The 56,546-nt window shown below is 57.2% G+C and carries 57 protein-coding genes and 2 tRNA genes (2 of these 59 cut by a window edge); 35 read left to right on the forward strand and 24 right to left on the reverse strand.

Going from position 1 to position 56,546, the window contains the following annotated elements:
• From GRX64_RS07290 to dusA, 4 genes are all read right to left on the reverse strand, one after another.
• Positions 1-188, reverse strand: partial view of a 3-deoxy-7-phosphoheptulonate synthase gene (locus GRX64_RS07290; RefSeq protein ID WP_166265348.1) — the start only. It extends 937 nt beyond the left edge of the window; only the first 188 of its 1,125 coding nucleotides appear in the window; it begins with the start codon at positions 186-188; its stop codon lies off the left edge, out of view.
• 13 nt (positions 189-201) lie between these two features.
• Positions 202-663, reverse strand: coding sequence for a tellurite resistance TerB family protein (locus GRX64_RS07295; RefSeq protein WP_166265351.1), 462 nt, complete (start codon positions 661-663; stop codon positions 202-204).
• Positions 664-704: 41 nt separating this feature from the next.
• Entirely contained in the window at positions 705-1,640 is a 936-nt protein-coding gene (gene tal / locus GRX64_RS07300; RefSeq protein ID WP_166266016.1) for a transaldolase, read from the reverse strand.
• Between the two features lie 154 nt (positions 1,641-1,794).
• A complete protein-coding gene (gene dusA / locus GRX64_RS07305) occupies positions 1,795-2,829 on the reverse strand; it encodes a tRNA dihydrouridine(20/20a) synthase DusA (protein ID WP_427901651.1) in 1,035 nt (344 codons plus the stop codon).
• Between the two features lie 500 nt (positions 2,830-3,329).
• On the opposite strand from dusA, the gene GRX64_RS07310 reads away from it, so the two are divergent.
• The 11 genes from GRX64_RS07310 to GRX64_RS07360 all read left to right on the forward strand — a co-directional run bounded on the left by GRX64_RS07310 (position 3,330) and on the right by GRX64_RS07360 (position 11,339).
• On the forward strand, positions 3,330-3,473 hold the full coding sequence (locus GRX64_RS07310; protein ID WP_166265357.1) for a hypothetical protein: 144 nt from the start codon (positions 3,330-3,332) through the stop codon (positions 3,471-3,473).
• A gap of 76 nt (positions 3,474-3,549) precedes the next feature.
• Positions 3,550-4,941 carry a F0F1 ATP synthase subunit beta gene (gene atpD, locus GRX64_RS07315; protein ID WP_166265360.1) on the forward strand — a complete coding sequence of 464 codons (1,392 nt, stop codon included), beginning with the start codon at positions 3,550-3,552 and terminating at the stop codon, positions 4,939-4,941.
• Entirely contained in the window at positions 4,938-5,348 is a 411-nt protein-coding gene (locus tag GRX64_RS07320) for an ATPase (RefSeq protein WP_166265363.1), read from the forward strand. Before atpD ends, GRX64_RS07320 begins: the two co-directional genes overlap by 4 nt.
• A complete protein-coding gene (locus GRX64_RS07325; protein ID WP_166265366.1) occupies positions 5,345-5,665 on the forward strand; it encodes an AtpZ/AtpI family protein in 321 nt (106 codons plus the stop codon). Before GRX64_RS07320 ends, GRX64_RS07325 begins: the two co-directional genes overlap by 4 nt.
• Positions 5,649-5,957 carry an ATP synthase subunit I gene (locus tag GRX64_RS07330; RefSeq protein ID WP_166265369.1) on the forward strand — a complete coding sequence of 103 codons (309 nt, stop codon included), beginning with the start codon at positions 5,649-5,651 and terminating at the stop codon, positions 5,955-5,957. The genes GRX64_RS07325 and GRX64_RS07330 overlap by 17 nt, the downstream gene beginning before the upstream one ends.
• On the forward strand, positions 5,948-6,640 hold the full coding sequence (locus GRX64_RS07335) for a F0F1 ATP synthase subunit A (protein ID WP_166265372.1): 693 nt from the start codon (positions 5,948-5,950) through the stop codon (positions 6,638-6,640). Before GRX64_RS07330 ends, GRX64_RS07335 begins: the two co-directional genes overlap by 10 nt.
• The gene (locus GRX64_RS07340) at positions 6,640-6,927 is read left to right on the forward strand and encodes a F0F1 ATP synthase subunit C (RefSeq protein WP_166265375.1); all 288 of its coding nucleotides are present in this window, start codon (positions 6,640-6,642) and stop codon (positions 6,925-6,927) included. The genes GRX64_RS07335 and GRX64_RS07340 overlap by 1 nt, the downstream gene beginning before the upstream one ends.
• A 3-nt stretch (positions 6,928-6,930) precedes the next feature.
• Positions 6,931-7,701, forward strand: coding sequence for a F0F1 ATP synthase subunit B family protein (locus GRX64_RS07345; RefSeq protein WP_166265378.1), 771 nt, complete (start codon positions 6,931-6,933; stop codon positions 7,699-7,701).
• Positions 7,691-9,223, forward strand: a complete 1,533-nt coding sequence (locus GRX64_RS07350; RefSeq protein WP_166265382.1) for a F0F1 ATP synthase subunit alpha — start codon at positions 7,691-7,693, stop codon at positions 9,221-9,223. The genes GRX64_RS07345 and GRX64_RS07350 overlap by 11 nt, the downstream gene beginning before the upstream one ends.
• Positions 9,207-10,106: a F0F1 ATP synthase subunit gamma gene (locus GRX64_RS07355; RefSeq protein WP_166265385.1), complete on the forward strand. Its 900-nt coding sequence runs from the start codon at positions 9,207-9,209 to the stop codon at positions 10,104-10,106. The genes GRX64_RS07350 and GRX64_RS07355 overlap by 17 nt, the downstream gene beginning before the upstream one ends.
• Before the next feature lie 318 nt (positions 10,107-10,424).
• The gene (locus GRX64_RS07360; protein WP_166265388.1) at positions 10,425-11,339 is read left to right on the forward strand and encodes an AEC family transporter; all 915 of its coding nucleotides are present in this window, start codon (positions 10,425-10,427) and stop codon (positions 11,337-11,339) included.
• Here GRX64_RS07360 and GRX64_RS07365 read toward each other — a convergent pair.
• Positions 11,292-12,311 (reverse strand): zinc ABC transporter substrate-binding protein, encoded by a 1,020-nt coding sequence (locus tag GRX64_RS07365; RefSeq protein ID WP_166265391.1) that lies wholly within the window; start codon positions 12,309-12,311, stop codon positions 11,292-11,294. The two genes, GRX64_RS07360 and GRX64_RS07365, sit on opposite strands and share 48 nt — an antisense overlap.
• A 166-nt stretch (positions 12,312-12,477) precedes the next feature.
• Between GRX64_RS07365 and gltX the strand changes: the two genes are divergently transcribed.
• The 3 genes from gltX (at position 12,478) to GRX64_RS07380 (ending at position 14,219) form a co-directional block, all read left to right on the forward strand.
• A complete protein-coding gene (gene gltX / locus GRX64_RS07370) occupies positions 12,478-13,962 on the forward strand; it encodes a glutamate--tRNA ligase (protein ID WP_166265394.1) in 1,485 nt (494 codons plus the stop codon).
• Between the two features lie 93 nt (positions 13,963-14,055).
• Positions 14,056-14,131, forward strand: a tRNA-Ala gene (locus GRX64_RS07375).
• 12 nt (positions 14,132-14,143) lie between these two features.
• Positions 14,144-14,219: transfer RNA gene (locus GRX64_RS07380), tRNA-Glu, on the forward strand.
• A 149-nt stretch (positions 14,220-14,368) separates the two neighbouring features.
• Here the strand turns inward: GRX64_RS07380 and GRX64_RS07385 are convergent.
• Positions 14,369-15,220: a 6-pyruvoyl trahydropterin synthase family protein gene (locus GRX64_RS07385; protein ID WP_166265397.1), complete on the reverse strand. Its 852-nt coding sequence runs from the start codon at positions 15,218-15,220 to the stop codon at positions 14,369-14,371.
• A gap of 79 nt (positions 15,221-15,299) precedes the next feature.
• On the opposite strand from GRX64_RS07385, the gene GRX64_RS07390 reads away from it, so the two are divergent.
• Positions 15,300-15,920, forward strand: a complete 621-nt coding sequence (locus GRX64_RS07390) for a nucleotidyltransferase family protein (RefSeq protein ID WP_282433941.1) — start codon at positions 15,300-15,302, stop codon at positions 15,918-15,920.
• On the opposite strand, the gene GRX64_RS07395 is transcribed toward GRX64_RS07390, so the two are convergent.
• The 3 genes from GRX64_RS07395 to GRX64_RS07405 form a co-directional block, all read right to left on the reverse strand.
• Positions 15,900-17,006 (reverse strand): response regulator, encoded by a 1,107-nt coding sequence (locus GRX64_RS07395; RefSeq protein WP_166266019.1) that lies wholly within the window; start codon positions 17,004-17,006, stop codon positions 15,900-15,902. The two genes, GRX64_RS07390 and GRX64_RS07395, sit on opposite strands and share 21 nt — an antisense overlap.
• A 107-nt stretch (positions 17,007-17,113) precedes the next feature.
• On the reverse strand, positions 17,114-18,457 hold the full coding sequence (locus GRX64_RS07400; RefSeq protein WP_166265403.1) for an MORN repeat-containing protein: 1,344 nt from the start codon (positions 18,455-18,457) through the stop codon (positions 17,114-17,116).
• Between the two features lie 177 nt (positions 18,458-18,634).
• Complete coding sequence (locus GRX64_RS07405; RefSeq protein WP_235937558.1) at positions 18,635-19,177, reverse strand: hypothetical protein; 543 nt, start codon at positions 19,175-19,177, stop codon at positions 18,635-18,637.
• A gap of 135 nt (positions 19,178-19,312) precedes the next feature.
• Between GRX64_RS07405 and GRX64_RS07410 the strand changes: the two genes are divergently transcribed.
• Positions 19,313-22,237, forward strand: coding sequence for an insulinase family protein (locus GRX64_RS07410; RefSeq protein WP_166265406.1), 2,925 nt, complete (start codon positions 19,313-19,315; stop codon positions 22,235-22,237).
• Positions 22,238-22,292: 55 nt separating this feature from the next.
• On the opposite strand, the gene ppsR is transcribed toward GRX64_RS07410, so the two are convergent.
• Positions 22,293-23,108: a posphoenolpyruvate synthetase regulatory kinase/phosphorylase PpsR gene (gene ppsR, locus GRX64_RS07415; RefSeq protein WP_166265409.1), complete on the reverse strand. Its 816-nt coding sequence runs from the start codon at positions 23,106-23,108 to the stop codon at positions 22,293-22,295.
• Positions 23,109-23,294: 186 nt separating this feature from the next.
• On the opposite strand from ppsR, the gene ppsA reads away from it, so the two are divergent.
• Both ppsA and rraA read left to right on the forward strand, forming a co-directional pair.
• On the forward strand, positions 23,295-25,670 hold the full coding sequence (ppsA, locus tag GRX64_RS07420) for a phosphoenolpyruvate synthase (RefSeq protein WP_166265412.1): 2,376 nt from the start codon (positions 23,295-23,297) through the stop codon (positions 25,668-25,670).
• A 102-nt stretch (positions 25,671-25,772) separates the two neighbouring features.
• Entirely contained in the window at positions 25,773-26,255 is a 483-nt protein-coding gene (rraA, locus tag GRX64_RS07425; RefSeq protein ID WP_166265415.1) for a ribonuclease E activity regulator RraA, read from the forward strand.
• A gap of 125 nt (positions 26,256-26,380) precedes the next feature.
• On the opposite strand, the gene GRX64_RS07430 is transcribed toward rraA, so the two are convergent.
• The 3 genes from GRX64_RS07430 to GRX64_RS07440 all read right to left on the reverse strand — a co-directional run bounded on the left by GRX64_RS07430 (position 26,381) and on the right by GRX64_RS07440 (position 27,918).
• A complete protein-coding gene (locus tag GRX64_RS07430) occupies positions 26,381-26,683 on the reverse strand; it encodes a PilZ domain-containing protein (protein ID WP_235937559.1) in 303 nt (100 codons plus the stop codon).
• 160 nt (positions 26,684-26,843) lie between these two features.
• The gene (locus GRX64_RS07435) at positions 26,844-27,515 is read right to left on the reverse strand and encodes a TIGR04211 family SH3 domain-containing protein (RefSeq protein ID WP_166265418.1); all 672 of its coding nucleotides are present in this window, start codon (positions 27,513-27,515) and stop codon (positions 26,844-26,846) included.
• 103 nt (positions 27,516-27,618) lie between these two features.
• The gene (locus GRX64_RS07440; protein WP_166265421.1) at positions 27,619-27,918 is read right to left on the reverse strand and encodes a YciI family protein; all 300 of its coding nucleotides are present in this window, start codon (positions 27,916-27,918) and stop codon (positions 27,619-27,621) included.
• Positions 27,919-28,038: 120 nt separating this feature from the next.
• Here GRX64_RS07440 and GRX64_RS07445 point away from each other — a divergent pair, with 120 nt between their 5' ends.
• A complete protein-coding gene (locus tag GRX64_RS07445; protein ID WP_166265424.1) occupies positions 28,039-28,914 on the forward strand; it encodes a PHP domain-containing protein in 876 nt (291 codons plus the stop codon).
• Here GRX64_RS07445 and GRX64_RS07450 read toward each other — a convergent pair.
• Together GRX64_RS07450 and rne are read right to left on the reverse strand one after the other, a co-directional pair.
• A complete protein-coding gene (locus GRX64_RS07450; RefSeq protein ID WP_166265427.1) occupies positions 28,899-29,438 on the reverse strand; it encodes a YecA/YgfB family protein in 540 nt (179 codons plus the stop codon). The genes GRX64_RS07445 and GRX64_RS07450 overlap by 16 nt on opposite strands.
• A 74-nt stretch (positions 29,439-29,512) precedes the next feature.
• Positions 29,513-32,749, reverse strand: a complete 3,237-nt coding sequence (gene rne, locus GRX64_RS07455; RefSeq protein WP_166265430.1) for a ribonuclease E — start codon at positions 32,747-32,749, stop codon at positions 29,513-29,515.
• 607 nt (positions 32,750-33,356) lie between these two features.
• Here rne and rluC point away from each other — a divergent pair.
• From rluC to GRX64_RS07470, 3 genes are all read left to right on the forward strand, one after another.
• Entirely contained in the window at positions 33,357-34,427 is a 1,071-nt protein-coding gene (rluC, locus tag GRX64_RS07460) for a 23S rRNA pseudouridine(955/2504/2580) synthase RluC (protein WP_166265433.1), read from the forward strand.
• Between the two features lie 173 nt (positions 34,428-34,600).
• A complete protein-coding gene (locus tag GRX64_RS07465) occupies positions 34,601-35,248 on the forward strand; it encodes an HAD family hydrolase (RefSeq protein ID WP_166265436.1) in 648 nt (215 codons plus the stop codon).
• A gap of 62 nt (positions 35,249-35,310) precedes the next feature.
• Positions 35,311-36,324 (forward strand): S49 family peptidase, encoded by a 1,014-nt coding sequence (locus GRX64_RS07470; RefSeq protein ID WP_166265439.1) that lies wholly within the window; start codon positions 35,311-35,313, stop codon positions 36,322-36,324.
• On the opposite strand, the gene GRX64_RS07475 is transcribed toward GRX64_RS07470, so the two are convergent.
• On the reverse strand, positions 36,291-36,917 hold the full coding sequence (locus GRX64_RS07475; protein WP_166265442.1) for a Maf family protein: 627 nt from the start codon (positions 36,915-36,917) through the stop codon (positions 36,291-36,293). The two genes, GRX64_RS07470 and GRX64_RS07475, sit on opposite strands and share 34 nt — an antisense overlap.
• A gap of 172 nt (positions 36,918-37,089) precedes the next feature.
• Between GRX64_RS07475 and GRX64_RS07480 the strand changes: the two genes are divergently transcribed.
• From GRX64_RS07480 to putP, 13 genes are all read left to right on the forward strand, one after another.
• A complete protein-coding gene (locus GRX64_RS07480; protein ID WP_166265445.1) occupies positions 37,090-37,638 on the forward strand; it encodes a YceD family protein in 549 nt (182 codons plus the stop codon).
• An 85-nt stretch (positions 37,639-37,723) separates the two neighbouring features.
• A complete protein-coding gene (gene rpmF / locus GRX64_RS07485) occupies positions 37,724-37,903 on the forward strand; it encodes a 50S ribosomal protein L32 (protein ID WP_166265448.1) in 180 nt (59 codons plus the stop codon).
• A gap of 41 nt (positions 37,904-37,944) precedes the next feature.
• On the forward strand, positions 37,945-38,946 hold the full coding sequence (gene plsX / locus GRX64_RS07490; protein ID WP_166265450.1) for a phosphate acyltransferase PlsX: 1,002 nt from the start codon (positions 37,945-37,947) through the stop codon (positions 38,944-38,946).
• A 118-nt stretch (positions 38,947-39,064) separates the two neighbouring features.
• Positions 39,065-40,003 (forward strand): ACP S-malonyltransferase, encoded by a 939-nt coding sequence (gene fabD / locus GRX64_RS07495; protein ID WP_166265452.1) that lies wholly within the window; start codon positions 39,065-39,067, stop codon positions 40,001-40,003.
• Positions 40,004-40,048: 45 nt separating this feature from the next.
• Positions 40,049-40,792, forward strand: coding sequence for a 3-oxoacyl-ACP reductase FabG (gene fabG / locus GRX64_RS07500; RefSeq protein ID WP_166265455.1), 744 nt, complete (start codon positions 40,049-40,051; stop codon positions 40,790-40,792).
• Positions 40,793-40,912: 120 nt separating this feature from the next.
• A complete protein-coding gene (acpP, locus tag GRX64_RS07505) occupies positions 40,913-41,146 on the forward strand; it encodes an acyl carrier protein (RefSeq protein WP_166265458.1) in 234 nt (77 codons plus the stop codon).
• A gap of 166 nt (positions 41,147-41,312) precedes the next feature.
• Entirely contained in the window at positions 41,313-42,560 is a 1,248-nt protein-coding gene (gene fabF, locus GRX64_RS07510; protein WP_166265461.1) for a beta-ketoacyl-ACP synthase II, read from the forward strand.
• A gap of 11 nt (positions 42,561-42,571) precedes the next feature.
• A complete protein-coding gene (locus tag GRX64_RS07515; RefSeq protein WP_166265464.1) occupies positions 42,572-43,378 on the forward strand; it encodes an aminotransferase class IV in 807 nt (268 codons plus the stop codon).
• Positions 43,379-43,383: 5 nt separating this feature from the next.
• Complete coding sequence (gene mltG, locus GRX64_RS07520) at positions 43,384-44,442, forward strand: endolytic transglycosylase MltG (RefSeq protein WP_166265468.1); 1,059 nt, start codon at positions 43,384-43,386, stop codon at positions 44,440-44,442.
• Positions 44,439-45,086, forward strand: a complete 648-nt coding sequence (gene tmk / locus GRX64_RS07525; RefSeq protein ID WP_166265471.1) for a dTMP kinase — start codon at positions 44,439-44,441, stop codon at positions 45,084-45,086. Before mltG ends, tmk begins: the two co-directional genes overlap by 4 nt.
• Positions 45,087-45,168: 82 nt before the next feature.
• Positions 45,169-45,960, forward strand: coding sequence for an AraC family transcriptional regulator (locus tag GRX64_RS07530; protein WP_166265473.1), 792 nt, complete (start codon positions 45,169-45,171; stop codon positions 45,958-45,960).
• A 168-nt stretch (positions 45,961-46,128) separates the two neighbouring features.
• Positions 46,129-49,308, forward strand: a complete 3,180-nt coding sequence (gene putA / locus GRX64_RS07535; protein WP_166265476.1) for a bifunctional proline dehydrogenase/L-glutamate gamma-semialdehyde dehydrogenase PutA — start codon at positions 46,129-46,131, stop codon at positions 49,306-49,308.
• 104 nt (positions 49,309-49,412) lie between these two features.
• Positions 49,413-50,888: a sodium/proline symporter PutP gene (gene putP / locus GRX64_RS07540; protein ID WP_166265479.1), complete on the forward strand. Its 1,476-nt coding sequence runs from the start codon at positions 49,413-49,415 to the stop codon at positions 50,886-50,888.
• Positions 50,889-51,073: 185 nt separating this feature from the next.
• On the opposite strand, the gene GRX64_RS07545 is transcribed toward putP, so the two are convergent.
• The 8 genes in view from GRX64_RS07545 to hypF are tightly spaced (at most 30 nt apart) and all read right to left on the reverse strand, a layout consistent with a single transcriptional unit that may run on beyond the window.
• Entirely contained in the window at positions 51,074-51,802 is a 729-nt protein-coding gene (locus GRX64_RS07545) for a HoxN/HupN/NixA family nickel/cobalt transporter (RefSeq protein WP_166265482.1), read from the reverse strand.
• Positions 51,799-52,677: a hydrogenase nickel incorporation protein HypB gene (gene hypB / locus GRX64_RS07550; protein ID WP_166265485.1), complete on the reverse strand. Its 879-nt coding sequence runs from the start codon at positions 52,675-52,677 to the stop codon at positions 51,799-51,801. The genes GRX64_RS07545 and hypB overlap by 4 nt, the downstream gene beginning before the upstream one ends.
• Positions 52,677-53,018 (reverse strand): hydrogenase maturation nickel metallochaperone HypA/HybF, encoded by a 342-nt coding sequence (locus tag GRX64_RS07555; protein WP_166265488.1) that lies wholly within the window; start codon positions 53,016-53,018, stop codon positions 52,677-52,679. Before GRX64_RS07555 ends, hypB begins: the two co-directional genes overlap by 1 nt.
• Before the next feature lie 30 nt (positions 53,019-53,048).
• Complete coding sequence (gene hypE, locus GRX64_RS07560) at positions 53,049-54,125, reverse strand: hydrogenase expression/formation protein HypE (RefSeq protein ID WP_166265491.1); 1,077 nt, start codon at positions 54,123-54,125, stop codon at positions 53,049-53,051.
• A complete protein-coding gene (gene hypD / locus GRX64_RS07565; protein WP_166265494.1) occupies positions 54,122-55,297 on the reverse strand; it encodes a hydrogenase formation protein HypD in 1,176 nt (391 codons plus the stop codon). The genes hypE and hypD overlap by 4 nt, the downstream gene beginning before the upstream one ends.
• Complete coding sequence (locus GRX64_RS07570) at positions 55,294-55,980, reverse strand: D-sedoheptulose-7-phosphate isomerase (RefSeq protein ID WP_166265497.1); 687 nt, start codon at positions 55,978-55,980, stop codon at positions 55,294-55,296. The genes hypD and GRX64_RS07570 overlap by 4 nt, the downstream gene beginning before the upstream one ends.
• A complete protein-coding gene (locus tag GRX64_RS07575) occupies positions 55,977-56,255 on the reverse strand; it encodes a HypC/HybG/HupF family hydrogenase formation chaperone (protein ID WP_166265500.1) in 279 nt (92 codons plus the stop codon). Before GRX64_RS07575 ends, GRX64_RS07570 begins: the two co-directional genes overlap by 4 nt.
• Positions 56,246-56,546 carry the final stretch of a carbamoyltransferase HypF gene (gene hypF / locus GRX64_RS07580; protein WP_235937561.1) on the reverse strand. The gene runs 2,123 nt beyond the window's last position, so only the last 301 of its 2,424 coding nucleotides appear in the window; its start codon lies off the right edge, out of view — the gene reads right to left on this strand; its stop codon occupies positions 56,246-56,248. The genes GRX64_RS07575 and hypF overlap by 10 nt, the downstream gene beginning before the upstream one ends.

Raw genomic sequence — 56,546 nt, forward strand, 5'->3', positions numbered from 1 at the left:
AGGGCAGAAATTTCGTCTTTGTCGAGGGACTTGGTCTCACCGAGAAGATACACCTCGGTGAGTTTCTGTTGCGCACCCTGAACCTCGTGCACGCGGAGCGAAACGCCTGGCAAATTTTCCAGAAAGTGCATGGTTTCGCGATAAGCGTCGCTTTCGAGGGGCGTATCCGGGTAAAGAATGGCTAACATTGGATCTGCTCCTTCAGGATGAGGTTGCCTGTTCCGCTTTGTGGCGACACTGCATGTACTCGCGGTGATTAAGATGCAACAAATCCGCCATCCGGCGAATAAGGTGTTCCTCGTACTTGTCGATGCGTCCGTCGGCAAAGGCAACACGCCAGATGCTTTCCAATATTACTTGCTTGCCATCCTGATCCAGCAGTTTGTTCAGCTGCTCGGTGAACTCGTAAAGAGACGTGGCGTCGTTCGCCTGCGAACGGGCGTCCTCAAGGATAGCCTGGGCCTCGTCATAAGTGACCTCATGTGCCCGCACCGCGCAGTCAACAATGGTCTGGAGTTCGCGGTCATCCTCATCGGTGTCAACTTGCGATAATTGCACCATGAGCGCGGTTGCAGCGATGGCCAGCTGTTTGCGGTCGGGCTTCTGGTCCTTGTCACTGCCTTGGGCGTCCGGGGCAAGCAACTGTTTCAACAAGTCAATCATAGCGTGGTCGGATCCATTGTCTGTATTACATTGGTCTGTATTCAGGCGACATTGGCCATTCGTTTGACCCGGCTTTCCAACTCAATCTGGTCGGCGGTAAACCGTCGAATGCCATCGGCCAGTTTTTCAGTCGCCATGGCGTCTTCGTTGGACTGCCAGCGGAACAGCGATTCGGTCATAGTTTCCGGTTTGTCAGCGCTGTGAGCATTGGTCGGTGACAACCTGCGCGGCAGGTTCTGAGTATCGTCTTGCAGCGATTGCAGCAATGCCGGGCTGATGGTCAGCCGATCGCAGCCAGACAGCATCTCGATTTCCCCGGTGTTACGGAAGCTGGCGCCCATGACAACGGTGTTGTAACCGTGGGCCTTGTAGTAATTGTAGATTCGGGTAACCGACAGAACCCCAGGGTCGTCTGCCGGGGCAAACGCACTCTGGCCGCTGTTGGCGACGTGCCAGTCAAGGATGCGCCCGACAAAGGGCGAAATCAGGAAGGCGCCCGCCTCTGCACAGGCCGCCGCTTGGGCAAACGAGAACAATAAGGTCAGATTACAGTGGATACCTTCTTTTTCGAGTTGTTCGGCCGCTTTTATGCCTTCCCAGGTCGATGCGATCTTGATCAGTACCCGGCTGGGGTCCACGCCTCGGCTGTCATAAAGTTCAATCAGCCGTCGTGCTTTTGCGAGGGTGGCCGGGGTATCGAAGGACAATCGCGCATCCACTTCCGTGGACACCACGCCCGGAATCAGTTTGAGAATCTTTTCACCCGCCATAACCGCCAGCAAGTCGGTTGCATAACTGAGCTGGTCCCGGTCTGAACCGCCGCGCTGCAGGGCGCCGTCAATCGCGGCATCCAGCATTGGGCGGTAGGCTTCGGAGGCGGCGGCCTTCAGGAGTAGGGATGGGTTGGTGGTGGCATCTTCCGGTCGCCATTGTGCGATGGCGTCAAGGTCACCGGTGTCTGCCACGACGGTGGTCATGGCTTTTAATTGCTCAAGCTTACTGGTTGTCACGTTTCGTCGCCCTGATCGGTGTTGTTATTGGCCAGGCCCACGGTCTGTCAGGTCCTGGCAATGAATACACCTACAATAACCGGCTGATTTGACAGGAACAAGATACGTTAGTGATAAGTAATCACGCGGACAGGGGTTCCTGGTCCCATTCGGGCACTTTCGCCAGCGCGGTCTCCAGCACCTCAAGCCCGGCCCCCGGTTTATGGGCATTCTCACTGATGTGTCGACGGTACTGACGCCCGCCCTTGCAACTGTGGAAAAGTCCCAGCAGATGACGGGACATATGGCCAAGGTACACGCCACGGGCGAGTTCCGATTCAATAAACGGAAACATCGCACGCAATGCCTGATGCCGGCTTGCAATGGGGGCGGGCTGGCCGAAAAACATCGGATCGACGCTCGCCAACAACCAGGGGTTTTGATACACCTCTCGGCCGAGCATGACGCCATCGGTCCTGGTCAGGTGCTCCTGACAGCCGTCGACCGTTTTTATGCCCCCGTTGATGATGATTTCCAGGTGCGGGTAACGCGCTTTCAGTTCATAGACCCAGTCGTACTTGAGCGGCGGCACGTCTCGGTTTTCTTTGGGGCTCAGGCCCTCGAGTATGGCGATACGGGCATGAACAATAAACGTTTCACAGCCAGCCGCCGCCACTGTTTCGACAAACTGGCACAAATCATCCCAGGATTCCCGGCCATCGATACCAATGCGGTGTTTGACGGTCACCGGCAGTTGGGTAGCGGCTTTCATGGCGGCAACACCCTCCGCAACTTTGTCCGGATGCGCCATCAGACACGCGCCGATCATATTATTCTGAACCCGGTCACTGGGGCAGCCGACATTAAGGTTTACTTCGCTGAACCCCGCCTGTTCGGCCAAGGCCGCGCAATGGGCCAACTCCTCCGGATTGCTCCCTCCCAGCTGCAAGGCGAGCGGGTATTCAGCCGCATTGTGGTGCAGGAAGCGCCACGTATCGCCATGAATCAAGGCACCGGTTGTCACCATCTCGGTATACAGCAGTGTATGGCGGCTGAGCAAGCGTGCCAGATAGCGATAATGGGGGGTGGTCCAGTCCATCATCGGCGCGACGCAGAAGCGACGGGAAAGCGTATTGGAGGTAGCGGGCAAACCAGTGAACTCCGGTTGATCGGTTATGGCGCCAATTATACTGACTTGGCGCTGAATGAAAAACGATCGTTCTGTGCGAGTGTCGGTGCCCGCGCCGGGGAATGGCCGTACAAGTCTTGCCCCCATCGACGCAACCGGTGTGCTCGACCGTGTTCGGGCATTTATATTGCCGTGGTGGGCGAGTCATGGGCCCCCTGGGCCATCCCGCCGTTGGCCGGTGCTATCAGGATATTGATGTGAATCAAAGGACCGCCAGCCCACGTGATTACACTGGTAATTGATCCACAAAGGATTGTGCGACATGGATGACAATGCGCCCCATCAAAAAATCGGGATCAGGAATTGGCATCCCACTTTTCAATCGCATCCATCCTATTGTTTTTATTAGCTACCATGGTTGCCGCGCGAATCTGGACTATTCCGACCGGACAGTACGACCTCATCGTGAACGAGGGGGCGGGCGCGAGGTTGCCGTGGCGGGCACGTGCCAGACGGTTGTCCCGAGGCCGCAGGATTTCGCCGACGCCATGCTGGCGCGGACAGGGGGCGTTGACAGTCCCGATAGCCGGGTAGCCAACGCCATTGATGTGGCACTGTTCGTTTTGTTCCTGGGTGTGATGAATGCAATCGGCGCCATTCTTATTCCAGTCGTCAACGTCGCCGGTTATTAGCCTGTCATGGGGTTTGCCATCGGCGGAGCCCGGGTGATGGCTGACAGCTAACGGCTAACCGTCAGGAGGGTCAGGAATGGCAGAGGAAAATCATGCTCAGCCCCCGAGGGGCGACGGTATCGTCACAGCCATCCGGGGCGGTGTTGTGGATGTCCGGTTTACGCCGCCGGAGCCTCATATTCGTGAGCTTTTGTACGTCGGCAAAATTGCCTTGGAAGTGTCGTCCTTCCGGGACGGCGGTATTGTCCGATGCATGGCGTTGGCTCCGGTGAGAGGGCTGGGGTTGGGGATGCCGGTGCGGGCCACCGGTGCACCGATTCGGGTGCCGGTTGGTGACGCTGTGCTGGGCCGCATGCTCAATGTCTTCGGTGCGCCCATCGATCGGAAACCTGCCCCGGTCTGTCACGACTTACGCTCGATTCACCATGCCCCACCGCTGCTGGAGGACCGCGTGGTCCGCAGCACCATACTGGAAACCGGCATCAAGGCGATTGACCTGCTATCGCCGCTGGAGCGGGGTGGCAAGACCGGTCTGTTTGGTGGTGCTGGAGTGGGGAAAACCGTGTTGATTACCGAACTGATCAACAACACCGTGCAACACCACAAGGGCGTCAGTTTGTTCTGCGGAATCGGCGAGCGCTCCCGGGAGGCGGAGGAACTCTACCGGGAAATGGGCGAGGCCGGCGTTCGCGACAAGACAGTGATGCTGTTTGGTCAAATGAACGAGGTGCCCGGCGTGCGATTTCTGATCGGTAAGACCGCCCTGACCATGGCGGAGTTTTTCCGTGACGATCAGCACCAGGACGTGCTGCTGCTGATCGACAACATTTTCCGCTTTGTGCAGGCAGGATCAGAAGTGTCGGGCCTGATGGGACGAATGCCATCACGGGTAGGCTATCAGCCGACACTGGCCACCGAGCTGGCGGAACTGGAAGAGCGCATTGCTTCCACTCATCGGGCGGCGATTACCTCGGTGCAGGCGGTTTACGTGCCTGCCGATGACTTTACAGACCCCGCGGCGGCCCACATATTTTCCCATCTTTCCGGTGCGGTGGTGCTGTCCCGCAAGCGCGCGAGTGAGGGTCTGTACCCTGCGATTGATCCGCTGACCTCGTCGTCGGTCATGTTGACCCCAGCGGTGGTCGGGCAGCGTCATTACGATATTGCCCGGTCGGTTCGCCGGACGCTGGCAGATTATGAAGAGCTGAGGGACATCATCGCGATGCTGGGGATTGAGGAATTGTCGGCGGGCGATCGCATGACGGTTGCCCGCGCTCGCCGGCTCGAGCGGTTTCTGACCCAGCCCTTCTTTACCACTGGCTCATTCACTGGCACCACCGGTAAGCGGGTGGCCATTGCAGACACCCTCGATGGGTGTGAAACCATCCTCAATCAGAGCCATTTTGACCGCAACGAAGGTGACTATTACATGATTGGCAGTCTGACGGATCTGGAGGCGGTGGCATGAGCACGGCAGCTGAAATGACGGCCTCGCTGCGGTTGCCGACACGAAACCTTTATCAGGGTCGAGTCTGCAAACTGTACGCGGTGGCGGAAAACGGGGCGTTCGGGATGCTGCCAAACCATACTGATTTCATCACCGCACTGGTGCCCTCGGTGCTCATTCTCACCAAAGTGGACGGCGGGGAACTGATCTTTGGTATTGACGAGGGCATCCTGGTGAAAAAGGGGCATCGCGTTGATGTGGCGGTTCGGCGAGGGGTTCGTGGCGACGACCTTGCGTCGATCAGAGGTACGGTCTACCGAGACTTTATTGCGATGGATGAAGACGAGCGTGTGGCCCGATCGGCGCTCTCCCGACTGGAGGCAGGCATGGTGCGACGGTTTGCCGAACTACGGAGACCCATGCCATGACAGGCCGGCGGAGCACGCCCGAAGAGGATATTGGCCGCCATGCCCAACGTCTCCAGCGTGCCAGGGACAACCCTGGAACGAGTCCGCTCCGGGGCTTGGGTGCCTTCGGCATAATCGGTTGGTCGGTGGCCGTGCCGACGGTGGCCGGGGCATTTTTGGGTATGTGGCTGGACCACACCTTGCGGCAGGCTTTCCCCTGGACCATCGCGCTGATTCTTGGTGGTGTGACGTTGGGTGGTTTTATTGCCTGGGCCTGGGTCAGCAAGGAAAGACAGAACGACAGCGACGACGGAGGCAGTGATGACGATCACAGCTGATTGGGGAGCGCTGTATCACGGTTTCTGGATCGGTGCGGTGGCCAGTTCCCTGTTTTTTGCCGGTCTTGCATGGAGTGTGCGGCTGGCATTGCGCACGACTCGGCCCATGTTGGTTCTGTTGTCCAGCGCCGCTGTCCGGATTTCCCTGCTGCTCGGGCTGGGTTGGCTGGCCGTCGGCGATGGCCATGATGGGTGGGCGTTCGTCGGCTATTTAGCAGCCTTTTTCTCAGTGCGGCTGGTTGCCACGCTGATCGCCCGATTGCCGCAGGCGAAGGAGGACGGATGCAACTGATGCCGGATGAAATAATCGTCTTTACCATCGGGGGGTTCGGTTTCAACGAAACCATCGTGTACACCTGGGTCGTCATGGCGATCTTGACGGGATCGTCGATCATCATTACACGGAACCTGCGACCCGATGTGCCACCAAACCGCTGGCGGACGGCGCTGGAAGTGATCGTAACGGTGATTCAGGGTCAGATAGAGGACATCGCCAGACATGCGTCCCGCCATGTTCTATATTTTTCGGGCACGCTGTTTCTGTTCATCGCCACCTCAAATCTATTGCTGGTGGTGCCGGGTTTCTCGCCGCCAACGGCGTCGTTATCCACCACCGCAGCGCTGGCCCTGTCTGTATTGATTGCCGTGCCCCTCTTTGGCATCTCGACGAAAGGGCTGGGTGGTTACCTGAAATCCTATACTCAGCCATCGGTCATCATGCTGCCGTTCAATATCATTAGTGAGTTTTCATGGGGCCTATCATTGTCGATACGACTCTATGGGAACGTGATGAGTGGTGCCGTCATCGCGGGTATTTTACTGGGCCTGGCGCCGTTTTTCTTTCCGGTTGTCATGGACGCGCTGGGGTTGTTGACGGGCCTGATCCAGGCCTACATTTTTGCGGTGTTAGCGACCGTGTATATCTCATTGGCGACAACCAAACCCGGTGAGCCGATAAAAAAGGAGCAAAGCTGATGACGGACCTGGCACTGATTGCGGTTACTTCCATTTTTACTGCGGGTTTGACGGTGTCTTTTGGCGCTATTGGCCCCGCCCTGGGAGAAGGCCGGGCAGCCGCTGCCGCGATGAACGGCATCGCCCAGCAGCCTGATTCGGCCTCGACACTGTCGCGCACCCTGTTTGTGAGCCTGGCAATGATCGAATCAACAGCCATCTATTGCTTCGTTGTGGCCATGATCGTGCTGTTCGCCAATCCATTTTGGGAACGCTTCCTGCACGCGACAACGGAAGCCGCGGGCTAAATCATGTCGACGGACTGGGTTACGGTCATTGCCCAGGTTGCCAATTTCCTGGTATTGGTTTGGCTGCTCAAACGGTTTCTCTATAAGCCGATTTTGAATGGTATTGACGCTCGCGAAGCTGAGATCGCTGATCGCATGAGCGAGGCTGAACGTGCCAAAACCAAAGCCGCGGCCGCTGAGGCGGAGTTTGTCGCTCGCAAACAAAGGCTGCAGGTGGAAGACGCCGCCATCGTTGATGCCGTCCACAAAGAGGCGCAGCGCCAGCGCGATACGTTGTTGGCGGAGGCACGTCAGAAGCTCGAGCTGGAGCAGAGAGACTGGCGGGCCCACTTGGAACGTGAGCAGCAAAAATTCACGGCCGAGTTGTACCGGGCCGGTGCCGATACCCTTTACCAACTGGTTCGAAAGGCCTTGCACGATCTGGCGGATGAAAGTCTTGAAGAACGAATCGTCCTGCATGTCACCGTCCAGCTCAAATCCATGGCGTCCGAATTGCTCGCCGCCGCCGGCAATTCGGAAACAGCGGTCGCCATCACCCATACCGCGCTGCCAGACGGGGCGCGAGCGACCCTGACCCGGGAGCTCCAGGCCCTGCTTCCCGATGTTCCGCTGCGCTTTGTGAAGGATGAACATCAGGCTCCTGGCCTGATTCTCCGTATTGGCAGTGCCCAACTGGCCTGGACTGTGGACAGCTACACTGAGGAAATGGCAGACCTTTTAAGCGAACGGTTGGCGACGGGCGGATTGGGGAGGGTTGCCGGCAATGACCGATGAACCGCTTGAGCCTGGTTTGAAGGCGCTGATCGACTCCTTGCTCGGCAGTCCAGCGCCGTCACCGGTGCTGACGGAGGTGGGCAAGGTGACTGAAGTGGGTGCCGGCATTGCAGTGGTGTCGGGTCTGGCCCGTGCCCTCGCCGATGAGTTGCTGGTGTTTGCCTCGGGCGTCCTGGGCATGGTGCTGGACCTAGAGCCGGATCAGCTTGGCGTGGTGTTGCTGGGGCCGGCCGACAAGCTCACCGCCGGTGAAGACGTCTGGCGCACGCACAAAGTGGTCAGTGTGCCGGTAGGCCCCGGTCTGATCGGCCGGGTAGTAGATGCCACCGGGCTACCCAGGGACGGCCGGGATCGAGTTGATGCGGTGACGGAGCGGCCGATAGAGGCGGCGGCGCCGGGCATTCTCAGCCGTTCGGCCATCACCCGGCCGCTGGCTACCGGTATCAAGGCCATTGATGCGGCGGTACCGGTGGGGCTGGGTCAACGAGAACTGATCATCGGAGACCGGCAGACGGGCAAGACGTCGATAGCACTGGACACCATTCTGAATCAGGCCCGATCGGAGGTGATCAGCATCTATTGCGCCGTTGGCCAGCGGGGCGATGCCGTGGCGCGGGTAATTGAGACGCTCCGGCGCAGCGGGCAGCTGTCCCGAACCATTGTCGTCGCCGCTGGCGATGAAGAAACGCCCGGCCTGTCTTTCATTGCGCCTTACGCCGCGATGACCATGGCCGAGTATTTCGCCGACCAGGGTCACGATGTGCTCGTGGTTTTTGACGATCTTACTCACCATGCCCAATCCTACCGGGAACTGTCACTTCTGTTGCGCCGACCCCCGGGCCGGGAAGCGTTTCCCGGTGACATCTTCTATGTTCATGCCCGACTGCTGGAACGCGCCGGCCAATTTTCACCGGAGGCCGGCGGCGGATCAATCACCGCATTACCGGTGGTCGAAACCCAGGCTGAGAACCTGTCGGCCTATATCCCGACCAACCTGATCTCGATCACCGACGGTCAGATCTACCTGTCACCCCGGCTGGTGCGAAAGAATCAGTTTCCGGCAGTTGATCTCGGGGTGTCGGTATCGCGCGTTGGGGGTAAAGCGCAATACCGTGCGTTCCGCGACGTGGCGGGTAATTTGCGCGTGACCCTGTCCCAGTTTGAGGAACTGGAAGATTTTGCGCGCTTCGGCACCCGGTTGGACGACACCACCAAGGCCCGACTGGTCCGCGGTGCGGCCGTCAGGGCCGCGCTTCGGCAACCGGAACATGACCCGGTACCGGCAGCGGTGCAATTGTTGATTTTGTTGGCCGCCATGGGGGGACTGTTCGATGCAATGCCGGAAGCCCGGGTGCTGGCAGCCATGGGTCAGCTTCGGAACGCAGGCGCTGACGCACTCTCGGATATCGCCGAACGTATTGCACAGAACCAGCCGCTGCGCGAAGAGGATCGTCGCGCCATTCTGGATCTGGCGAGCAAGGCACTGGGGCGGAAGGACACGGGCTATGACGCAAACATTTGAAGCGTTGTCTCGTCAGGATGAGACCCTGACCAGCATCCGGGGGATTGTGCACACCATGAAGACCCTGTCGGCCATCAATGCGGTGCCCTATGAACACGCCGCGCGGGCGATTGAGGCCTACCATGAAACTATTCTGCAAGGCCTTCAGGCGATGTTAAGTCTTACGGGACCCTTTTCGGGGCCAGTGGTGCAGCCATCCGGGGTGGTGTGTGTGGTGTTCGGGTCTGATCACGGGCTCTGTGGCAACTACAATGAGACGCTGGCGTCGGCCGTTATGACCATGCCGGGTGCCACGACGCAGGCGGCGCCTGACTTTCGTGTCCTGTGTGTGGGGGCACAGCTACGCAGCGCGCTGATTGGGCGAGGGCTGAGACCAGAGTATGTGTTTCTGCCGCCGGCCTCTGCGGATGGCATTGGTCGGCTGGCAACGGACATCGTCACGCGCCTGGATGCGATCGGGCAGAGTGATGCCACTCATCGGATGGCCGTCACAATGGTTTTTACGGAGCGTTCCGAACACGGCTCGCAGACTCCGGTTGTTCGTCCACTGTTGCCATTGGCGCCAGAATTGATGGCGGAACTTGCCGAACGTCCCTGGGACTCCCGATCGTTGCCCGCTTACTCAATGACGTTAGACACGTTGTTTGCAGCGCTTCTTCAAAACCATATTTTTGCCAGTGTTTTTCGCGCTTCAGCCGAAGCCATGGTGACAGAGAACGCGGCACGACTGGTATTGATGCAGCAGGCTGAACAGTCTGTTGATGACCGCCTGGAAGAGGTCGAGGGACAAATGAAGGCGGTTCGCCAGGACGAGATCACGGCGGAACTGCTGGATATCATTGTTGGCTTTGAGGCGCTTGGCAAAACACAGCGACACGGGTAGCGGCAACGCGAGGTGAATGTTGACTACCCTTAATGGGGGCGCGCGATTAAAGGCGGAGCCAGTGACGGGGCCATTACGTTGGCCGTGTTATCAGCGCCCGGCGACGGCGTTGACAAGCTCAGGCATGCCCGTTTCGGTGCTGACGGTGGAGTTGGGGACCATCGCATCAACGACAGCGGTACTCCCAGGTCAGAGCCGACGGTCGTATTGGCGTTGAGCGCAGAGGGCGGGCCGGCCTGGCACCGGGACCACAGAATGTGCGACGCCTTCGTTGCCTGCTATCATTCCCGATTTGCTCGTTAAGCGGGAGTCCTGCGTATGTCGGTGTTGGTAGAGGCCTTGATTCCAGTCTTTGGATTGATTGTGTTGGGCTATCTGATGCGGCGCTGGAATTTCCCGGGCGAGGGATTCTGGTTGCAGGCCGAGCGACTGACCTACTACGTGCTTTTCCCGGCGATGCTGTTGTTCAAGCTGGGCAGTGCCGAATTGGCGCCCTCCGCCTATGCCGACATCCTGCTGCTGGTGGTTTGCATGGTGGTGGCCATGACCTCGCTCATGGTCGCCGCCCAGCTTCTATGGCGATGGCCGGGGCCCATGTATTCATCGGTGTTTCAGGGCGCCATCCGCTTCAACTCCTACGTCGCGTTGGCCGCATCCGGCCTGTTGCTGGGAGACCAGGGTATTTCGCTGATGGCGATTGCGGTGGCGGTGATGGTGCCCATACTCAATGTGGTCTGCATCGTCATGTTTTCGCTGGTGGCCGGGCAGGGCAAGGTGCAGTTCCGACCTATGTTCAGGGCAGTGGCCACCAATCCGTTGATCATCGGCTCTTTGGCCGGCGTGACCTGGAGTTTTTTTCGCATCGGGTTTCATCCGGTTCTGGCCGGGATGCTGTCGCCCTTGAGTGATCTGGCGTTACCGCTGGGCTTGATGACGGTGGGCGCCGGGCTTCAGTTAAAAGCCTTGCGGGGCGCCTCGGTGCCATTTTTGGTGTCCACTTCTGCCAAACTGGTGGGCTTTCCACTGATGACTTACGGACTGGCTTTGTTGCTCGGCATGGAGGGGTTGATGGTTCAGGTGGCGATTTTGCTGGCGGCCCTGCCGACGGCGTCGTCGTCTTACATCCTGGCCCGACAACTGGGTGGCGATGCCGCCTTGATGGCGGGCATCATCAGTGGCCAGACTTTACTGGCCACCATCAGTATTCCCCTTATCCTGGGCGTGCTCTGGTAGACAGCGGATAACGGCGTCCGCCATTTGTTGCTGCAGCACCAGGTAGCCGGAGGGCTCCGCTGCAATCGAAGCTGCGAGAGGGTCCCACACGCTCAGTTTGACGTCCACGCCCTCGGCTATGGCCTGCCACCACCGTTGGTTGAACTGAGGCTCGGTTAGCAGGCAGGGGCGCTCAGCGGCTCTGAGCAGGGTTTGCACTGCGGCTATGTGCCTTGCGCCGGGCGTTCGTTCCGGGCTTGGTGTTAATACGCCCGCGATGGATAAACCATAGTGTTCGGCAAAACGACCAAACGCATCGTGATAGGTAAACAATGATAGGCCCCTGGCAGCCAATAACTGGCGCCTTATGGCCTGTTCGGTGGCGGCTAACTGGGCGCGGAAGTTGGCGAGGTTCGTGTCCAATTGATCCTGATCCATGCCCGGCAGGTCGGCCAGCCGGTCGTGAATGGTGGTGGCCATGATCAGGGCCAGCTCCGGGTCCAGCCAGACGTGAGGGTCCTCGCCCTGAACGTGTTGGTGGCCGGCGGGCGCAGGCGCCTCTTGCGGGTCGTTACGATCGTCGACATGCCCGCGCTCCTCGTGAGCGTGAGCTGGAGGAGAGTGGTCTGATGGCGCGTGGTCTGACGGTGAGTGGTCTGATAGTGCGTCGGGTGCAAGCGCGTAGGTACGTTGTGCCAGGTCACTGCCGCCAAGGATACGAGTCAGAAACGTTTCCATGTCCGGTCCAACCCAGAACACCAGGTCCGCCTTGGCCAACGCTTGCCGTTCGGAGGGGCGCATTTGATAGGTATGGGGGCTGCCACCCGCGGGCACCAGCGTTGTAACGGTCACCGATGTTGGGGCCACCGCCCTTACCAGCAGTTCAAGCGGTTTGATGGACGTCACAATGCTGACCGGCTCGGCAGGACTGGCCGTTGCAAAACAGGTCAGGGCGGAGACAAGGCTGACGAACAGGCCGCGTCGGTGAATCATGAGAGGTGTTGTCCGTGGTTTAATCATGGAATGTTATAATATTACATTAACGGCACGAGGTGAAGGGATTCGACGCCACTCATGCGTAATCGTTTGTGTGTCGGTATAATGCGGAACTTTCATTCAGAGGCAGCTGTTTACCGGCGCCAGTCAAACAGGATTCACCATGACCGTACGCACCCGCATTGCCCCATCTCCCACCGGCGACCCCCACGTCGGCACGGCCTATGTGGCACTGTTCAACCTGTGCTTTGCACGCCAGCACGGTGGCCAGTTTATTCTGCGCATTGAAGACACCGATCAGACGCGCAGCACGGACGAGTCGGAACAGGACATCCTGAGGGCGTTGCGCTGGTTGGGGCTGGAGTGGGATGAGGGGCCGGACGTTGGTGGCCCCCACGGGCCGTATCGGCAGTCCGAACGCAAGGATTCCTATCGTCAGTACGCGCTCGACCTGGTTGAGAAAGGACACGCCTTCTACTGCTTCCGCACGCCTGAGGAGCTTGACGTCATTCGTGAAACGCGCAAGGCCGAGGGTTTGAATCCAGGCATCAAAGGCGATCTGGAGTTGCCGGACGACGAGATCCAGCGCCGACTGGCGGCGGGCGAGCCCCATGTGATCAGGATGAAAGTGCCGGAAGAGGGGGTTTGCCGCATTGACGACATGCTGCGCGGGGTGATTGAAATCGACTGGGCGCAGGTGGATTGCCAGATCCTGCTGAAATCCGATGGCATGCCAACTTACCACCTGGCCAACGTGGTGGACGACCACCTCATGGACATCACTCATGTGCTGCGAGGTGAGGAGTGGATCAATTCGGCGCCCAAGCACCAGTTGCTGTACGAGTATTTCGGTTGGCCGATGCCGGTGCTGTGCCATTTGCCGTTGCTGCGCAACCCCGATAAGAGCAAATTGTCGAAGCGCAAAAATCCGACCAGCATCAATTTCTATGAGCGTATGGGGTTTTTGCCGGAGGGGGTCATCAACTACCTCGGGCGTATGGGCTGGTCGATGCCGGATGAGCGAGAAAAATTTACCCTCGATGAGATGATCCAGCATTTCGATATTCAGCGAGTCTCGCTGGGTGGGCCAATTTTCGATGTCGAGAAGCTGCGCTGGCTGAATGGGCTCTGGCTCCGGGAGGACCTGTCCGACGAGCAGTTTATGGCTCGTATGCGGGACTGGTGGTTCCGGCCCGAGGCGCTGAGCCAATTAGTGCCACACGTAAAAGGCCGGGCCGATGTTTTCAGCGACGTGGTGCCGATGGCGGCGTTTATGTTTTCGGGGATGCTGGACCTGACCCCGCAGGACTTTGCCCACAATAAGCTCGAAGAGTCCGAGGTCAAACGTGTCCTTCAGTTTGCGCTCTGGCGTCTCGAGGCCCAGCGGCATTGGACCAAGGACGCGATTTTTGCCGATGTGAAGGCGCTGGCGAAAGCGCTGGAGCTGAAGATGGGGGACTTCATGTTTCCGATCTTTGTGGCAATTGCCGGCACGCCCAACTCCTGGTCGGTGATGGACTCCATGGCCATGCTGGGCCCGGATATGACCCGCGCCCGGTTGCGGCATGCGCTACAGTTGATGGGTGGCTTCTCGAAGAAGGAATCCAAACGGGTCGAGAAAGAGTTTGCCGCACTGAGCGTCGATTGAGTAAGTTTTAACCAATTCCCCAGGCGATTAAAAAAATGGATCGCCAGGGGTTGACGAGGGGGGGATGGATCACTAACATACGCCTCCGTTGATGGGGCCATAGCTCAGCTGGGAGAGCGCAACGCTGGCAGCGTTGAGGTCGACGGTTCGATCCCGTCTGGCTCCACCAATTTAACTTAGTGTCCCCTTCGTCTAGTGGCCTAGGACACCGCCCTTTCACGGCGGTAACAGGGGTTCGAACCCCCTAGGGGACGCCACTATTCTGGAGCGCCGATTGCCATCGGCAATCCATAAAAAAACCGCCTTATGGCGGTTTTTTTATGTCTGGAGTATAGGCGCGCCCATGCGGCGTGTCAGCGCCGGCCTGGCGCCCCCGCATGTTGACCGTCCCGGCAAATTGGCAGTCCTAGCATAGTGAGAGCGCGCCCTTCCCAACACCTTCGTAGGCTTTCACCTGAATCTCATCGTCAGGGCATTCATGTTTGCATTGCTCAGCAATGTGGGCAGCGATCAGCTCGACGGTGGTGTCGGTGTCCATAAAATAGACGCGGCTTTCTGGCATTGTGAGGCTGAACTCCCCCTGGTTGGCTTCGTAATCGAAGGTGACGTAACGGATGCCCGCATTGTCGACGAAGCGATCAGTGACATCCTCCTCAGAGCCCACATAGATGTCTTCCCAGCGCTTGGCCCAGCGATGTTCCAGGCTCACATCCCGATGACCGTTGCGGCGTATCTGGATAGGTGAACGGTGGCCGTGGGCAATGCGCTGACAGTTACCAAGATGCTTTTTCAGGCCATGCACGTAGTGGTAGTAAGCGCCATCGATCTCCTCTTCCCGTAGGCCAATGTGGATATTCTGCACATTGTCCGGTAGTACCGATTTCAACTCCTGCTCCAGCATGCGTGCAACAACCGATGGCACCACGGTTTCACCCTGAACAAACACAACCGCTTCCTGGGGTGAGTGGTGCCTGATCCGGGTATTATCCTTTAACGTCCAGGTCACATGACTCGGATTGTCTTCATCACGATGCAGCCCGGTATAATGCTCAGGGATAACCAGACGATGGTCGACACGCTCGTCGATAATACGTTTGATCGTGCGCTTGACCGAACTGAAGTCGAACACCATGCCTTGTTCGTCGAGTTCTCCGGTCAGGACAACGTCGGCAATCCAACTTTCGCCTACCAATCCCCGGGATGGGTCCAGATAGGCAAAATCAATAACGGTAAGGTTGTCGACAAAAAGGTGATTCATCTAGGGAGCCTGGTTACCACTGCGCTTGAATGACCTGTAAATTCTAACAAAAATCCACTTGGCTGAGTGAGAAATTCCAGTGCCTTTGACGATTGACTCAAAACCGGCGCAATCCGGCCCTCCCGTTCTGGTATTGGCTGCTGGATCATCCTCCCGGATGGGACGCTCGAAGGCGATGCTGGGGTGGGGGAGTGGCAGCCTTCTGGATCACGCCATCGACCAGGCTCGGGTGTTAAGCACGTCGGTGTGGGTGGTGTCCGGATGTTACTACCCGGTCAGTCGTTACCGGGTCACCCGACGGCCCTCACGCTGGGTTTACAATCCCGATTGGCACCTGGGCATGGCGTCATCTTTGCGCGCCGGTTTGGGCGCGTTACCGGCCAGCTGTCCGGGTGTCTTTGTTGTATTGGTGGATCAGCCCCTGGTGAGTACCGAATCGCTGGTGCAGCTCAGAAAGTCCGCCGAGCATCAGCGCCACCAGGCCATTGCCGCCGATCATCAGGGCCGGCCGGGAGCCCCCGCTTATTTGCCTCGTCGTCTTTGGCCGGCAATCGGAACCCTTGAGGGCGATCGGGGGGCCGGGCAGATTTTGCGGCAGGTCGGTGCCCAAACCCTTATCATGCCGGGCGCAGAAACCGATGCCGACACCCCCGCGGACTGGCGGCATCTGCAGCAGGTGTTATCCGAACAAACCCGATAACCAGGCGATACCGAGGGTAAACACCCCAAGGCTGACCGCAAGCCCGACGGTGTAGATCCGCGACGTTGCCGCCCGTTGCTGGGTGACGAAGAGGTCAATCGTGCGTTGGGCGATGTCTTCTGCGGTTTCGCGCGAAATCTCATGGGCCTGCTGAATCGCTTCCGACTGCAGCGTTTGCCAGAATTCGGTATCGATAGTCTGAACACTGGTGATGTGGTCTTTCAGTTCGGCCATGTGGTCGCTGGTAAAACCGCCGCTGCGGGACAAATCCTTTTTCAGTTCGGCCAACTCGCGGGCGAGGTTCAGGCTGACTTCTGCGGCCACATCGTCTTTCAGACCCCGTGTCTGGTTATCGATGGAGCCCTGCACGGTTTCCAATCGTTCCTCGAGCACGCGCAGCTGTTTTTTCTCCGCCTCGTCGAGGACACGCTTCAAATGGTCAAATTGCTCGTCAAACAAACTGCTTAACAATTCGTGCAAACGGTTATTGATATGGGTCTTGACCGCCGAGCGCGCGATTTGCTCAATCAGCTCGCTGGTCAATGGCACCGTTTGAGCCTTCTGCAGGACGCCACCGTGAAGTTGGCTGATGTCAGCGGTGAGTGGCAGCTCCAGGGAGGCGTTGTCAGGCAACTGAACGCTGTCTTCCTCGTCCTCCGCTGAGTCAACAAAGTCAGCCGGTGCTGGAGGCTCCGGTAAGGCATTGTCATCCACGTCACTGGCAAGCTGGTCGAGCATTGAATTCAGCCCATCATTGTGAGGCGGCTTGGTCAGAATGTTATAAACCCCGAAGTTTCTGGCTTCCTCCATGAAGGATGACGACTTCTTGGACGTACACATGATGATCGGGATGCCAGCGGTGTTCGGGTTGCCCTTGATGGCCTTGGTGGCCTCGACACCATTCATGCCTGGCATCAAATGATCCATAAAGATCACGTCGGGGCGGTCATGGTTGTCGAGGAAATCCAGGGCTTCTTCGGCAGACCCGGCCATGTTGACCTTCATCTCGCGGTTTTCGAGCAGTTTGCTCAACGCGAAACGCGCCACTTTGGAGTCGTCCACCAGAAGTGCGTTTTTAATTGCCATCATACAACCTCAACCTGTTACACCATTATTCACGTTTAAGCGCAGGTTCATCCGGTCATCCATGCCAGAGGTCGGTGTACCTGCGATCCAGGGCGGGTGACAGTGAATCACCAGCCTTCCAGGGGTGGGCACTGGGTGGCCCGATAACTGTTGTCTCGATAACACACGCCGGGCTCGCTGGTCCGGGCATTGAAGATTTCCCCTTGCGGCGTGGTGAGCACCACCTGGCCGTAGGGCTCGCCGTGGCGAAACGTTGCCTGGATGGAGCTGCCATTGGGGTTGAGCAGCAACCCTTTGCCATGGAACTTCCCTTCGAGGTATTCGCCCTGATATTTTTTGCCGCTGACAAGCACTTCACTGCCACTGCCGTGGAACTCGCCATTGGAAAACTCGCCCTCATAGGAGCGACCATCCGGGTAGGTGAGCGAGCCCTCTCCGTGGAAGCGGTCATTCCGAAATCCACCGACAAAAAGCATGCCGTCCGATGAGGTCAGTGAACCGTGACCGTTGAGACGGTTGTCCGCCCACAGACCGGTCCGAATATCGCCGTTGGCCCGCGTGAGTGTTCCCTGGCCATTGAATTGATCGTTCTTGAACTGCCCGGTGTAGGTTGAGCCGTCGGCACCTCTGAATGTACCTTCGCCTTCACGGGCGCCATGCTGCCAGTCGCCGTCATAACGCCCGCCCTCGGGATACCAGACCGTGCCCTTGCCATTAAATTCGCCATTCACAAAGCCGCCTTCGTAGCGCAGCCCGTCCGAGCCCTCGTACGTGCCATCGCCTGTTCGTACGCCGCCAATCCAGTCTCCTGCGCGGTATTCCACGCGGGTGTAGGCCTCCAGTCGGCCAATCAGGGTCAGATCGTCACCGGCGTCGATATTGATGGTTTGACGCCACGGCTTAAAGCCCTGTTTGGAGATCTCAACGTCGTAGCTGCCGGGTTGGAGCTTGAGGTCCAGGCGAGTTGGGCCACGGGTTTCGCCATTAATCAGTACACGATCATCCACGACGTTGGAGCGCAGGGTTAAGTTGCCGGTAGTCGGCGATGCTGGGGTGGGCGCAGGTTCGGGCTCCGGTCTGGAGAATGCCGGCTCTGCCATGGCAATCTGGAAATGGCCCGGCTCCCTGGCGTCTGGCGACACAGTTTCGGCGGGCGGGGCGGCGTCGCCTCTGGACCCAAGCGTTGGGGGGCTGGTCTTGCCATTAGCGCTTGTCTTCGGCAACTCATCCGCCAGGTCGCTGGTCTTGAAAGGCCCCGGTTCCGGGGCCGGTGGCTCGGATTCCGGACGATTGGCGGGCAGGGTTACAACGACATCGCTGGGGGCCAATAATTCGGAGGCAGCGGCAAGGTGCTGGGCGTCAACAGGCTCGCGCACGGACGCAAAACCGGCGGTTACAAGCAGCATGATAGCCAATGCGTTGATAAACAGTAGCGGTCTGAAATCGACCATGAGAACCCTCTCAACCGTGCGTTCCTACAAAGTAACCCCGAGCTTTCGGAGCGGGCGACCGCGCCTGAGCGAATCTCCATCGCGTCCCGGTTCAGGGTTTACGCCCGGTAATCTTAGCGGTTTGCAGGCGGGTTATGTAACAGAAAGTGACCCAAGTTAACCAGATTGCAGGTCATATCACACTTTGTCCGGAAGTTGGTCATGGTTGCTTTGCTCCCAGGCCCGCATGTGAACGTCCGCTTCGTATTGGTAGGGTGACTTGAATGGCGTCAGGACAAAATCGAACACAAGAAAGAAAAAGCCGACCGACAGCCAGGCGGTCAGGAGCGTACTGATGGTGTTGGCCTGTACCTCCGGGTTGGCACCGACAAATCCCTGCAACGCCGGAAGCACTTCATTGATCAGAACGACCGGATTAAAACTGGACATCACCAGCGGCACCCAGAAGGCAATGAATACCGGGAAAAAACCGAACGACCACAAGGCGCGGCGAAGGGTATAAATAGCCAATGCTTGCACGAACTTCTTGCGCAACTCAGGGACCTTGCGCACGCCCGCCAAGTAGTTCTGGCGTTCACTCCAATAGGCTGAAATGGCCCGTTGGCGTTCGGCTTCCGGTATGGGCTGGCTGTATGGCGCAGGCGATTGCGCAGACGTTATCATGGTCGACGGATCGTAGTCCGGGGTCGCAGGGTCGCCTTCAGAAAGGTCACGGGTCATTGTAGTCGGCTTCTCCTGTTATGGAGTATGTTCTTCGGTGCATTCTCGCCTCAATCGCGAAGGCGGGTTACCTGCATGATAATCGATACAACGTGTTAACCTACAGGTCTTAACTTGAGAAAGCAGGGTAATTTAATGACAGCAGGCAGCGAAAACGGGGTTCATCCAGCGTTTGAAAAATTACGCAGCCACCGTATTGCAACGCTCAACCTCACGGTTGAAGAGTATCGTCATCGCAAAACGGGTGCTCAGCATCTGCATATGGCGGCAGATAACGATGAGAATGTGTTTTTTGTGGCACTCCGTACGTTTCCAATGGACTCCACCGGCATTGCTCACGTGTTGGAGCACACCGCTCTGTGCGGGAGCGAAAAATTCCCGGTCCGTGACCCATTTTTCATGATGATCCGGCGCTCGCTGAACACGTTTATGAACGCCTTTACCAGCAGTGACTGGACCGCGTACCCCTTTGCCAGCAAGAATCGGAAGGATTTTGACAATCTGCTGTCGGTGTACCTGGATTCCGTGTTCTTTTCATCGCTTGACCCGCTGGATTTTGCCCAAGAGGGTCATCGGCTGGAGTTTGAAACCCCGGACGACCCGGAGACACCGCTGGTTTACCGGGGCGTTGTTTACAACGAAATGAAAGGAGCCATGAGCTCCGCCACTTCGCAGCTGTGGCAGAATCTTTCAAGTCACTTGTTTCCCACCACGACCTATCACTACAACAGCGGTGGTGAGCCCGATCACATTGTCGATTTGGCCTACGATGATCTCGTGCGGTTCTACCGGCACCATTATCATCCGAGCAATGCGACCTTTGCCACTTACGGCAATATCCCCGCCTTTGAGCACCATGAGAAGTTTGAGGCGCTGGCGTTGGCCCGGTTTGACCGTCAGGACATTGAACTGCCGGTGCGGGATGAGAAACGCATGTATGCGCCGGTGCGCGTCGAGCAGGGCTATGCGGTCAACGAAGGCGAAGCCACCGAGGATAAAACTCATATCGTCATGGGCTGGTTGCTGGGCCACAGCTTTGACCTGCAGAAAAATCTTGAAGGTCAGCTATTGGCCAGTGTGCTGTTGGAAAACAGTGCGTCACCGCTGATGCGCGCCCTGGAGACAACCGATATCGGCCACTCGCCGTCACCGTTGTGCGGTCTTGAAGATTCCAATCGGGAGATGACGTTCGTCTGCGGTATTGAAGGCAGTGAGCCCGACAAACAGGGCGATCTGGAATCGTTGATCGAGACCACGTTGCAATCGGTGGTGGATGAAGGCGTCAGTCACGAGCGTCTGGAAGCCATTTTACACCAGCTTGAACTGCATCAGCGTGAAATTGCCGGCGATCATACCCCCTACGGCTTACAGCTGATTATGAGCGCGATCTCGCCGATGATTCACGGTGGTGATCCGGTGGCGCTGCTCGACCTGGAGCCAGTGCTGGTGGAGATGCGTGAAAAAATCCAGAACCCAGATTATATCCCCAGCCTTATTCGCCAGAATCTGATCGACAACCCCCACCGGGTCACACTGACGCTGAGACCGGACGACAAGCTTGATCAACGGCGTCAGGACGCGATCCGGGAAGCCCTGGCGGGACAAAAAGCCGCGCTTTCGGACGACGAAGTTGTTCAGATTGTGCAGCGGGCGCAGGCACTGGAGGATCGTCAGCACCGTAAGGACGACGATTCCATCCTTCCAAAGGTCGATTTAAGCGACGTGCCGCTAAGCCTGCCGGAACCCGAGGCACGTTACGCGGGCGATATTTCCACAACTTTGTACGCCCAAGGCACTAATGGCCTGGTGTACGAGCAGGTTGTGCTGCCGTTACCGGCGATGAGCGACGATGAGTTGCTGCTATTGCCGCTGTACACCACCTGTTTGACCGAGGTCGGCTGTGGCGAGTTGGATTACCTGCAAATGCAGGATCGGATGACCGCCGAGTCAGGCGGCATCGGCGCGTTCACGTCGGCGCGAGGTCGCGTTGACGATGTTCAGAATCTGTCAGGCTATCTGGTGGTGACGGGGAAGGCGCTGGCGCGTAATCGCGATGCGCTGACGCAATTGCTGAAAGATGTCTGCACGGATGCCCGGTTTGATGAGCATGACCGGATCCGCGAGCTGGTGGCGCAGATCCGGTCACGTCGTGAGCAGTCGGTGACCGGCAGTGGCCATGGCCTGGCCATGGGCGCGGCATCCCAGGGCTTGAGCCCTGGTGCGCGGCTGGCTTATCGGTTGGGCGGTCTTGAGGCCATTCGTGAAATTAAGGCGCTTGACGATTCGCTGGACGATCCCGCCGCGCTGGCGGCCTTGTGCTCGCGCCTGGCGGCATTGCACCAGCGCATGGGGCAGCAAGCCCGGCAGTTTCTGGCCATTGCGGAAGATGAGCACCTCGAACCTATGGCTGAGGGCATTCGTGCCTGTTGGCCGGACGCGGCATCGGTTCAGGGTGAAGACTGGAATGTGGACCCGGTTAATTACCAGACCCGCCAGGCCTGGCTGGCCTCGACCCAAGTCAATTTCTGCGCCAAAGCCTACGCCACCGTGGCCATTGATCACCCGGATGCGGCCGCACTGACGGTACTGGGCGGTTTTCTGCGTAATGGTTACCTGCACCGGGCAATTCGGGAAAAAGGTGGCGCCTATGGTGGTGGCGCTGGCCAGGACAGTGTAAACGGCACCTTCCGATTTTTCTCCTATCGCGATCCGAGGCTGGAAGAGACGCTGGCGGATTTCGATGCCGCCCTGGAGTGGCTGCAAACAACCGAGCATGATCCACAGGAACTGGAAGAGTCGATTTTGGGCGTTATTGGCCAGCTTGATAAGCCGCGATCCCCGGCCGGAGAAGCACGGCATGCGTTTCAAAACCGATTGTTTGGTCGCACGCCGGAGCAGCAGGCGCGCTTCCGGGAGAGGATCCTGGCAGTAACGGAGGCTGATCTGAAGCGGGTGGCTAACCTCTGGCTGGCGCCGGAGAAAGCCAGCACCGCGGTGGTGACCAATCCAGGCCAACGAGCGGTAGTGGAAGCCCTCGGGTTGAGTGTCGAAGAGCTTTAACGTTGTCGGCCGGGGCCATGGGCTCCGGCCGTTCAACGGTTGAACCTGACTACGCTCAGCGGTTACGTTTGAGTCCCGTGCTGACCATGATGCGGGTAGAGATCTCCTCAACCGAGTACGCCGTCGTATTCATATACGGGATTCGCTCGCGGCGGTACATCAGTTCAATTTCCTCAACTTCATGCATGCATTGTTTCAGCGAGGAATAGCGCGAGTTCGGTCGCCTTTCGTTGCGAATGGTGGCGAGTCGCTCAGGCTCAATGGTGAGTCCGAATATTTTTTCCTTGTAAGGGCGCAAGGCATCCGGCAGTTGTTGATCCTGAAGATCTTCTTCCGTGATCGGGTAGTTGGCGGCCTTCACACCGTATTGCAACGCCAGGTACAGGCAGGTCGGGGTTTTGCCGCTGCGGGAGGCACCGACCAATATAAGATCGGCCTCACTGTAGTGGCGAATGCGAGCTCCGTCGTCGTTATCCAGAGCAAAATTAACCGCATTGATACGTCGCTCATAGTTGCTTTCATTGCTGATCGCATGGGAGCGCCCAACGGTGTAGGACGACGACGCATTGAGTTCCGTTTCCAGCGGGTGCAGGAACGTGCCGAAGATATCCACCATGAAGCCATTGGCACGACTGATCACTTCACGGATATCATTGTTGACAATGGTATCGAACACCAACGGCTTGGCACCGTCGTTGTTGGCCGCTGTGTCAATACGGGCAACCAGGTCCTCCGCTTTATCCAGATCGTCAATGTATGGCACCGTGATGCGCTCAAAGTCGATTTTTTCAAACTGGGCCAACAAACTGTTGCCGAGGCCCTCAGCCGTCAGGCCAGTGCCGTCGGAAATAAAAAACGCGGTTCGTTTCATGGTCGGCTTGATGACTCCGTTTGAGCGTAATTTATCCGGCATTCAAAGGCCTGGGGGCAGGCCCGTGTTGGTCCGGTTGGCTAGGTAATCTTCGCAGGTTACAGTATGATACGGGGCAAGTTCGAGAGCCTTAGGATCATTTTTAATCAATTGCTCTTTGCTTCACTGACTCAAGGGAGACGCGCTTTGGAAGATTACATTATCTGGTTTGAGAACCTGGGCATGTCGGATGTTGACCGGGTTGGGGGCAAGAACGCCTCACTCGGTGAAATGATCAGTAATCTTGCCAATGCAGGAGTAACGGTGCCTGGTGGTTTTGCGACCACGGCGTATGCTTACCGTGAATTTCTCGCCAAAGATGGGCTCAAAGAGCGTATCGATACCGCATTGGATGCGCTGGACATCAATGATGTGAACGAGTTGGCCCGCGTGGGTGCTCAAATCCGTCAGTGGGTGGTGGATACCCCATTCCCTGCGGCCTTGGAAAAAACGTTGGAAGAAGCCTACGACGCGTTGCGGCAGGGCAATGACAAGATGGCGGTTGCGGTGCGCTCATCGGCGACGGCCGAAGATCTGCCGGATGCCTCTTTTGCCGGCCAGCAGGAAACGTTTCTGAACATTGTTGGGCTCGATCAGGTTAAAACCGCAGTTAAGGAAGTGTTTGCCTCATTGTTCAATGATCGAGCGATTTCATACCGCGTGCATCATGAGTTTGATCATAAACTGGTGGCGCTGTCCGCGGGCATTCAAAAAATGGTTCGCAGCGAAACGGCCTCCAGTGGGGTTATGTTCACACTCGATACCGAATCCGGCTTTCGCGATGTGGTATTCATTACCTCGTCTTACGGGTTGGGTGAGACCGTTGTTCAGGGTGCGGTGAATCCGGATGAATTCTACGTCCACAAGCCGACACTGGAAGCCGGACGCCCCGCGGTATTGCGCCGCAACCTGGGCAGTAAAGCGATTAAAATGGTCTATTCCGGCAGTCAGGAAACCGGCCGTTCGGTGGATACGGTTAAAGTCGATCAGGACGAACGTGGCCGGTTCTCAATCACCGACGCGGAGGTATCTGAGCTTTCCAAGCAGGCAATGATCATCGAGAACCATTATCAGCGGCCTATGGATATCGAGTGGGCCAAAGACGGCGATGATGATCGCATTTACATCGTTCAGGCCCGGCCGGAGACCGTCAAGAGTCGCACCTCCGCCAATGTGATGGAGCGTTACCTGCTCAAGGAGCAGGGCAAAGTCATCATCGAGGGCCGCAGCATCGGACACAAGATCGGCAGTGGTCCGGTGAAGGTGATTACCAGTATCAACGAGATGGATCGCGTGCAGGCTGGCGATGTGCTGGTGACGGACATGACCGATCCTGACTGGGAGCCTGTCATGAAGCGGGCCTCCGCCATTGTGACCGACCGCGGCGGGCGCACCTGTCATGCCGCCATCATCGCGCGCGAGCTGGGCATTCCAGCCGTTGTTGGTTGCGGTGACGCTACCGATGTACTGACCGATGGTCAGCAGGTCACCGTGTCATGTGCCGAAGGCGATACCGGTTTGATTTACGAGGGCAGCCTGGATTTTGAACTGCGCGAAAACACCGTTGAATCAATGCCGGCCATTCCGTTCAAGATCATGATGAACGTCGGTAACCCCGACCGCGCGTTTGATTTTCAATCGTTGCCGAATGAGGGCGTGGGTCTGGCCCGGCTTGAATTCATCATCAATCGTATGATCGGCGTGCATCCGAAAGCATTGCTGAACTTTGACGGTTTGCCACGGGATATCCGGCAAACGGTGGAGAAACGTATCTCAGGTTACAGCTCACCAGTGGATTTCTACGTCGATAAACTGGTGGAAGGCATTTCCACACTGGCCGCTGCATTCACGCCCAAAAAAGTCATTGTGCGGTTGTCCGACTTTAAATCGAATGAGTACGCCAACCTGATCGGTGGCACCCTGTATGAGCCGGACGAAGAGAACCCCATGCTCGGTTTTCGGGGCGCCTCCCGCTACATTTCAGAAACCTTCCGTGACTGTTTTGAGCTTGAGTGCCGCGCATTGAAAAAAGTCCGTGACGAGATGGGCTTTGAAAACGTCGAGATTATGGTGCCCTTCGTCCGTACGGTGGGTGAGGCTCGCCAAGTGGTTAATCTGCTGGCTGAGAATGGTCTCAAGCGAGGTGAAAATGGCCTACGCCTGATTATGATGTGTGAGCTGCCCGCCAACGCCATCCTGGCCGACGAATTCCTGGAGTCGTTCGATGGTTTTTCCATCGGGTCCAACGATCTTACCCAGCTGACCCTTGGCCTGGACCGAGACTCCGGCATCGTTGCCCATCTGTTTGATGAGCGCAACGAAGCCGTGAAAGCGCTACTCTCGAATGCCATTCAAGCCTGCAAAAAAGCCAACAAGTACATTGGCATATGTGGGCAGGGGCCATCGGACCACCCCGATCTTGCCAAGTGGCTGATGGACCAGGGCATTGACAGCATGTCCCTCAACCCCGACTCCGTGCTGGATACCTGGTTCTTTTTAGCGGACGAGCCGGTTGACATCTGAATAGGTCCAATCAGGCTGGTGGTCTCCTGCACCGAAGGGCGACGTAAATCAGGCCAGCTTGAGACGCGTGTAATCAAAGACTCAGAGAACAGGAGAACGAAGGTGGCTATCGTAACCCCCGATTTGTGTGATGATTATCCGGATGTGTTGGTGGTGGAGCCAGGGTTCCGCAATTATGGCGGTATTGAGGCCTTTGGCGGCAAGATTGTGACGGTGAAGTGCTTTGAGGACAACTCCGTAGTCAAGAGGCAGGTCGGCTTGCCAGGAGAGGGGCGCGTCATGGTGGTTGACGGCGGAGGCTCCAAACGGGCGGCTTTGCTGGGGGACATGTTGGCCGAGCAGGCCGCCGACAATGGCTGGGCCGGTCTTATTATCTATGGCTGCATCCGCGATGTCGATGTGATCGGCAAGACGGCTTTGGGCGTTCAGGCTCTGGGTACGCACCCCCGTAAAACGGATAAGCGGGACATTGGGGACCTGGACGTACCAGTCACTTTTGGTGGTGTCACATTCCACCCGGGGCACTATGTATACGCTGATAACAACGGCATTGTGGTATCTGACAAGCCTTTGGCAGTCCAGTAGTACAATCAGCCGTTCCGCCTCATCGCTGGCTCGATCAATCACCAACGTGCATCGGATGCAAAACAGTAATGGGCCCCAGCGCCATTCGTCGTTGGGCCCAATTGAATAGGCCGTTTGTCAGCGGCCTATTTTTTTACTTCGGTGATGGTGGTGCCAAGAAGGTAACCATCATCCACAGGCTCGCAGCGTAACACCTTAACGGTAGTCTCGAAGGGCGGAAAGTTATCGCTGGATGAAGGCAGCAAGGTGCCTAACTCGGTGTCTTCGCCCACTGGCTGGCTGACCCATATTTGCATGCCGGTTCCGCTAAGATCCCGGCAAACACCCTTGAAATGCTGTCCACTGCTATCAGTGATCTGGATTTCAGAATTCACTTGCATCCGGTGAAAATCACGCTTTTCAGAGTAATCCCTCATGGTCATCGGCATCGCGTCCACCTCTGTGGTTTTGGTTTGTATTGTTATAGGGCGTCCATGTGATTCCGTCAAAGATTGATCTGTCATAAAAAAAAGGAAAAACCAAATATTTAGTGGTTTTTCCTTTAATCAGGCACCATATGTGGTGTTTTGTCAGGCGGTGCTCTACGCGTTAAGCCCAGTTATCGTTCTTCCTGGTAGGCTTCATCCAGGGCACTACGACGGCCAGAAATACCCCCAGCAACACCAGCCCGGCACTCAGTAGCATAAAGTCCCGTTCGCTGTTCGACTCTAGTCGCTCCCGCTCAGCGGTTAGCACCTCGACATCATTGCGGAGTTTTTGGTTGGCTTCTTGCAGTTCGCGGTTGCGACGATCGAGGGTAAGGGCGTTTGCCGAAATCGTTTTTACTTTTTCCAGCTCCCTGGCCAAGGTTTCAGAGCGGCTTTCCAGTGTTTGCTCGGAAGAGGCAAGCTGGTCTCGCTCGGACTGCAAGCCCTGGAGTTGCTCGCGGACCTCGGATAGCTGGCTTTTTGTGCGCTCCAGTTCTTTACTGGTGGCGACCAAACGATCGCGGGCGATTGGCTGGTCACTCAGAAAGCGCGAGACGATCCAGCCTTCGATGCCATCTCTGGTGCGGACCCGGCTATAACCGGACTCGCTTCGCTCCAGAAGCTCCACGGGCGTGCCGCTGCGCAAGCCATTGTGCAGTATTCGGTATTGTGTACCCTCGCCGCTGCGAATCGGGGCAAATAGAGTGTCATCGATATAGGCGGTCTCCGCATAAACCGGAAGCGCGGCGGAGGCAGTCAGTATTAGCAAAGCAATCAGACGAAATGATGTCACAAAATACGATCCTTGCGTGTTTCATTCAAAGGCGCAATTTTGGCACAGTTGCTGTCCCAATCAAGCGGGACTGTATTACAAAAAACTCATAAAAAGAGTGTTGTTATGGCAACACCGGTTTAAAAGGTTTGACGGCAACCCTTTCGTACACGCCTGCAGCGACGTACGGGTCAGCGTCTGCCCAGCTCCGGGCGGCTTCTAATGAATCAAATTCTGCGATGACCAGGCTGCCAGTGAAGCCCGCATCACCTGGGTCTGGGGTGTCAATTGCCGGCTGAGGGCCGGCGACCAGCAATCGGCCTTCCGATTTGAGGGCCTGAAGGCGTTCAAGGTGAGCCGGACGAGCGGATTGTCGTAACGACAAACTATTTGCAACGTCTTCGCTGACGATGGAATAGTACATTCGAATCTCCAGTAGTAAGTGGTCGGTACAGGGGTTGGCCAAGCTGATACACTTGGGACCGAAACTTTTGCACGGTCAGCGTTATCGAACCAAAAGCGCTGTCCCTAACGTGGACTCTAAGTGACTATACCTCAACCCAAACAAGCCTGCATTGACCTCCACTGCCACAGTCGAGCCTCAGACGGTGCGCTGTCGCCCCGAGACTTGGTGCTGCGTGCTCAAGAACGTGGTGTGACGCACCTGGCGTTGACCGATCATGACACCATCGGGGGGCTGGCCGAAGCTTGTGCGGCCGCAGCGGAAGTGGGCATTCATCTGATTACCGGAATTGAATTGTCTTGTGTGTGGAAGTCGCAGACCATCCATATCGTCGGGCTCGATTTTGATGCCGGCAGTCCTGATCTGGTCGCGGCGCTGGCACATCAACATGACAACCGCTGGCGTCGGGCGCGAACCATCGCCGAGCGGCTGGACCGCCTTAAGGTTCCGGGGCTGCTCGACAGCGCCACCAGGTTCGCCGATGGCGACGTGCCTGGACGCCCTCATTTTGCCCGCGCCTTGCAAGAAGCGGGGGTTGTCAAAGATTTCAATCAGGCTTTTAAGCGTTATTTAGGGGCTGGTAAGCCAGGGGATGTAAAGGCATTTTGGCCAGAGCTGGAAACGGTGCTTGGCTGGATTCATCAGGCCGGTGGTGTCGCCGTTATTGCCCACCCGAGGAAGTACAAAATGACGGCGACGCGGCTACGTGCGCTGATTGCAGATTTCGGACGTTGTGGTGGTCGTGGCATTGAGGTGTCAACGTCGGGTCAGTCGAGTGGCGATTTGGGGTTCGTTGCGGAGCTGTGTCGGAAGGAAGGTCTGCTGGCATCTCAGGGCAGTGACTTTCACTTTCCGGGTGCCCACTGGAGCGAATTGGGTTCAGTGCCAGCGTTACCAGCCGGGCTAGACCCGGTCTGGCATCATTTTAAATCACCTATTGATCACGCCGGTGCGTGAAACAGCAGGTAGAGATCGGTGAGTGATTCCGGAATGGCGTCAGCCATTTGCTGAGTGAGCTTCTCGCTGTCGCGAACCCGTTTAAAGTCTTCATCTTCAAACAGTCCTGACAGGGTAAGCATCGGTACCAGCAGATCCGCTGTTTCTGCCTCATCCGCCTCCAGCCACGCTTCTTCATTTTCCAGGAAGGTGTCAACAAACCCGGCGCACCAGTTTTCAAGTGCGTTCATAGGGTCGCCGTCTTCCGGTTCTGGCAACTCCAGTGACTGCCCCATATCCAGCATATTGGCCATAGCGTCGGCTAAGCGCTGAACGAGATCTGAAAACACGGCTGGCACGCCATCGGCGGGCAGGGTTTCCAGACCGGTTGCCAGCAGAAATACGTTCTCAGTCGATAGCGCAGCGGGTCCAACCACATTTGCGCAGACCACGCCGTGCAAACCGAAAAAGTCCAGCGCGTCTTCGCCCCAGGGTTCGGCAAACAGGATGTCTTCGAGCGACTCGATTTCCGCATTGGATAACATTATTGGGCTCCTGGCGATCAGCCTTGGCACTTTAAAAACGGAGGGGCAGGTGGTGCCCCTCCGTAAGGGATAACTCAGCTATCTGAACGTTCGCCGTCCTGACGTAGTTTGCTATCCGCATTTTCAGCTGCTGCACCATCGGATTTCGGTGCTTGCTCGGACGCCTTGGCTTCGGCGGCAGCTTTCTCTGCTGCCAGTTGGCGTTTGCGCACTTCCCGTGGGTCATTATAGGCACGCCCCGGCGTCGTTTGCATGGCCAACTTTGAGTTGGCGCTCTCCGACACCTCAGGTTTGGCAGTTGATTGAGCCTCGGAGGGCTCTGCAGGTGCTGGCTTCTGCTGAACCGGCTTAGGCGCGGGCTTGGCTTCCGGTGAAGTCTCTCCGGTGGCGGCCTGCGCTGGCTTGGACTCGGCCTGGGCTTCAGGTTGGGTCGCGGGGGCTTGAACGCTCTCGTTAGACGGTGCGTCGGCCGCAGATTCCGGCTCCGCTAAAGGCTTGGCTTTTGCCTTCGCGGCAGGCTTATCGGATTTCTCGCCTTCGACTTTGCTAGATCCGGCCTTTGGCCGACCTGGACCGCGCGGTCTGCGTGGCGCCGGCTTTGCCGCTTCGCTCTGTCCATCGTTGACGGCCTTTGGGGCTTCCGCCGTTGGCGTTTGTGGCTCGGTACCACCTCCGGTATTGGCCTGGTCTCCCGACGTCGCAATGGCGTCTGTCGCCGGAGCTGCCGCCGCCTCGGTCGGGCTCGCCTTGGTGCTGGGGCGTGCTGCTTGAGGCTTGGGGCTCTCTGGTTGTGACTCAGTGCCGGCTGCCGGAGACTCAGGCCTGGCCTGGTCGTTGGATGCCTTTTCACTGACCGCTTCGGCTTTTTGCGGTTCCGCTGCGGGCTTCGCTACAGGCGCTGAAGGGGTTGCTGAAGGCTCTGAGGGCTGCTCGGAAGACGCAGTGGATTTAGCGCTTTCTACCGGCGCGTGATCCGCTGTTGCCTTCGGTGCTTCAGGCGACTGCTGCCGAGTTGGCGTTTGCTCCGTTTTGCTCTTGTCCGCGCTCGCGGCGCTGGCAGATTCAGGAGTTTTTTCCTGGTTGACAGTTTCTGTACTGACTGGCTTGCGATCGGCCGGTTTGCTTGCGGGCGTTTCTACCGGCGAGCCGTCACGGTTACGCTGGCGCCGGGGACGACGACGCTTCTCGTCACCGCTGCTCGCTTCATTTCGATTTTGATCGCGATTGGCTTGTGGTTTGTTGCGGCCCTGGTCACTGCCTGCGTTCTGAGTCCGCTCTTCTTTACGGGGGCTGTCTTTGCGATCGCTATCGCTGGCTGAGCTCTGGCCACGCGTTTGATCGCGGGTCTCATCCCGATTGCTGCGTCCTCGATTGGCGCCATCGCGCCCACCGCGAGGCTTGTTACGGTTGTCATCCGCCTTGCCTTGCTGACGACGTTCGCCGCCGCGGTTATCTGTGCGCCCACCGCCTGACCGGTTATCGTCTCGTGCGACCCGTGATTTACGCCGCTCCTGCCGGTCCTGCGTGCGGCGTTCATTCTGCGCTGGACGAGCGGAGCGTGCAGGACGTGCGGGCTTATTCGGCTCTTCTTCCTCACTGCCAAAAAAGGCGGAGATTTTCCGAGACAGCTTGGAGAACAAACCTTCTTCCTGACTGTCGGAACTGGCCGCCGGTGCAGTGGCTTGAGGTGCTGCTGGGGCGGCGGCTGGCCGAAGGGCCTTGACGGCGGCTTCCTCGCGCACAACCTCTTTACCTGCTGGCGCTTCTGCGGCCTCTTCTTCGCGAACGGTGTACTCTTGCGCGAGCTGATAGCTGGATGTGCGCTCGGCACCCGACTCATCGTCTCGCATCCGCAATATTTCAAAATGCGGTGTGTCCATGTGTGGCGCGGGCACAACCACAATCTCGACTTCCTGGCGCGCTTCTATGTCGGCGATCTGCTTGCGCTTTTCGTTGAGCAGGAAGGTGGCCACGGAAATAGGCACAACGGCGCGCACCTCGCCGGTTTTATCTTTCGACGACTCTTCGTAGATCAGGCGCATGATGCTCAATGCCAACGATTCGATGCCGCGGATTGTGCCTTGGCCATTACAGCGCGGACACACTTCGCTGCGGGTTTCACCCAGTGAGGGGCGAAGACGCTGACGGGACATCTCCAGAAGTCCAAAGCGCGAGATCTTGCCAACCTGCACGCGGGCTCGATCGATTTCGAGCGCTTCGCGGACTTTCTGTTCGACTTCGCGCTGGTGGCGGGCCGGGGTCATGTCGATAAAATCGATGACGATCAGACCGCCCATGTCTCGCAGACGAAGCTGACGAGCAATTTCTTCCGCCGCTTCCAGGTTGGTCTGGAGCGCTGTCTCTTCAATGTCGTGGCCCTTGGTGGCGCGCGAGGAGTTGATGTCAATAGACACCAGTGCCTCGGTCGGATCGATCACGATGGAGCCGCCGGAAGGCAGTTTCACTTCGCGCTGGAAGGCGGTTTCGATCTGTCCTTCAATCTGGTATCGGCTGAACAGCGGAATCTCATCTTGATACAGCTTGATTTTGTTCTCGAACGAGGGCATGACGGCACGAACGAAGTTCAGGACGTCTTCGTGCACGATGGAGGAGTCGATCAGAACTTCACCAATGTCCTGGCGAAGGTAGTCTCTCACGGCACGAATGATGACGTTGCTTTCCTGATGGATCAGGAAAGGTGCCTTGCGCTCTCCGGCAGCCTGGCTGATGGCTTCCCAGAACTGAACCAGATAATCGAGGTCCCACTGCAGTTCTTCGGTGGTACGCCCAATGCCCGCCGTACGAACAATGATGCCCATGGATTTCGGCACCTGGACGCCGCTCATGGCTTCTTTAAGCTGTGCCCGCTCTTCGCCTTCAATACGGCGGGATATGCCGCCGGCACGCGCATTGTTGGGCATCAACACCAAGTAGCGTCCTGCAAGCGAAATAAAGGTGGTCAGTGCAGCGCCTTTGTTGCCGCGCTCTTCTTTGTCCACCTGGATAATGACTTCCTGGCCTTCGGAAACCACTTCCTTGATGTTGATCTTGCCTTCAATCTGACCGGGGGATTTTTTGAAATACTCTTTGGAGATTTCTTTAAGCGGTAGAAAGCCATGGCGGTCAGCACCGAAATCGACAAATGCGGCCTCAAGGCTGGGCTCAACCCGGGTTATTCGGCCTTTGTAGATGTTGGATTTTTTCTGTTCGCGGGAGCTTGATTCAATATCAAGGTCGAAAAGACGTTGACCGTCTACCAGAGCGACGCGCAACTCTTCAGGGTGAGTTGCATTAATAAGCATTCTTTTCATGGAAATGGGTGTTTCCTGTCGTTAAATGAAGACAGAAAACCTGACCAGGTGCATCCGCGAAGCATAACTTGCGTGCCACCGGATATGTTTCAGCCGGCGGCCAGACGAATCAGAAAGGAGCGTTAAAACAACCCGCTTGTCCGAAAATACCGAAGACCGTCCTGCTGCCGCATGGCAGAGAAGGGTCGTTGGGAGTCATTGTCTGTTTGCGCATGTTGTCCGATTTCAAATTCACGCAGGTGCCTGGGTCTCATGTCGTATTCGTATGCTGGACGGCCCGGCCCTGCGTGTTGATAGTGATTCTTCGTGATGTCGCCCGCCGGTTTTCCGTACGGTTTTTTTAAAACATTGCCTCCGGACTCCTTGCCATACCTGATTTCGGATGGGCCGGGTTCGTCCGGGGGCGTTGAAACTGCCTTCGCCCGTACTTATTGGGGCACTGGCGTTCAAACTCTTTAATAGTGTCGGTATACTTCATCCGCTCCGGCGGTTGGCAGTCTGGCCAGGCCGTAGACAAACGGAGAAGCTCGCTGGAATATAGCAGTATTCGTCGGGCTCATCAATCCCGCGTGCCTCAAGGCTGGTGCGCCTTCAATGACCGGGTGTTATGTCCAATTCCAAACGCAAGCAATTCAGTGTCAAGTCAACCGGGCGAAGGCCTGCAAGACTGGGCACTGACGGACGTCAGAGCAAGCCCGAGAACGATGGTCGGCAAGAGGCGTCTGACGAAACGTTTCGCAGCGACGTTCAGTGGGTCGTCGTGGACCCGGATATGGCGGGTCAGCGGCTCGACAATTTCTTGATGGCGCGCATGCGGGGCGTGCCTAAGAGCGTGCTTTACCGGGTGATTCGTAAAGGCGAAGTGCGTATCAACAAAGGCCGTGTCCGGCCAGACACCAAGCTCAATGCCGGTGATCGAGTCAGGATTCCGCCGATTACCCAAAAAGTGAAAGAGGTCAAACCGGCTCCCGGGTCTCGAGTGCAGGGGGTAATAGAAGCGGCGGTCGTGTTCGAAAATGAGCATATGCTGGTGGTCAACAAGCCGTCGGGCATTGCGGTGCATGGAGGTAGTGGCCTCAGCTTTGGTTTGATTGAAGTGTTACGGGCTGCGAGGCCGGAGGCTCAATTCCTCGAACTTGTGCATCGTCTCGACCGCGACACTTCCGGCCTTGTGATGATTGCCAAGAAAAGATCGGCGTTGAGGTACCTGCAGGACGAGTTGCGTCACAAGCGAATTAGAAAGCACTACCACGCATTGGTTGCAGGGGCCTGGCCGGCCAGCGTGGTCAAGGTGGACGAGCCGCTGTTGCGTTTTGAGCTCGGTAATGGCGAGCGACGCGTTCGGGTTGATGTCGAGGGCAAGGCCTCGCTGACCACTTTTCGGCTGCTCGAAACCTTCGGAGGCTACAGCCTGGTGCAGGCGTCACCGGTGACAGGGCGCACCCACCAGATCAGGGTTCACAGCGTATGCGCCGGTCATCCAATTGCGGGTGATGACAAGTATATGGATGATGTCAGTCTCAAGGCATTTAAGGGAGCGGGCGGGCAGCGGTTGATGCTGCACGCGCAGGCCCTGCAATTTAATCTGCCGGTGACGGGGGAGCCAATGAGCCTGGAGGCTCCCTATGATGAGGCATTTGCCGCTTTTTTGGCCACGCTTGCAAAACGCAAGGGCTAGGGTTCTATCCGGCTGAGGCCCGGGCTTGCCTGATGCCCCTTTTAGCGGGGTGCGAGTAAGCATTGGCGTTGCAGGCCCCGGGCATTGACCGGGCAGGGTGTCAGGTCGAGTCAGGCAAGCAGAAAGCACTCGCGACACTACATCAAAAGATATCCACACAAGGAAATACAGTAATGGCCATTAAAGTCGCCATATTTGATTGGGATGGCACGCTGGTAGATTCAGTGGAACATATTGCCAGCAGTCTTTATCAGGCTGCGACAGACCTGGGGTACCCGGCGTTAGAGTTTGGTGCGTACCGCAATATTATCGGTTTGGGCATGGTCGAAGCGCTGGAAGCGCTGTATCCGGGCATGAGCAAAGCGGAAATGACCGAACTGCGGGATCAATATGGTCGTTATTTCTTCTCCAAGGCGACGACACCTCAACACGTGTTTGCCGGTATGACGGATGTGCTGGTCGATCTGAGGGAGGCGGGATACGGTTGCGCGGTAGCGACGGGTAAAAGTCGTAAAGGCCTCGACGGTGCCTTGTCGTCCAGTGGTCTGGGTTCTCACTTCGATCTGACGCGGTGCGCCGATGAAACCCGCTCGAAACCGGATCCCACCATGCTTGCCGAAATTGTTGAACATTACGGCATTCGTCCGGATGAGGCTGTCATGATTGGTGACACCATTTACGATATGGAGATGGCGCAACGAATTGGAATGCCTGCGATTGGCGTGGAGTGGGGGGTGCATGACGAGGCGACGCTGTCGCGCTTCAGTCCGATGGCGGTTGTCAGTTCGGTACAACGTTTGCGGCGTCAATTGGGGTTGTAGGCGGGCCGCCTGCTCATTGTGAAATTCGTATAACACGACATTAACTAAATAAGGGAATTTCAATGTCTGAATGGGATTCGGATCAAAAGCCGGGGTGGGGCTCGCCCGAAACAACGCAGTCGCAACCGGAAAAGGCACCCGAGTCAGGGCGTGACTGGAAGTTGATTGAGAAGCTGGTCATGTCGCTGCAGTCTGAACAAAGAAAGAGTCGACGCTGGGGGATTTTCTTCAAGCTGTTGACCTTCATCTATCTGTTCGCACTGTTGCTGATGATTCAGTTTCCCTTTGGTAGCAGTTTCGAGGCAGCCACGGCTGAGCATACGGCGATTATCGAAATCAATGGCCCGATCGCATCGGACAAAGAGGCCAGTGCTGACAATGTGGTTGGGGCGTTGCGTGAGGCGTTCCAGAATGAGAATTCCAAGGCGGTGTTATTGCGGATTAATAGCCCCGGTGGCAGTCCAGTCCAGTCCGGGTATGTGTATGACGAGGTCAAGCGCCTCAGGTCTGAGTATCCGGATAAGAAGCTTTATGCGGTAATTGCCGATATCGGAGCCTCGGGCGCCTATTACATTGCCGCCGCCGCTGACGAAATCTACGCTGATAAAGCGAGCTTGGTGGGCTCTATCGGCGTTGTGGCGGGAGGTTTTGGGTTTACCGGTGTGATGGACAAGCTTGGAGTTGAACGAAGGCTCTACACAGCGGGCGAAAATAAAGCGTTTCTGGATCCGTTCTCACCTGAGAGACAGGATGAGGTTGCCTTCTGGAATGAAGTGCTGGAGACCACCCACGCGCAATTTATCGAGCAGGTAAAGCGAGGCCGTGGGGATCGTCTGGCGGATGACGAGCGTTTGTTCTCAGGGCTTATCTGGACCGGCGAGCAAGCGCTGGACCTGGGGTTGATTGATGGCTTGGGCAGTTCCAGTTACGTAGCCAGAGAGATAGTAGGATTCAAGGACCTGGTGGATTACAGCCGTCAGGCATCCCCGTTTAAGGAGTTGATAGATCGTTTCGGTGTGGCCGTCGGCTCGGGTGTTTTCGGTCAGTTGGTGGAGTCGCGCCTGGAATTACGATAAGCCACTGTCAGTGTATCCAGGCCCCAGGCCCGGAACATGGCGTTCAGGGCAATCAGCGGCAGTCCTATCAGGCTATTGGGATCGCGCCCTTCGAGGGATTCGAACAGCGTGATGCCCAGGCCTTCCATCTTAAAGCTCCCTGCACAATCATAGGGTTGTTCGATTCTCAGATAATGCTCAATCTCTGCGTCGCTTAATGTCCGGAATTGCACCTGGAACAACTCGCATGTGCTTTGCAGTTTGCCCATGCCAGAGTCGAAAAGTGCGAGCCCAGTATAAAAGGTCACAGTATTGCCGCTGCAGAGTCGAAGTTGTGCTGCGCCGGCGTCATGGTCGCCTGGTTTGGTGAGTATGATTTGGTTGGGCGTGGCAGCGACTTGGTCCGAGCCAATGATCCAGTGGTCCGGGAACTGAGCGCTCAATGCCCGGGCTTTCTCTTCCGCCAGCCGGGTAACAAGGGGGCGGGGATGTTCACCCGGGTAGGCGCGCTCATCAATATTCGGGCTGGCGCAATGAAAAGGAAGCCCGAGTCGCGCCAGGAGAGTTTTGCGATACTGGGATGAACTGGCAAGGACGATGGGTTTTTGAGGCATGCGTTGGCTCCCTTTGACTGGGTTCTAGGGTAAAGCCTCACACATGAGGCGTCTAAGATTTTCTGTGCATGCCCCTGGAAGTGGGTATAAACCCCTAAATCGTGCTTCAATAGCGGTAAATCATGATGAAGTCTTTGACACCAGTCGGTCGGACCCCTAAAATTGCGCGCCTATGTCAAACACCGAGTTGCCCAAGTCCGTTGATCCCTACCGGCTCGCGGAACAGAAAAGCGTTCTTGAAGGCTTTGTGCCTTTGAGGGCTTTGTCGCGTTTTGCTGATTGCATCGTTGCCGGTGGCAGCTCTGAAGCGGAACCGGTTTGTGACGTAACACTGACCTTTAGTCAGGATGCTGAGCGTAGGCGCATTGTGGCTGGTCAGTTGTCAGCGGATGTCGTGCTGGAGTGCCAGCGCTGCATGAAGCCGATGAATGCCACCTTGACGTCGCAGTTCAAGCTGGGTTTCGTTACCAGTGACGCACAGGCTCAACAGCTGCCAAAAGAGTTAGAGCCTTACATGGCGGAGGATTTCAGTGCCGATTTGTGGGTGCTGGTAGAAGACGAGTTGTTGCTCGTTTTGCCGCCTTTTCCGAAGCACGGGCGTGATGAGTGTTCTGCTTCGGAAGCGCTGGAAGAATTAGAGCCGGACGCTGATGAGGTCGAGGGTGGAGAGCGGGACAACCCGTTCAATGTCCTTGCGGATTTGAAGACAAAAAAGCATTAATTCCGGGAGTGACCGGCGTGGATTAACCCAAACGTCGGAGCTCAGATTTTACGAACGTTAGTATTAAAGGTCAGGAGCTAACACCATGGCTGTACAGAAGAACCGTAAGACACGCTCAAAGCGTGGTATGCGTCGTTCACACGACGCGCTGGGCACCGCGACGTTGTCTACCGATTCAACAACCGGCGAAATTCATCGTCGTCACCATGTGTCGCCAGACGGTTTTTACCGTGGCAAGCAGGTCGTTGAAACGAGCGGCGAGTAAGTCCCGTTATCAACTCTCTTGCTAAGTCGGTCGGTTAGACGGTGGGTTCAGTCACCATAGCGGTAGACGCAATGAGCGGGGATTTAGGCCCTGCCGTTGCAGTCTCGGCATCTCTGGTCGCAGTGCGTGAAAATGAAGCCTTGAGTTTGATTCTGGTGGGTAACCGGACCGAACTCGAGGCTTTGTTGCATTCAGGGCACCCGCGTATCGATATCATGGAAGCGACCGATGTGGTGCGGATGAATGAGCGCCCGTCTCATGCGCTCAGGCATAAGCAAAATTCTTCCATGGCCGTGGCCTTGCGACTCGTGCGCGACGGCCAGGCTCAGGGCTGTGTCAGTGCCGGCAATACTGGCGCACTCATGGTTTTCGGGCGCTCTATCCTGCGTATGTATCCCGGTATAGAGCGTCCGGCGATCACCAAGCTGATCCCATCGCTGCGAGGTCGTTGCCATGTTCTCGATCTCGGCGCTAACGTGGATGCGAGTGCGGAAAACCTTTACCAGTTTGCCTTGATGGGGTCATTGATGGCCTCTGCGGTTAACAATTTGCAGGAGCCTCGGGTGGCGCTCCTGAATGTCGGTGAGGAAGAGATCAAGGGCAACGAGCAGGTTCGGCTTGCCTCTCACATGTTGGCCCAGTGCGACACTCTGAATTACATCGGTTATGTGGAAGGTAGCGATCTGTTCCGGGATGTGGCGGACGTTGTAGTGTGTGATGGCTTCGTTGGAAACATCGCCCTGAAAACCGGAGAAGGCGTTGCCGGATTGCTCATCGAATTATTGGAAAAGACCTTTGCTCGCAGTTTGTATGGTCGGATTGTAGGCTGGCTGGCCCGCCCGATTCTCGGCCGTGTCCTGAAATTGATGGACCCCTCTCGCCACAATGGCGCCAGCTTGCTTGGACTTCAGGGCGTAGTGATCAAGAGCCACGGCAACGCCAATGAGCGGGCGATGTTATCCGCTATCCGGCAGGCGGTGCTGGAAGTCGAGCTCGAAGTACCCCGGCGTATCAATGAACGTCTGGACGATCTCCTGCTTTAAGAGGCACACCAATGCCTGTTCCTCGGCAATAATCGGGTCCGTGTCGTGGTGGGTTTTGGTTTTACCTTGTACTATTGGCTAATCTCCGGGAACGGACAATCACGGTAAGATCGCCTTTATGAAATCAGCATTTATTTTTCCAGGTCAAGGGTCGCAATCGATCGGTATGCTGAGTGCAGCCGCCGAGCATTGGCCCATCATCGAGCGTACTTTCGCTGAGGCTTCCCAGGTGCTGGGCTACGATCTCTGGCACCTCTGCCAGAATGGCCCCGCCGAAGAGTTGAATCAAACCGCCGTTACCCAACCCGCGTTGTTGACCGCCAGCGTAGCTTTGTGGCGACAGTGGTTTGTTTCGGGTGGCAAACAGCCTGAATTCGTCGCCGGGCACAGCCTTGGCGAATACAGTGCCCTGGTGGCGGCAGAGAGCTTGAACTTCTTTGATGCGGTTAAACTGGTCCGCTTACGGGGCGAGCTAATGCAAACAGCAGTGCCCGCCGGTGAAGGTCGAATGGCAGCCATTCTCGGCCTGGAAGACCAGGACGTCGTGGCGGCGTGCGCGGAAGCGGCCGGAAACGAGGTGGTCTCGGCCGTCAACTTCAATGCGCCGGGACAAGTGGTGATAGCGGGTTCCGCCGCGGCGGTTGAGCGTGCAATTGATGCTTGTAAAGCTCGTGGGGCTCGCAAGGCGATGCCTCTGCCTGTTAGTGTGCCGTCCCACTGTGCTTTGATGAAAGGCGCGGCAGCGGAGTTGGCGATTGCGTTGGAAGACGTTAGCTTTAATGATGCTGTCATACCTGTTGTACAAAATGTGTCGGCCACTGTTGAGCAGAGCCGCGAGGTGTTGAAGTCCAATTTGGTGAAGCAACTATACTCACCAGTGCTATGGACTGATTCCATCAGACAGTTGATTGGCCAGGGGGCAAGCAATGCCATTGAGTGTGGCTCTGGCAAGGTATTGGCTGGCCTGGTCAAGCGGATAGATCGCGGGTTTCCGGTCTACAATATTGAAACGCCAGATGCTTTGGCGGAAGCGCTCGAGGCAACTGAACAGTCGTAAGCGCTCAAAACACAGAGTGATGGATAACCAAAAAGGATGCATGTGATGTCTCTTGAGGGCAAAACCGCACTTGTAACCGGCGCCACGCGCGGCATCGGTAAAGCGATTGCCAGAGCCCTGTCTGAACAGGGTGTCCAGGTGGTGGGCACGGCCACCAGTGCAGACGGTGCCGAATCAATCAGCGCTGAGCTCAAAGCGCATGGCCTGAACGGCTTTGGCATTGTCATGGACGTTGCTGACCCTGAAAGTATCGAAAAAGGTTTGAAGCAGGTTGTAGAGAAAGCGGGGGCTCCGCAGATTTTGGTAAACAATGCGGGCATTACCCGTGATAACCTGCTCATGCGTATGAAAGATGATGATTGGTCGTCGGTTATTGATACCAACCTGGCCAGTGTGTTCAGAACCAGCAAAGCCGTGCTGCGAGGCATGGCAAAGGCTCGTTGGGGACGGATTATCAATATCAGCTCGGTGGTCGCCGGTATGGGCAATCCGGGGCAAGTGAATTATTGCGCCGCCAAAGCGGGCGTCGAGGGTCTGACCCGCAGCCTCGCCAAGGAAATGGGCAATCGGGGCATCACCGTAAATTGTGTGGCTCCGGGCTTTATTGACACGGATATGACACGGAAACTGGACGATAGCCAGCGTGAGGCTATGATGGAAGTCATACCAGCTGGTCGTCTGGGCGAGCCGGTAGAGGTGGCTGCAGTCGTAGCATTTCTTGCTTCCGAGGTGGCTGGCTACGTGAACGGCGAAACCATTCACGTTAACGGTGGCATGTATATGGGCTGAAGGGTTTTGAAAGCCCTTTTAGCACAAGACCTTAGATACACACCCCTGCTTGTTTGCAAGCAGGGTTTAAACTAAACTGGCAATCTAAAATTGCTTGGTTGACATAAAAGTGAGGAAATTATGAGTACAGTTGAAGAGCGCGTAAAGAAGATCGTTTGTGAACAACTGGGCGTTAAAGAGTCCGAAGTTCAAAACTCCTCTTCTTTTGTAGAGGACCTTGGCGCTGACTCACTGGACACCGTTGAGCTGGTGATGGCACTCGAAGAAGAATTTGAAACTGAGATTCCCGACGAGGAAGCGGAAAAGCTCGCCAGTGTTCAGGACGCGATCGACTACATCGTCTCGCACACCTGATACTCTGCACGATCTATACGCCAAGCATGAGCCGTCCTGAATCATTCTGATAGGACGGCTTTTTTATTGGCGTTGAATTCGGGTTTCATCAGAAATATCAGACTTGAGGGCTTGACTGTTTGAGTGCGCAAAGGCACTTGGACAGTGGGCTTAGGTGAAGAGCATTATGGCTGAACGACGTGTTGTTATCACGGGTCTGGGCATGCTTTCCCCGCTAGGGAACGACGTGGCATCCTCATGGCAAGGTATCAAAGAAGGGCGAAGCGGCATCGGCCCAATCGAGCGCTTTGATGCAGAGGGCTATAACACCAGGATCGGTGGCGCTATTCGGGACCTGGACTTCGAGTCTTATCTGACCGCTAAAGACGCCCGAAAAATGGACGCGTTTTTGCAGTACGGACTTATCGCAGCGCAACAGGCCGTAGAGCACAGCGGGCTGGAGCAGTGCGACAATCTGGATAAGGAGCGAGTGGGCGTTGCTATAGGCTCTGGGATTGGTGGTCTGGAGTTTATTGAGAAGAACGTGCTGGCACTGAATGAAAGTGGACCGCGGAAAGTCTCTCCGTTTTTTGTGCCCGCAACCGTCATTAACATGATTGCAGGCAATGTGGCGATAAGGTTCGGTTATCAGGGGCCGAACATTGCCATTACGACGGCCTGTACTACGGGTACCCATAATATTGGTTACGCCGCCAGAACCATTAAGTATGGCGATGCCGATGTGATGTTGGCTGGTGGCGCCGAAATGGCGACGACCAAGACCGGCATCGCAGCCTTTGCGGCGGCCAGAGCCTTGTCAACCCGTAATGACGATCCCGAGCGTGCCAGCCGGCCTTGGGACAAGGGGCGAGACGGGTTTGTGCTCAGTGATGGCGCCGGCGTCATGGTGCTTGAAGAGCTGGAACACGCGGTGAAACGCGGGGCCACCATTTACGGTGAGGTGGTTGGTTTTGGTATGAGTGACGATGCACACCATATAACCGCACCACCATCGTCCGGCGAAGGCGCTCAGCGTGCTATGAAAAACGCCATCCGGGATGCCGGATTGTCACTCACTGACATTGATTACATCAATGCGCACGGTACTTCCACCCAAGTCGGTGACCTTGCGGAAGTCGCCGCGGTCAAGCAGGTGTTTGGTGATCATGCCCACAAGCTTGCCATGAGCAGTACCAAGTCCATGACCGGACACCTGCTGGGAGCCGCCGGCGCCGTAGAGGCAATATTTTCGGTGCTGGCTCTGCACGAGGGTGTGTTGCCGCCGACCATTAACCTGGAAGAGCCGGACGAGGGCTGTGATCTGGATTTTGTATCGGACGGCGCGCGTAAGTCGGACGTCCGTATAACACTGTCCAATTCCTTTGGCTTTGGTGGTACCAACGGCACGCTTATTTTCAAGCGTTATGAGGGCTGAACGGTGCCGTGATGGATGTCATCTGGTCTGACGGTGGTGGCATTCCCGCGAGTGATCGTGGCCTGGCGTATGGCGATGGTCTGTTCGAGACCATTCGCGTACGCAACAACCAGCCCACCCTGAGGCGTCGTCACGTGCAACGCTTCCTGGATGACGCGCGAAGACTCGGGATCCCGTTGATCGAGGCGGACCTCGATCGCGCGATAGACGTCGCAATGCGCCGGTATGCCGCCAATGCCGACTGGGTGCTCAAGCTTATATTGACCCGGGGCAGCGGTGGTCGAGGCTACAAGCCGCCGGCCACGCCACGGCCACGGTTGATCCTGAGTGCACATGCACTGCCTTCGATGCCACCCGCAAAGGGTGTATCGGCCTGCCTTTCAAACTTACAGGTGTTGGTTCAGCCGCAATTTTCAGGCATTAAATCGCTATCCAGGTTGGATCAGGTGTTGGCCAGCCAAGCCATTCCGACCCGATGTTACGAGTCAATCATGACGGATTCGAGGGGGCGCCTGATTGAGGGCACCCGCACCAACATCATGATGTTGTATGACGATCAGTGGCTGGTTCCACCGCAACACAGCGTGGCGGTCGCTGGCGTGATGCAAGCCCGGCTTGGTCATTGGCTGCGAAGTCAGGGCAACAGGATAGCGGAACGCCCCATCGCGCCATCCATGCTGACACGGCCCGAATGCCAGGGCTTGCTGCTCATGAACAGCGTGATCGGCGTTGTGCCTGTTCGTCGTTTAGGTTGTGTTAAGTTGCCTGTTGATGCCCGCCTTGCGACAATCACCGGCCAAAGTCTCTTAATGGAATAGTGCTGTTGATAAAATCCCTTCTGATTACCCTGGTATGTGCGCTTGTCCTCACCGTAACCGGCACGGGCCTGTGGGCCTGGCAAGGGCTGCAGAGTCTTCATGCGCCTGTTAGCCTGGACGAGCCTGTGTTGTTTGAAGTGCCGTCCGGAAGCGCGTTTGGTCATGTCGCGGATGCGATGACGGCGAACGGACTGGTTCAGGACAGCTTTTGGCTGAAACTGCACGCTCGCGTCTACCCCGAACACGCACGGATTAAAGCCGGTGAGTATGAGTTTGTCAGCGGTATGAGCGCCAATGACATGCTTCAGAACATGGTCGATGGCCGTATTAAAACCTGGAGTGTGCAGTTCATCGAGGGTTGGCGTTTCAGTGATGTTCGTGAAGTCCTGGCGGGTAATGATCGCCTGAAGGTGACCACAGGCGACTGGAGTGACGAGCAAGTCATGGCCGCGCTGGGAGCAGAGAATGAACACCCGGAAGGCCGGTTTTTCCCCGACACCTACCTTTACAGCAGCAAGGATAGCGATCTGGATGTGCTGCGTCGCGCCTTTGAAAAGATGAACCTTGTGCTGGCGGAAGAATGGGAGAATCGTGCTGAAGGGTTACCTTATGAATCTGCCTACGAGGCGCTCATTATGGCGTCCATCGTAGAGCGTGAGACCGGTGTTGCCCATGAGCGTGACGAGGTTGCCGGAGTCTTCGTTCGGCGCCTGCAGCGAGGCATGCGCTTGCAGACCGACCCGACCGTTATTTATGGCATGGGTAATCAGTATCAGGGGCGCATTGGCCGCAAGGACCTCCAAACCATGACGCCTTACAATACCTATCGGATTTCCGGGTTACCACCGACCCCAATTGCCCTGCCTGGTCGCGAAGCGATTCATGCAACGTTAAACCCGGGTGAGGGCGACGCGCTTTACTTTGTCGCCAAGGGTGATGGCACCCATCAGTTCTCGCGGTCGCTGAAGGAGCACCAAAAGGCTGTGCGGGCCTACCAGCTCAAACGTCGGTCTGATTACCGCTCGTCACCGCCGCCAACGCCTGACCAGGAAGAGCAGGAATGACTCAGCGCGGCCAGTTCATCACGTTTGAGGGCACCGAGGGCGTCGGCAAATCGACACAACTGAACACGGCTGCAGCCACCTTACGGGCCAGCGGCATTGACGTGGTCATTACCCGAGAGCCAGGCGGCACCCCTATGGCGGAAGCCATACGGGAATTGTTACTGGCCCCGCGGGATGAGCCGGTACACGAGACCACGGAGCTGCTGCTGATGTTTGCGGCCCGGGCCCAGCACCTGCACACGCTGATACTGCCAAGCCTGGCTGCCGGTCAATGGGTGCTGTGTGATCGCTTCACCGATGCCACCTTCGCGTACCAAGGTGGCGGTCGCGGTGTTGCCAATGACCGCATCGCCATGCTGGAGACGTTGGTGCAGGGCAACGTACGTCCAGATCACACCATTTTACTGGACGCACCGGTTGATGTGGGCATGTCCCGAGCCAAACATCGCGGCGAACTGGACCGGTTCGAGCAGGAAACCGTCGCGTTTTTCGAGCGTATCCGGGCGACCTATCTACAGCGTTCACAGGCGTTTCCAAGCCAATATCAGATTGTGGATGCAAGCCAGCCTCTGGCAGCGGTAACCGCCGAGGTCACCGCCCTGCTGCTAAAGTTCGTGGTGGACAACCCGTCAAAGCCTGATTGAAACGGGCGGCCACCGTGCAAGTACTGGCATAGTCTGCTTTAATGATAAGACGTTGTCAGCCAGAGCGTTTTCCCAATCAATTATGTTGAACGCGCGTCTTATCAAGCTCCCAGAGTCTGCATGCCAGCACCGACACGAGCATCATCAGCTTGTTATCGGGGTCGGGGGCGAGTCTGAAGTTTGTGTTGACGGCATTGGCTCGCGGGTCGACAGCTGGACGGCTTGCCTGGTGCCAACCGACGCCCGCCACGACTATCGCGGCAATGAGCGCAACCATGTGCTCGTTGTCGATTTGGATCCCTATTTCCCGGCCCTGAACAACCCGGCGCACAGTGACTATGAGCGCCTGGCGCCACTGTTTGAGCGGCCCCGTAACATGGGAATGGATAACCGGCTTCAAGGCCTGGTTCAGCTGTGCGCAGGAGAGTTCAGTCGTGCGCCTGACAACGACACCATGCACCGCCACCTGGCCACCGGCATCCTGCATTGCATGTCGGAACGGTTGGCAACCTCAGATAACCCACGACATTCCCGAAAGACCGTCTGCCCGGATACGATTCGACGTTTCGTAATGGAAAACCTGCACAAGAAAATAACCGTGCGGGACCTGGCGAGCGTGGCGTGCCTGAGTGTCAGTCGGTTTCATGAAACCTTCCGAGCAATTACTGGCATTACACCCCATCAATATCTCCTTCAGACTCGACTTGAACAAGCTGTTCAGCTTCTCACTGGCACGGCCTTGACGGTATCGGAAATCAGTTTCCGGACAGGCTTTTCAAGCCAGGGTGCATTGACCAATGCACTGCACAAACACCGAGGCATTACCCCCTCTGTCCTGCGCTCAACTGAGACAAAAACACTGGATTTTGGTTAGAAAAGCGAATAATCGGACGATTTTGTAAAAAAACCGTAGGTTTTTGTAAGTCATTAACTTTCTGCCACACTAAATTAAGGTATCAGCTGAACGTTGTCAGAGCGCGCCAGGGAATAAGTGCGTTTTTACTGACTCTCATAATTAAATTTTGACGTTGAGACGCATACTATGTTCAAGGCGAGTAAAGTTCTTGAGCCTGCATTTCAGGAGCAACCGCGCTCTTTTTTCTGGCAGGGCATTACCAGTAACTATTCGGTCGACGAAACCGAGTACCTGAAAGAATTGATCCCGCTCGCCCAAAGCGACGCAGCTGAGTACCGCGCTGTCACCGAAATCGCCACCAAGCTGATAAAAAAGGTCCGTGAGCAGGACGACTCAGTTCATATGATCGACGCCTTATTGCAGGAATACAGCCTGGATACCCAGGAAGGCATTTTGCTTATGTGTCTGGCGGAGGCATTGATGCGAATCCCCGACAAGCACACAGCAGACGCGCTTATCGAGGACAAGATGTCGGTGGCCGACTGGAAAAAACACGTCGGTCGGAGTGAGTCCACTCTGGTAAACGCCTCGACCTGGGGCTTGTTGCTGACCGGGCGCGTGGTCAAAATGGACAAGCGTCTAGACGGCTCGCCGACCAATGTCTGGAAGCGGCTGGTCAAACGAAGCGGTGAACCGGTGATTCGCAGCGCCATGTATCGCGCAATGGGTATCATGGGCAAGCAGTTCGTGTTGGGCCGCGACATCGGTGAAGCGCTCAAAAATGCCCGGGAATACCGGGACGAAGGCTATACCTATTCCTTCGACATGCTTGGCGAAGCGGCCATGACCAAAGACGACGCCGCCCGTTATCTGAAAGACTACATGGACGCCATTGACGCGGTTGGCAGCGATGCCTACCCGAAGAACAATGCCCCGGCACCTTCGATTTCCATCAAGCTATCGGCGCTGCACCCCCGGTACGAAGTGGCGCAAGAAGCACGAGTCCTGAAAGAACTCTATGAAACCGTCATCGGGCTGCTGCAGACCGCCCGGGACAAAGGCGTCGCCATCACCATCGATGCCGAGGAAATGGACCGTCTCGAGTTATCGATGCAGCTATTCGAGAAAGTCTTCAGCTCACCTGTGGTGAGAGGCTGGGGCGGCTTTGGTCTGGTTATTCAGGCGTATTCCAAGCGCGCCCTGCCGGTACTTTGCTGGCTGACCAAGCTTGCGAAAGAACAGGGTGATGAAATTCCGATTCGACTGGTTAAGGGGGCTTACTGGGACACTGAAATCAAGCTGTGCCAGCAACTTGGGCTTGAGGGGTACCCGGTGTTCACCCGTAAAGAAGCGACGGATACTTCGTACCTGGCCTGCCTGAGATTTTTGTTGAGCGACTATACCAAGGGCGCTTTGTACCCGCAGTTGGCCAGCCACAATGCCCATACAGTTGCGTCGGTGTTGGCGATGGCAAAAAACAAAGACCGCAACATTGAATTCCAACGTCTGCACGGTATGGGCGATGCGCTCTACAACACAGTGTTGGCGGAAGATAACATTCCGGTCCGGATCTACGCCCCCGTCGGTGCTCACAAAGACCTGCTGCCCTACCTGGTCCGTCGTCTGCTTGAAAATGGCGCAAATTCGTCGTTTGTTCACCGTCTGGTGGATGCGGAAACGCCTATCGCTGACCTGGTCCAGAATCCCGTACAACAGTTGCAAACCTACGATTCGCTACCCAACAACCGGATTCCATTGCCGACCCAGATTTTTGGCAACGAACGGCCAAATTCCAAGGGCATGAACCTGCACGTCGTAGACGATCTCGATCCTTTGCTCAAGACCATGGATAAGTGGCGCAGCACTGAATGGGAAGCGGGCCCGATTATTAACGGCAGCCATCGTAAACACGGTGATCGCCGCGCCGTACGCGCGCCCTACGATCAGTCGCAGTCGGTGGGGCACGCCTATTGGTCCAGTGAGCAACAGGCGAAAGAAGCTCTGGAGGTGGCCGATGGTGCTTTCCAGCGCTGGAATGAGACACCGGTGGATGCGCGTGCCAAGTGCCTGGAGCGCTACGCCGATTTGATGGAAGCCAACATCGAAGAGCTGATGGCAATCTGTTGTCGTGAAGCGGGCAAAACGCTTCAGGATGGCATTGATGAAGTTCGCGAAGCGGTGGATTTCTGCCGTTACTACGCCATTCAGGGGCGTGCCCGATTCGGCTCAGCGATTGCACTGCCGGGTCCCACCGGCGAGAGCAACGAGCTGTATCTGGAAGGCCGGGGTGTCTTCCTCTGTATCAGCCCCTGGAACTTTCCGCTGGCAATCTTCACCGGCCAGATCATGGCGGCGCTGGTGGCCGGTAATACGGTCATTGCCAAGCCGGCAGAGCAGACCAGTCTGGTGGCACATCGCGCGGTTGAGCTCATGTTGCAGGCCGGCTTTCCCGCGGATGTGATTCAGTTTTTGCCGGGTGACGGCGCCAAGCTGGGTGGGGTGTTGACCCCCGATCATCGTGTCGCCGGTATCGTCTTCACCGGATCAACGCCGGTTGCGCACATCCTCAATCGCACGTTGGCCGAGCGGAAAGGGGCCATTGTGCCACTGATCGCAGAAACCGGCGGCCAGAATGCCATGATCGTCGACAGCAGCGCGTTGCCGGAGCAGGTGGTGCGCGATGTGGTGCACTCGTCGTTTGCCAGTGCCGGTCAACGGTGCTCCGCCTTGCGGGTGCTGTACGTCCAGAAAGATGTCGCCGATCGCATGGAAACACTGCTCGCCGGTGCCATGCAGGAGCTATCGGTCGGCGATCCGGCACTTCATAGCACCGACGTTGGGCCGGTGATTGATGAAGAGGCCCAGTCCGGTCTGCAGGCACATCTGGCGGATCTTGAAAAATCCGCACGCTTTATTGCCAGAACCCGGCTACCGCCGGCCTGTCAGAGCGGATTTTTTGTTCCGCCATCCGCCTATGGGATAGACAGCATCAGCCAGTTGGCAACCGAACACTTTGGGCCAATTCTGCACATTGTGCGATATGACGCTGAAAAATTGGACAATGTGATTGATGAGATCAATAACGCGGACTATGGTTTAACGTTGGGTATTCATAGCCGCAGTGAGTCAACCGCTTCTTACATTGAGAAGCGGGTGAAGGTGGGTAATACCTACATCAACCGGAACCAGATTGGTGCCGTTGTGGGTGTTCAGCCCTTTGGTGGTCGTGGCCTATCAGGGACCGGGCCAAAAGCGGGTGGGCCGCACTATCTGTTGAGATTCGCAACAGAGAGGGCTCGGACCATTAATACAACAGCTGTTGGAGGAAATGCATCGCTGCTTTCACTTGGTATTGAGAAGGTCTAGGCACCAAGTCAAATCCAGCAGACAACGTGTATTCCCGGGCAAGGTTGGCCGGGAAAGAAAGAAACCATAAAAACACCCAAATAGCGCACGGGGAGACGTGAACAATGATAGGAAACAACGTGGGGGTAACAATAACCTTCCTGATTTATATAGCCATGATGCTAGCCCTTGGCTACATCGCCTATAAACGCACATCTAACCTTTCAGACTATATCCTGGGTGGCAGAAGCCTGGGCCCACTTCCATCCGCTTTGAGTGCCGGTGCATCGGACATGAGCGGCTGGCTGCTTCTCGGCCTTCCGGGCTATGCCTATGCCGCAGGTTATGAAGCGATCTGGATTGCGGTAGGTTTGTTGGCCGGTACCTGGCTCAACTGGCTGCTCGTGGCAAGACGTCTGCGAACATACTCGCTGGCCGCCGGAGACTCCCTGACGTTGCCGTCGTTCTTTGAAAACCGTTTTAACGACACCAGCCGAACGCTGCGTGTGGTATCGGCGTTTTTCATTTTGATGTTCTTCCTGTTCTATACCAGTTCCGGTCTGGTTGCCGGTGGCAAGCTGTTTGAGACAGTGTTCGGTCTTGAATACGAAATTGCGGTGATTATCGGTACTGTCGCGGTGGTCTCCTACACTTTCTTCGGTGGTTTCCTGGCAGTGGTCTGGACCGACGTGGTGCAGGGTCTGTTGATGTTTGCCGCGCTTTTGCTGGTGCCGATCATGGCGATCAATGCGGATGGCGGCTGGTCGGCCACGCAGATGGCGATGGAAGCCAAGAACCCTGAGTTCCTGAATGCCTTTACTGGCACTGACGGTGAAGCGTTGGGCATCCTGGCGATTCTGTCCCTGTTGGGCTGGGGTCTCGGGTATTTCGGTCAGCCACACATTCTGGCTCGTTTCCAGGCAATCCGCAGTGAAGACGATGTGCCAACCGCACGCCGCATCGCGGTAATCTGGAGCGCGTTTGGCTTGTTTGGCGCCTTGCTGGTGGGTTTTGCGGCCATTGGCTACTTCGATACCGTATTGGAAGATGGGGAAAAAGCCTTTATCCTGCTGGTCGATGCTCTGTTCCATCCGGTCATTGCCGGTATTCTGCTGGCGGCGATTCTGGCTGCCATCATGAGTACGGCTGACTCCCAGTTGCTGGTCTCGTCTTCAGCGCTGGCGGAAGATTTCTACAAGGCACTGTTCCGTCGTGATGCATCGCAAACCGAACTGGTTTGGGTGGGTCGCTTTGCGGTGGTGGGTATCGCGGTGGTTGCAACCATCCTGGCGTTCGACCCTGACAGCAAAGTGCTGACATTGGTGTCTTATGCCTGGGCAGGCTTTGGTGCGGCCTTCGGTCCGGCCCTGATTCTGTCGCTGTACTGGAAACGGATGAACAAACAGGGTGCCGTCGCCGGTATCATTGTTGGTGGTGCCACCGTGGTAATCTGGGGCAACATGTCAGGTGGTATTCTCGACCTGTATGAGATTATCCCAGGCTTTATCTTGGCGACCGCCGCCATCGTCGGTGTATCGCTGGCAACAGCCGAACCATCCAAAGAGATTCAGGACGGTTTCGATCAGGCAATGAATCCCTAACAGGGCTGAGTTGTTTAGGGTAGAGATACCCATGTAAAGAAAAGGGGCGCCCACAAGGCGCCCCTTTTTTATGGCAAACCGTGGCGGGTCGAGAGCAGGAAATAGACGCTGGCGTGGAGTTACCCTGCTGTGGCAGAGAGATATGAGCGTCGAATGCGTGGGTGGGGTCCACCAACGAAATGCGGCTATGCGCCATTTTGATAGACCAGCAGGACACCCATGATCACGGTCGCCAGACCGATCGAAACATGCAGGCTGTTGAATAACTGTGTCATGTTCCGGGCGCATCGCAGGGGAATGCTAATGGCCACGGACAGCAGTGCCATCCCGCCAATTGAGCCAAGCCCGAACAGCGCGACATAGATCAACCCGGTGGAGGGCGACGCTATCGTGGTCACGGTGAGCAGTATCAATGCCGCCGAGCCCGCCAGGCCATGCATCAAGCCAATAAACAGCGCTCGGGTGGGGAAACTCTGGGGATGGCTATGGTTGTGTTCGGTGTCGCGTGCGTGTTGGTGAGCGACGTCGTTGTCATGATTGAGCGTCGGGACGTCCTCGGCATGAGAATGCGCATGGCAATGAACCGGGCCGCCGCCGTGATGGTGCGCGTGAAAGTGAATGCGGCGGCGCATCAGACGCCGAATAACATCCAGCCCCAGCGCGATGAGCATCAGACCCACGGCCAATTCCAGGGCCTGGGCCAGCCGTTCGGGAATGACGGTATCCAGAAACAGCACTGCCGAGCAGGCCAGGAACAGCGAGAGGGTGTGCCCCAGCCCCCACATGGCGCCCTGCATGATGGCATGACGACGTGAATGACTGCGTGTGGCCAGGGTCGCTACCGCTGCCACATGGTCCGCTTCCATGGCGTGGCGCATGCCCAGCAGAAACCCCAATAGCAGCACCGCGCTCACGATGCAGTCTCAAACAGCGCCGTCAGCCGGGCGTTTAACCAGGCATACCACCGGTCCAGACCATCGCCACGGGTGGCTGAGAGCGGAATGACGTCAATGTCGGGATTTACCTTACGGGCGAACGCGATGCAGGCGTCGAGGTCAAAGTCGACGTATGGCAGCAGATCAATTTTATTGACAACCATCAGGCTCGAGGCCCGGAACATGTGTGGGTATTTTAGCGGTTTGTCGGTCCCCTCGGTCACCGAAAGGATCGCCACCTTGGCTTGTTCGCCGAGGTCAAACAGGGCGGGACAAACCAGATTACCGACATTCTCCACCATCACCAGCGAGTCTCTCGGTGGGTTCAGCGCCGTCAGCGCGCGGGCCAGCATGCTCGCGTCCAGATGGCAGCCGGTGCCGGTATTGACTTGAACCACCCGGCAGCCGGTGGCGCCGATGCGTTCGGCGTCGAACACCGTCTCCTGATCCCCTTCCACGACACTGATCGGCACCGAATTCTGCAGGTCGTGTATGGTGCGTTCCAACAGCTGGGTTTTGCCAGCTCCGGGTGAGCTCACCAGATTGAGGGCCAGAATGTTGCGACCCTCCAGCCAGCCCCGGTTGCGTTCAGCGAGACGATTGTTTTTGGCCAACACCTCCTGCTCCAAGTCGATCGTCGTGCCAGAGGTGTGAGGACGGTTGGGAGAATGATCGTGGGCAGGGCTATCAGAGTGGTCGTGGGGGTGAGCGTGATGATGCGTCGGGTGAGTGTGACGGTGATCAATTCGGGCATGATCGTGGTCCACCGGCTCGACAATCGCGGTTACTTTGCCCGTTGCCAGGTCAGTGACCCAGGCGTGGGCATGCTTGGAACAGCCACAGGTTGTGCACATCAGGCAGTCTCCTCAATTTCCATTGATTTGATCCGGAGTTCATCGCCACCCTGTGGCGCTTCCAGATTGTCGGAGCCGCAAGGGCAGCGAGACAGTAAGTCGTGCATCGCTATGTCATCGCCACAATCGCGGCAGCGGGTACGGCCGGGAATGCGGACAATCACCAGCTCCGAGCCCTCCAGCGAGGTGCCGGTTGTGACCACGTCGTAGCAAAACCACAGAGCGTCCGGCATCACACAGCAGAGCGTGCCGATCTCCACCGTGACGCGCAGTACCGGCGCGCCGCCGGCCTTTTTGAGGCACGCCTCCACGATGCTTTGTGTCACTGACAGCTCATGCACGCTGGCCTCCTTTTTATCCGGGTGTCCGGACTAACAAATACGTGGCAATTGATCACCCACCAGCATGTCGACGATGCGTTCACCGCCAAACGCGGTGTGCATGATGACGCAGCCTTCCGGACTGGCGCTGACGTCGCCAATGATCGCGGCATCGGCTCCGGCCGGGTGACTGCGCATGGCCGCCAGGACTGCACCGGCGTACGCGGCCGGAACCACGGCTACCAGCTTGCCTTCGTTGGCAAAGTACAGCGGGTCCAGCCCAAGAATCTCAGACACCCCCCAGACCGCCTCTCGCACTGGAATGGTTGGCTCGTTGAGGGTGATACAGACATTGGCCGCCTGCGCGAATTCATTCAGTACCGTGGCGATACCTCCGCGAGTGGCGTCTCTGAGGCAATGGATATCGGGACAGACTGCAAGCAAACGGCTAACGAGGCCGTTGAGCGGTTGAGTGTCACTGGCTATGGGTACGTCGAGGGCAAGGTCGTCGCGAGCGGCAAGGATGGCAACCCCATGGTCGCCAACGTAGCCGTTCACCAGGACCTTATCCCCCGGCCGGGCTCGCTGGGCGGCAATGTTGGTGCCTTCGGGAATCACGCCAATACCGCTGGTATTGATGAACAGTTTGTCCACCGCTCCGCGGTTCACCACCTTGGTGTCGCCGGTAACAAACATTACCCCAGCTGTGGCCGCCGCCTGTTGCATGGCATCCACAATGAGCCGTAAATCGGACAGCGGAAAGCCTTCCTCCAGAATGACGGCGCAGGACAGGTACAGCGCCCGGGCGCCGGAGACGGCCAGATCGTTGACGGTGCCATTGACGGCCAGCTCACCGATATTGCCCCCGGCAAAAAACAGCGGATCAACCACGTAGGAGTCGGTGGTGAACGCCAGGCGGTCACCCTGGCGAATGAGCTCGGCCAGGTCGAAGCGGGCCTGATCTTCCAGCGGGGCCAGGGCAGGGTTATCAAAGGCGCCGACGAACACATCATCCACCAGGTCGTGCATGGCCTTGCCGCCGCTGCCATGGGCCAGGGTAATGGTGCCACCGCGAACTTTACCGGTGCGCTGTCGGATACGAGGCGCGCCAGTCGTGGCTCTGTTCATGTCTGCTGCTCCCTCGGTGCGTTCGGTTTGGCGGCTTCCCGCGCCCTGAGAACGTCGACCAGATCGATACGTCCATAGCTATACACCGCCGCACAGGCACCTTCGCTCGACACCATTAAGGAACCCATGGGTGTCTCGGGCGTGCAGGCGGTGCCGAAGACCTTGCACTGCCAGGGCTTGATAGCGCCTTTGAGCACTTCGCCGCACTGGCAGGCTTTCGGGTCGGCTATTTTGAGGTTGGGTACCGGGTACTTGCGCTCGGCATCAAAGCGGGCATAGCCATCCTGCAGCCGGACGCCGGAATGGTCGATCGACCCCAGCCCGCGCCACTCGAAAAACGCCCGTAACTGGAACACCTTGCTGACTGCGGCCAGGGCAGGATTATTGCCACGATCGGGAACCACGCGCTGATACTGGTTTTCCACGTCACTGCGCCCCTCAGCGATTTGGTTCAGCACCATCCAGACCGACTGCAGGATGTCGAGAGGCTCAAAACCGGCAATTACCAAGGGCTTGCGGTAATGCCTGGCGATGAACTGGTAGGGCTCGCTGCCAATGACCATGCTGACATGGCCCGGGCCCAGGAAACCGTCGAGGGTCAGCTCCGGGGAATCCAGAATGGCCTTGATGGTTGGGATGATGGTGATGTGGTTGCAAAAGACCGCAAAGTTTTCAACCCCCTCTGCCTCAGCCCGCAAAATGGTCAAAGCCGTGGAGGGCATGGTGGTTTCAAAACCCAGGGCAAAAAACACCACCTCCCGGTCGGGGTTGTCGCGCGCGATTCTGAGCGCATCCATAGGCGAGTAAACCATGCGGATATCGGCACCTTCTGCTTTGGCCTGGAGCAGGCTCTTGCGCGAGCCGGGCACGCGCATGGCATCGCCAAAGGTGGTGAATATGATGTTTGGACGCTCCGCCAGGGCGACGCAATCGTCGACCCGACCCATGGGAAGCACGCACACCGGACAGCCGGGGCCGTGCACCAGCTCAATACAGTCGGGCAGCATTTGTTCAATGCCGTACTTGAAGATGGAATGGGTATGCCCGCCGCACACTTCCATCAGTTGCAGTGGCCGGGTAGCGCACAGGGGAATGCGTCGAACCAGGGTGTTGATGTTGTCCACCAGCACCCGGGCTTTCGCTGGGTCGCGGAACTCGTCGACAAATTTCATCCATTGGCCTCCAGTCCGCCGCGTTTGTCGGCCAGCAACGTATGCACCAGATCCCATAAAATATGGTAGGTCGCCACGTGCACTTCCTGAATTCGGTGAATGCTGTCGGTGGGCACTACCAGGCAGTGATCGAGTACCGCCGAGCGGGCCATTTCACCCCCATTCCCGCCGGTCAGCCCAATGGTGGTCAGGCCCAACGCCCGGGCCGTGGTGTAGGCGCGGATCAAATTGCCGGAATTGCCGCTGGTGGAGAAGCCCACCAAACCATCTCCGGGCCGGGCCAGTGCAAGGATCTGACGGACAAAGATATGATCGAACCCGACATCGTTACCCACGGCGGTCATCATGGCCTGATCCGCCCCCAGGCTGGTGGCGGTCAGCGCTGGTCGCCCAGCGGTCACCGGGTGCAAAAACTCCACCGCAAAGTGCGCTGCGTCGCAGGACGAGCCGCCGTTGCCCATGGCAAACATGCGGCCACCCCGCAGGTAAACGTTGGCAATGGCGTGTGCGGTCTCCACGACCTTGGTGCCACTCTCGGCGAAGAAGCGTTGCTTCACCTCAATGCTGTGGTGCGCTTTCTGGCGTACCGACTCGATGAGCGCCTTATCAACCTCTTCATGGTTTTGGGACTCCCCGTGCAGAAACGGATACAAGGCCCGTAATGGATCGCCGTCGGTGGTCATTGCGGCCCCCCCTGAATCCAGCGCATTTCCTCTGCCATTTCGCCCAGTTCACGGAGCAATTCAAGGGTTTTCATGGCTTCGTCCTCATCAATCCGGCTCATGGCAAAGCCGACATGCACCAGTACCCAGGCACCAATACATTGCTCATGGTTGCGATGAGCGTCGGTCACACAGGCAATGTTGATGGCTCGCCGGATACCGCCGATCTCCACCATGGCGGTGTCCGTATCGGCATCGATGATCGCGACAATCTGTCCGGGAATGCCTACACACATGGCGGCGCCCTTTTTGTTTCGGCCATCGCCTGCGCCGCCGCCACAGCAGCTTGACCCAGGCTCAGTCCGCCGTCGTTGGGCGGTGCCCGGCGATGGCGCAATACCTGTAAGCCACGGGACTCAAGCGTGTTCACCAGCTCTGCGCTTAAGACCGCGTTTTGGAAGACACCGCCGGAGAGCGCGATGCGACAGGACCAGGCATCACGGTGCCGGGTGACAAGGACGCCGACCATAGTGGCAAGTGCCTGCGCCAGACCCGCATGGAAGCGCGCCGCGATCACCCCGGCGGTG

It is taken from the genome of Marinobacter caseinilyticus, assembly GCF_011074955.1.
Classification (GTDB): Bacteria; Pseudomonadota; Gammaproteobacteria; order Pseudomonadales; family Oleiphilaceae; genus Marinobacter; species Marinobacter caseinilyticus.

Bases quoted from the DNA above. Each gene is read 5' to 3' on its own strand.
- GRX64_RS07570 (WP_166265497.1), bottom strand. From the start codon at position 55,980: ATGACCACCGACGGCGATCCATTACGGGCCTTGTATCCGTTTCTGCAC.
- fabG (WP_166265455.1), top strand. From the start codon at position 40,049: ATGTCTCTTGAGGGCAAAACCGCACTTGTAACCGGCGCCACGCGCGGC.
- gltX (WP_166265394.1), top strand. From the start codon at position 12,478: ATGACCGTACGCACCCGCATTGCCCCATCTCCCACCGGCGACCCCCAC.
- ppsR (WP_166265409.1), bottom strand. From the start codon at position 23,108: ATGAAACGAACCGCGTTTTTTATTTCCGACGGCACTGGCCTGACGGCT.
- GRX64_RS07360 (WP_166265388.1), top strand. From the start codon at position 10,425: ATGTCGGTGTTGGTAGAGGCCTTGATTCCAGTCTTTGGATTGATTGTG.
- rluC (WP_166265433.1), top strand. From the start codon at position 33,357: ATGTCCAATTCCAAACGCAAGCAATTCAGTGTCAAGTCAACCGGGCGA.
- GRX64_RS07330 (WP_166265369.1), top strand. From the start codon at position 5,649: ATGACGATCACAGCTGATTGGGGAGCGCTGTATCACGGTTTCTGGATC.
- GRX64_RS07340 (WP_166265375.1), top strand. From the start codon at position 6,640: ATGACGGACCTGGCACTGATTGCGGTTACTTCCATTTTTACTGCGGGT.
- GRX64_RS07475 (WP_166265442.1), bottom strand. From the start codon at position 36,917: ATGCCTCAAAAACCCATCGTCCTTGCCAGTTCATCCCAGTATCGCAAA.
- GRX64_RS07320 (WP_166265363.1), top strand. From the start codon at position 4,938: ATGAGCACGGCAGCTGAAATGACGGCCTCGCTGCGGTTGCCGACACGA.
- GRX64_RS07410 (WP_166265406.1), top strand. From the start codon at position 19,313: ATGACAGCAGGCAGCGAAAACGGGGTTCATCCAGCGTTTGAAAAATTA.
- GRX64_RS07335 (WP_166265372.1), top strand. From the start codon at position 5,948: ATGCAACTGATGCCGGATGAAATAATCGTCTTTACCATCGGGGGGTTC.
- GRX64_RS07480 (WP_166265445.1), top strand. From the start codon at position 37,090: ATGTCAAACACCGAGTTGCCCAAGTCCGTTGATCCCTACCGGCTCGCG.
- GRX64_RS07530 (WP_166265473.1), top strand. From the start codon at position 45,169: ATGTTGAACGCGCGTCTTATCAAGCTCCCAGAGTCTGCATGCCAGCAC.
- tal (WP_166266016.1), bottom strand. From the start codon at position 1,640: ATGACCACCGTCGTGGCAGACACCGGTGACCTTGACGCCATCGCACAA.
- fabD (WP_166265452.1), top strand. From the start codon at position 39,065: ATGAAATCAGCATTTATTTTTCCAGGTCAAGGGTCGCAATCGATCGGT.
- GRX64_RS07470 (WP_166265439.1), top strand. From the start codon at position 35,311: ATGTCTGAATGGGATTCGGATCAAAAGCCGGGGTGGGGCTCGCCCGAA.
- rpmF (WP_166265448.1), top strand. From the start codon at position 37,724: ATGGCTGTACAGAAGAACCGTAAGACACGCTCAAAGCGTGGTATGCGT.
- atpD (WP_166265360.1), top strand. From the start codon at position 3,550: ATGGCAGAGGAAAATCATGCTCAGCCCCCGAGGGGCGACGGTATCGTC.
- GRX64_RS07365 (WP_166265391.1), bottom strand. From the start codon at position 12,311: ATGATTCACCGACGCGGCCTGTTCGTCAGCCTTGTCTCCGCCCTGACC.
- GRX64_RS07405 (WP_235937558.1), bottom strand. From the start codon at position 19,177: ATGACCCGTGACCTTTCTGAAGGCGACCCTGCGACCCCGGACTACGAT.
- tmk (WP_166265471.1), top strand. From the start codon at position 44,439: ATGACTCAGCGCGGCCAGTTCATCACGTTTGAGGGCACCGAGGGCGTC.
- GRX64_RS07355 (WP_166265385.1), top strand. From the start codon at position 9,207: ATGACGCAAACATTTGAAGCGTTGTCTCGTCAGGATGAGACCCTGACC.
- hypE (WP_166265491.1), bottom strand. From the start codon at position 54,125: ATGAACAGAGCCACGACTGGCGCGCCTCGTATCCGACAGCGCACCGGT.
- GRX64_RS07400 (WP_166265403.1), bottom strand. From the start codon at position 18,457: ATGGTCGATTTCAGACCGCTACTGTTTATCAACGCATTGGCTATCATG.
- putP (WP_166265479.1), top strand. From the start codon at position 49,413: ATGATAGGAAACAACGTGGGGGTAACAATAACCTTCCTGATTTATATA.
- fabF (WP_166265461.1), top strand. From the start codon at position 41,313: ATGGCTGAACGACGTGTTGTTATCACGGGTCTGGGCATGCTTTCCCCG.
- GRX64_RS07575 (WP_166265500.1), bottom strand. From the start codon at position 56,255: ATGTGTGTAGGCATTCCCGGACAGATTGTCGCGATCATCGATGCCGAT.
- GRX64_RS07325 (WP_166265366.1), top strand. From the start codon at position 5,345: ATGACAGGCCGGCGGAGCACGCCCGAAGAGGATATTGGCCGCCATGCC.
- GRX64_RS07395 (WP_166266019.1), bottom strand. From the start codon at position 17,006: ATGGCAATTAAAAACGCACTTCTGGTGGACGACTCCAAAGTGGCGCGT.
- hypD (WP_166265494.1), bottom strand. From the start codon at position 55,297: ATGAAATTTGTCGACGAGTTCCGCGACCCAGCGAAAGCCCGGGTGCTG.
- GRX64_RS07310 (WP_166265357.1), top strand. From the start codon at position 3,330: ATGCTGGCGCGGACAGGGGGCGTTGACAGTCCCGATAGCCGGGTAGCC.
- acpP (WP_166265458.1), top strand. From the start codon at position 40,913: ATGAGTACAGTTGAAGAGCGCGTAAAGAAGATCGTTTGTGAACAACTG.
- rne (WP_166265430.1), bottom strand. From the start codon at position 32,749: ATGAAAAGAATGCTTATTAATGCAACTCACCCTGAAGAGTTGCGCGTC.
- GRX64_RS07295 (WP_166265351.1), bottom strand. From the start codon at position 663: ATGATTGACTTGTTGAAACAGTTGCTTGCCCCGGACGCCCAAGGCAGT.
- GRX64_RS07465 (WP_166265436.1), top strand. From the start codon at position 34,601: ATGGCCATTAAAGTCGCCATATTTGATTGGGATGGCACGCTGGTAGAT.
- GRX64_RS07350 (WP_166265382.1), top strand. From the start codon at position 7,691: ATGACCGATGAACCGCTTGAGCCTGGTTTGAAGGCGCTGATCGACTCC.
- GRX64_RS07385 (WP_166265397.1), bottom strand. From the start codon at position 15,220: ATGAATCACCTTTTTGTCGACAACCTTACCGTTATTGATTTTGCCTAT.
- putA (WP_166265476.1), top strand. From the start codon at position 46,129: ATGTTCAAGGCGAGTAAAGTTCTTGAGCCTGCATTTCAGGAGCAACCG.
- GRX64_RS07440 (WP_166265421.1), bottom strand. From the start codon at position 27,918: ATGTACTATTCCATCGTCAGCGAAGACGTTGCAAATAGTTTGTCGTTA.
- GRX64_RS07345 (WP_166265378.1), top strand. From the start codon at position 6,931: ATGTCGACGGACTGGGTTACGGTCATTGCCCAGGTTGCCAATTTCCTG.
- hypB (WP_166265485.1), bottom strand. From the start codon at position 52,677: ATGTGCACAACCTGTGGCTGTTCCAAGCATGCCCACGCCTGGGTCACT.
- GRX64_RS07450 (WP_166265427.1), bottom strand. From the start codon at position 29,438: ATGTTATCCAATGCGGAAATCGAGTCGCTCGAAGACATCCTGTTTGCC.
- GRX64_RS07430 (WP_235937559.1), bottom strand. From the start codon at position 26,683: ATGCCGATGACCATGAGGGATTACTCTGAAAAGCGTGATTTTCACCGG.
- GRX64_RS07515 (WP_166265464.1), top strand. From the start codon at position 42,572: ATGGATGTCATCTGGTCTGACGGTGGTGGCATTCCCGCGAGTGATCGT.